Genomic DNA, 45843 nt, shown 5'->3' with positions numbered 1-45843 from the left:
TGCACGTTTGTGGTTCAAGAACCAGGCTGCCAAGTTATCCAGCGTCGCGAACGATTGATGCAAACTAGCAGGTTGCCGTTGTCAAAGGCTCCGAGGAGCGAAGTTTGCCCAGTTCTGCTGCACGCTTTGCTGCGAAAAATGTGCATTCAGGGCTTATTCTTCTGACGCTCAGGACCACGGCGGCTGGTCATCCTTTGCGGGCATGAGCCTTTGCATGATTGTCGTATTTCTCGCCTATCTGATGATCCCGGACCCAAGGAGGCTTTCCCATGACCCCATTGAAGATCGGCGCCTGCGTGCGCGCAACCGAGATCACCACCTGTCGTGACTGGCTGTTTGAGGCCGACCGCGACATCGAATTGCAGGATTTCATGACCCATGCGGCACTGACAACCGAATACGACGACCGGATCGCGGCCGCCAAGGGGGCACTCGCAGGGCATCGGGGGCGGGTCGGGATTCATGGTCCCTACGAGGGGCTGGATATCGACAACAAAGACGCCGAATTGCGCCCTCTTATCACGGCGCGCTTCTTGCGGGCGCTTATGGCGGCGGAGGCTGTTGGCGCCCGACAGATGGTGCTGCATTCGCCCTATCGCGCTTGGTATCAGAACAATCGCCTTGCCGCGCCCGCCTATGCTCAAGAAAAGCTAGACCGCGTGCATATGGTGCTGGACCCTGTCGTCAAACGCGCCGCGGAAACAGGCATCACGCTGGTCATTGAAAACATCGAAGACGTGGACCCGGCCACGCGCCGCGCGCTGGTGGATAGTTTTGATAGCCCCGCCGTTGCGCTTTCTATCGACACCGGCCACGCCCAACTGGCCCGCCGCGCCGCGGGGGCGCCGCCGGTGGATTACTTTGTGCGGGATGCAGGCAGCCAATTGGCCCATGTCCACCTGCAGGACGTGGACGGCCATGCCGACCGCCATTGGGCACCCGGCGAAGGCGAAATCGAATGGGCCGCCGTCTTTCGCGCCCTTGCCGATTGCGACAGCGCCCCGCATCTGGTGCTGGAACTGCGCAACAAGGCCGATATCCCGAAAGGATTTGCCTATCTCAAGGGGTTGGGATTGGTCTGCTAAAGCGTCACGGAAAACACTGAGATACTTTCATCATCTGTATTTCTCGATAAAGGCGTCTATCTCGAGGCCCCGAATGTCTGGCAGCGCCGCCTTGTAAGCGGCGCGTGACCAGTCCCAGACCGCAATGTCTTGCAAGGCCTCGGCCTGCATTTCCGAAAACCGGCGTTTGATGAACCGTGCAGGCACACCACCGACAACCGTGTAGGGGTCCACATCGCGTGTCACCACGGCCCCTGCCCCGATCACGGCCCCGGTGCCAATGGTCACGCCCGCTGTCACCGTCACCCCATGCCCGATCCAGACATCATGCCCGATTGTGACCCAGTCTGACTTGCGCCATGCGAAGAACGCGCTGTCATCCGGACCAAGCCCATAGGCTTCGGCGCGATAGACCGAATGATGCTGTACCGCCCGCCAAGTAGGGTGATTGCCGGGGTTGAGCCGTGTGGCGTTCGCAATCGAACAGAACTTGCCGATTGAGGTCCAGACCACATGACAATGCTGGGTAATGTAGGAATAATCCCCCATGGACGAGGATTTCATCGTCGTGCCTTTGCCAACTTCGGTCCAGAGGCCCAGCGCGCAATCGCTGACGCTGGCTTCGGGATGGACCGTCGGGGTTTCGGACAACAAGTGTTTAGAGCCCGCGCCACTCATCGCGCCAACTCGGATTTGCCGATCAACCGGGCGCGGATCAGTCCCGATAACCAGTCGATGATATAGACCATTCCTATGATCAGAAAGATGATCGACCAAGCCTCGTCCCATTTATAGGCGCTGATCCGGTCCGATAGCAAAAAGCCGATCCCGCCCGCACCGACGATCCCAAGGATCGTGCCAGAGCGTACATTGGATTCAAAATTATAAAGCAGGATCGACAGGATCACCGGAGCCACCTGCGGCATGATCCCAAAGCGGATTTGCTGCAAGCGTGATCCCCCCGACGCCGTGACCCCATCAACGGGCCGCTTCGAGGTGTTTTCGATCGCTTCGGAAAAGAGCTTGGCAAAGGTTCCGATCTCGCTGATTGCAATCGCAAGGATCCCCGCCAGCGGCCCCAGGCCGAAAGCACGGATAAAGATCAGGGCGAGGATCAAGGTCTCGAAGGCGCGGATCACGTCAAAACCGCGCCGCACGCTCAGGCGCAGGGGCCAGAAGCGGGTGATATTCTTGGCCCCCAGAAACGACAAAGGAAAAGCCACGATCGCGCCCAGCACCGTGCCCATAAAGGCCATCGACAGGGTTTCGCCCAGACCGTTCAGAATATCGCTCCACTCTGACCAGGTTTGCCAGATATGGGGCGGAAACATGAACGACAGCACTGTCCCCAATCGGCCCAGACCGTTCCAGATCCGCATTGGCGAGAAATTGAAATCATAGAGGCACCAGCAAAACAGCGCCCCGAACCCAAGCCACAAGGCCCAGCGCCGCAAACGTACATGCAGGGGGGCAGAAAAGGCACGCGGCATCCGCGCCTTGGCCTTGGCGATATCGTCCTGTGTCATGACTTTCACGCAGAGTCCTCCATTCCGATGACGCGGTGGCGCAGCTTTTCAGAGCCGTAGTCGATCACCATCACGGTGACGAAAATGATGACGAAAAGTGCTGAAAGATCGGTGTATTCCTGAAATGACATGGCGGTGCGCAACTCTTGCCCCAGACCGCCCGCGCCGACATAGCCGATGATGGAAGAAGAGCGCACGTTGATCTCAAAGCGCAGCAAGGTGTAGCTGAGGATATTGGGCAACACCTGTGGCACCGCGCCATAGCGAATCTGGTCAAACCATGTGCCGCCAGCCGCCTTGACACCTTCCAGCGGACGCATGTCGATGTTTTCGTTCACTTCCGAATAGAGTTTGCCCAGCGCGCCTACCGAATGCAGCGCAATCGCCAGCACACCAGCCAGAGGACCCACCGAAAAGCAGAAGACAAAGATCAGGGCCCAGACCAGATCCGGGACAGTGCGCGCAATTTCAAGCGCACGGCGCGTGATCCAGAGGACCCAAAGATTTGGGGCGAGGTTCCGCGAAGCGGGGAAAGACAACAGAAAACCGCCCACAACCGCCAGTGTTGTCGCCATAAAGGCGATCAAGATGGTCTCGAGCAGCAGCCACAGCCATGTGCGCCAGCGCCAGAACCACTCGGCAAAATCGGCACCAAGGCTGTCCCAGCGCAAGGTTGGAATGGTCTTAGAGATATATTCGCCCAGGCGCGGAATGCCGGGCGGGATGATCCAGCTCCAGACCCGGCTGCCATCTTGCAAGGTCACCTGTGTCACCTTGAAAAAATCGCCATGCCAGCCTGTCAGGATAAAGAGCGCGATGAAAACAAGCGTCCAAGCCGCCCAGACAAGGCGGGAACGTTTGCGCAGCCGCGCAAATTCCTGCTCGAATGCGGTGACAGCGGCCGAGCTTTGCGGTGCTGCGATGCTCTGGGGATCAGTGATCAATACCATAAAGGCGGATGGGGCAGACCTTGCGATCCGCCCCTTGTCCCTTAGCCGCGACGCTGCTGGGCAAGCCAGGCACGCATATCGACGATCCACTGGTAACGGTCGTGATCGACGCGCATATATCCGGTCTGCGGGTTCTCGTCAGCCGGATCGAAAGAGGTGTATTGCGCGAAACCTTCGGGATCGACCGATGGGAAAGATTCCACCGCTGCGGTCACGTCGTCGATCATGTCATCGGGCAGTGTGTTGAGCGCTGTAAACGGGCCAGAGGTGATTTCAGGCGATTCCCAGATCGCGCAGACCTCGCCGTCGGGGATCATCCCTTTGGTGACCATACGCTGATAGACCCCGTTCACTTCGTTGTCCTGCCATGTGGCGGCCGCATCGAATGTTCCGTTGACGACAGCCTGCACACCGGCCTCATGGCTCCCCGAGAAGGGAACAGCAGAAAAGAAGACCGAGGGCTCATACCCTTGCTGGACAAGATTGAAGTAAGGCACCGCATAGCCAGAGGTCGAATCCGGGTCAGCAAAGGCCAGGACCTTGCCGGCCAGATCGTCGATTGTCTTGTACCCGCTGTCGCAGCGGACGGTGATGATCGAATAGTAACCCGTAGACCCATCTTTGTTCTGCGAGGTGAGGAGTGGTTTAATACCCCCGTCAGTTTCAGTATAGGCTGCCGCATAGGCAGACGATCCCAACCATGCGAATTCGATCTGCCCGGCGGCCAAGGCCTGCACCACACCGTCATAGTTGCCTGCGGTGAAGGTTTCGACAGTCACGCCCAGCGTGTCTTCGAGATGTTTGCGGAAAAAATCGGTCCGCGCGATACGGTCGGCTTCGTTTTCACCGGACAGAACGCCGATCTTGATCACGGCATAGTCTTCGCGCCATTCAGCCATGGCTGAACCGGCAAGGCAAATGGCAAGTGCAGTCGTCGTGGTCAGAAAACGCATGGTGTATCTCCCTGATAGCGTTTGGATTGTCATGCTGGCACCCGGATACTGGTCGAGGTGACAGAGGCGTTGAATTCTTGCAGGCCCTCCAGTCCGTAGATGTCGCGCACGACGTCATCGGTCAGCTGGCGGGCGGTACCATCGAAAAAGACACGGCCATTGCGCATCGCGATGATGCGATCACAATAGGCGCGCGCGGTATCCAGCGTGTGCAGGTTGACCAGAACGGTGATCCCGTCCTCGGTGTTGATCTGTTTCAAGCCATCCATCACCAAAGTCGCGTTCGCCGGATCAAGCGAGGCGATAGGCTCGTCCGCCAGCATGATCTTGGGCTGCTGCACCAGGGCCTTGGCGATCGCGACACGCTGTTGCTGACCGCCCGACAATGTGCCCGCCCGTTGCAGCGCTTGCGGCACCAGATCGAACCGGTCCAGAGCGTCCAGCGCCATCGCGCGTTCTGCATCGGTAAAATGCATCGCCATCGAGCTGACAAAGCCATGTTCTGCCAACCGCCCGATCAGCACATTGGTCAGGACATCCAGTCGGTCCACCAGATTGAACTGTTGAAAGATCATCGCGCAAGACCGCCGCCATTCCCGCAGCGCCTTGCCCTTCAGAGCGGTTACTTCGACACCCTCAAACGAAATCGACCCCGAGGTGGGGTCGATCAGGCGGTTGATCAACCGCAGCATGGTGGACTTGCCCGCACCCGAGCGGCCGATCACACCGACAAACTGGCCCGCTTCAATCGAAAGGCTGACATCGTCTACGGCGCGGGTCTCGCCAAACTGGCGGGAAACGGAAGAGAGGGTCAAAGTAGCTGTCATGGCGAATCATCCGAATGTTTCATCCATGACGCTAGGGGCGTGGCATGACAGCCAGTTAACCGGTTCGTGACACTTCCTTGACAGGTGCAGCGGCAGCAGATCTCGCAGCTTCCACCGGCACGACACCATTGGAAAAGATGACTTGCCCGCCGCGCAGCGATGCGACCACGCGATTGCCCTCAACCATCACGACATCGGCACGTTTGCCGACTTCCAGCGTACCGCGATCCTGCAAACCAAGCGCTTGTGCCGGGTGGGCCGTTGCCAGACGCGCGGCACCGGCAAGGCCATCCGGATCAGCATTTGCCAATGCACGGATCGCAGGCAGGATCGTCGCGGGATGATAATCCGCTGCAAGGATATGCAGCAGCCCCGCGGCATGGGCATCGCGCGCCGAAAGATTGCCTGAATAGCTTTGTCCACGCATCGCGTTGGGCGCGCCCATCGCGATCATCATTCCGCGGTCCGCACAGGCGGCGGCGGCCTCGAGCGTAACGGGGAATTCGGCCATCACAGCGCCCAGATCAGCCATCAGATTGGCCTTGGCGACGGTGTCATCATCATGGCTGGCCAATGGCACCCCATGATCACGACACATCTGCGACACGGCCCGCATATTGGACAAAAGCACCTCTTGCGGGCGGCTGCGTTCGGCAATCGACGTGGCGATCATCTGGCGTGCTTCGGTTTCGGACACGCCGTGCTGGGCGGCCCTGTTCTTGATGTGGATTTCAAGGTTGCGATACTGGCCCTGTCCGGGGGTGTGATCCATCAAGGACACCAGATCGACACGGTTTTCCCTGAGGAGATCCGCTAAGACGGCCACAGCATTGTCAAAAGTAATGTCAAAGCGCGCATGAATCCGGTGATCCACACGGGTGGCATGGCGGGCTGCATGCATCTCGCGGATCACATGGCTGGTATGGTCGAACGAGCGGCGCTCGCCATCGCGCACGCCACGCGAAAAAGATACGCCAGCATAGGCCGTTGTCACGCCAGAGGCCGCCAAACGCATATCAAGGTGGTTCAGCGCGACATCCATCGGGAAATCAACCCGCGCGCGGGGTTCCAGCTCGACCTCGATCATGTCGCCATGCATGTCGATGAAACCGGGAAAGAGTTCCAGCCCTGCGCCTTGCAGACCGCGGGCGACCGGGCCTTCGACGATCTGCGCGATCAGCCCGTCCTCGATCAGCACCGATCCACGCGGCAGCACCCTGTCGGGCAGGATCAGGGTAAAGTCAGACAGCCACATCTTGGCGCTCCTCTTGCAGGGGGATATCGGGGGTCAGGTCGATCACCCGGTCGATCAGGTGTTCCACATCGTCAGGGTGATGAAAGACGCCGATCATCGCGGTGCCTTGCGCCTTGAGATCGGAGAGGCGCTGCACAAGGGCCGCACGTGCCGTAGCATCCAGCGAGGCCGTAGGCTCGTCCAGCAACAAAAGCTTGTGCGGGCGGATCAGCGCGCGGGCAAGGTTGACCTTTTGCTGCTCGCCTCCCGAAAATGTCGTGGGATAGGCAGGCCAGAGGTTTTCCTTGACGCCAAAAGTTTGCAGCCAATGGCGCGCGGTCTTCAGCGCCTCGTCCTGTGCAACCCCCGCAAGTCGCAGCGGTTCGGCCACCAAGACCTCGGCGCTGACACGCGGGCGGGCAACAAGAAACTGGGTGACAAAGCCGATCTCGGTTTGGCGCAGGTGGGTGATGTCGATATCGGCGGCACGCGCCAGATCAATCTGGCCATGGGCGGATTGAAACAGAACCGCACCCGCCTGCGGCAGATAGCTGCGATAGAGCGTGCGCAGCAGGGTCGATTTCCCCGCCCCGTTCGCGCCTTTCAGCAGGACAAATTCGCCCGCATTGACGGTGAAAGAGATATTGTCAAAGGCGGCAAAGCCCTGCCCCAGATGATGCATGGTAAAGCCTTTGGTCAGGCCACGAATATCCAAGACTGGGGTCATAATTTTGCATGCACCAATTGTTGCGTATAGGCGTGTTGCGGGTCTTGAAATATCTGATCGGCCAGACCCGCTTCGACCACCTCGCCGCGCCGCATGACCATCACGCGATCCGCCAGGGTGCGGATGACACCCAGATCGTGGCTCACGATCACCATGGTGATGCGGCGATCCCGTTGCAACCGCTTGAGTGTGTCCAGCACAAGGGCCTGCACACTGACATCCAGCCCTGTGGTCGGCTCGTCCAGCAGCAAAAGCGCAGGTTCCAGCGCGATGGCCTTGGCCAGCTGCACCCGCTGCTGCATCCCGCCAGACAGCTCGATCGGCGGTGCGTCCAGCCGTTCCAGCGGAAATTCAGACGCGGCCAGCGCATCTTTTGCCTTTTCGCGCAGCACGGCAAAGCGCCGCTCGCCCGCGACCAGCAGCCGTTCGGCCACATTGCCGGAACTGGAATGCTTCATCAAAAGCCCCAGATGCGGGTTCTGATACACGATCCCGATGCGCGTGGCGCAGAGCATCCGGCGCGCAAAGCGGTCAAGCGCGAACAGGTTGCCATCGACGTCAGGCAGATCGAGCGTATAGCTGCCCGTGTCCGGTGTCTCTTCAAGGTTCATCATGCGCAACAGCGTGGATTTGCCCGACCCACTTTCCCCGACGATCCCGAGCACTTCGCCGGGATAGACCGTCGCGGCCACATCGCGCAGGGCAACGACGCGGCCATAGGATTTGCTGACGCCGCGCACCTGCACCAGCGGTGCGGTCTTGACGATGCGGGGGGGATCAAGCGTCAAAGTCATTGCGGCATCTTTCCGTCTTTGTACCATGTCTCGCCCATCGCAACGACCTCTCCATCGCGGGCACGGATGGCTTTGACCCCGTATTCACTATCCGACACCTCATAGGTCGAAGTGCCATCACCCTGCGGGATTTCATTCATGAAGAACCCTGTTGCGCCAGAGCGATAACAGGTCAGCCCGCCGTGGTCTTCGACACGGTAGGGCACGTCATCAAAGACCAGCGGTTCAACGCGCGTATAGGGCGGGACGGCAAATATCCGTTTCTCGCGGCCCGCAGACAGGATCGTCAGGTGACGCGCCATATGCAGCTTGGGCACATCCCAGCGCGGGATCGGCGAGGGCGTCATGACATGGCGGCCATTGACCATCGACGGGTAACTGGCCCCTTGCATCACCCGGCCCGACCGCACGATCTGTTCGTAAAGCTGCAACCACATGCGCCCGTAGTCGGCATCGCCATGCATCTGGCGCGCGATGGACATATTTGGCTGCACCGACCGCAGCGGTTCAGGGTTGGGCACTTGCAGGACAAGGACCTGATCCTCGCGCAAGATTTCCTCGGGGATGCGGTGGCGCGACTGGATCAGATCGGCGTCAAGCGTGTCCAGTGTTGTGGGCGCGCCGGACACCCGCGCCAGAAAGCGGCGGATCGAGGCGGCGTTCACGCTGTCATCGGCCCCTTGGTCAATGACTTTCACGCGCATTGCCGGGTTGATCAGCGTCAGCGAGACTTGCAGACCACCCGTGCCCCAGCCTCGCGCCATCGGCACCTCGCGGCTGGCATAGGGCATCTGGCAGCCGGGCACGCAGACTGCCTTGATCATCTTGCGGCGCAACTCGCGCTTGGCCGAGGCATCAAGGAAGCCATAGCTCATCGGCGCCCATGGCTTTGTAAGGTTGGCAAGGCTCATTCGGCTGGCTCCTTGACCTGTTTGGCCTTGGCATCGCGCATGGCATCCAAGGACGACTGGAAGGTCACGTAGTGCGGCAGCTTGAAGTGGATGCAAAAGCCCGAAGCCTCGACCCCTTCGGTGTGGTACAGAAAGAATTCCTCTTCGGTGGCTGATCCTTTGGGCGCGCCTTTGGCGTTCAGGTCCAGTGTGGCGGCAGAGATGCATTTGACCTCGTTCCAGCCAAAGGTCGCGGCAAAGCCCAGTCCCAGTTTTTCACCCTGTTTTGACACAACCTCGGCCTGTGACACCTTCACACGGCCTGCTGAAAACGCGGTTCCATTGGGATGCTTGACCATGACCTCCGCTTCGGCCAGTCGCAATTCATTCACCGTGGGGTGGGCTTGGCCGTAACCGCGCATCGCGGCATAGCCCAAGGCCAGAACGCTGCCCGTTTCTGCCCTTGCAAGGCTTTGTAGCGTATGGGCGCGTTTGGAAGGAAACAGCAGCGGCTCACGGGTCACGTCCGCAATCGCCTCTCCGGCGACCTTGTCGGACAAAGGCAGATCGACCAGATCATTGGCGGCCTGCCAAGCACTGACCGACGGTTGATAGGCCGGCGCGGGTGCAGTGGCGGGATCGACCAACGGGGGCGCGAATGGCTTGCCCGCCAGCACATCCGTCTCTAACACGCGGTGCGAATAATCCAGCGTCGGCCCCAGCACCTGCCCGCCGGGAATATCCTTGAAGGCTGCCGAAATGCGGCGATGGGTGAACAAAGTCCCCTGTTCGACGACGGCACCAACGCCAAGGCGCGGCTGTGTGGTGCGCCATGCGCGCAGAACCAGCACCGCCTCGTAAAGCTCGCCGCCTGTCTGCGCCAAGGCGAGCGCTGCCAAGTCTTCGTCATAGAGCGAAGCCTCGCCCATCACGCGGTCTACCAGATAGGGCAGTGCTGCTTTCAATTCCGCGACACGGGTCATGTCGATCTGGCCCATCGCTTCACGGAACAGCCGTTCGGATTGGGCGATGGCGCGTTCACCGCCACGGGTTGCCACATAAGCCATCAGAGCACCTCGACTTTGGTGGATCGCGGCAGGCCGATGACCTGTGCTGCATCCAGTAAGAGCATGTCAAATCCCATTGGATAGCGGATCATTTCGGCGCGCCTTGCCCAAAATCCGTCCGGCAAACCGCCGATCTGGACATCGACAGCACCATTCACGCCCGGCCCTGTCAGACGAACTTGCGCGCCTGTGCCGAACCGTGCGCGGATCACAACAGTTGCGCCGTCATCGGGATAAAGGTCAGACCCACAGCGCAACTGGCGCAAAAGCTCCGGTTCGGTGAGCCCACCAAGAAAGGCATGATCCGCTTGCGGCAAGTCAACCAGTTTCGCCCCGCATTGCGTCACGACGGGGATCAACAAGGGATCGCCAGCATAGACATGGCATTCGCGATCTACCAAGGCCGCGATCAAGGCGGGTTCACCGGCTTGGGGTAATTGGCGGGGCAATCCCGGACGGCTGAGTGCCCAGAGCAAAGCGTCAAAAGTCGCGTTTGCACTGCGTTCGGCTGCATCCGCTGTGGGTGTGGTCAACATCAGAAAGTCTCCATATCCACGCGCGTGGCCTCGACGCGGCGCAATGTCTGTCGGTCTTGCTCGGCCTGAGCAGCGGCTTCTTGGGCGCAGAATGCGGCACAAGCATCAGCACCGCTGCCGCAGGCAGCGGCCAGATCAATCAGAGCCATTGCCATTGCGGCCTCCAGATCACGACCTCGGCGCATACCGTATCCGATGGTTCCGCCCTGGCTGATATGTGCCTCGCTGACCAGAACCTCGCCCAAGTGAAAGGCCGTCCCACCCGCAGTGTCGCGCATCGGCAGCATGACAAGCCCTGTGCGGCTCTCAACCACGGTGATTTCTCCCAAGTCATCAATCAAGGTTTCCGCAAAAGCCTTGATCCGGCCCGCATCCGCCCGCGCAAGGGTCGATAGCATCTCGCCATGATCACGCATTGTCATCGCTTTCAATGCTGAACTTGACCCGCGATGCCGCCCAGATCACTTCGGAGAACGAAATGGGTGTCCCATCGGGCAAGGCATCAATCGCGCGGATAATCGTGACCGACAGGTCCGGATGCTGTCGCAGCATTTTCGCTTCATCGGGGCGCGCCTGCCGGGAATGAAGGGTGGTCTTGGCGCGGATGTAGTCTTCAATCCCATACGCACGGTAGGTCTCTGTCACAGAGCCGAGAACGGCCCGGCGGTCAATGAAACCCGGAAAGCGATTCACCGCATGATAGGCTGACCCAAAGGCGATAGGGACTTGATCCGCAAAGGTGATGCGCTGTGCATGGCTGACCTGATCACCCTTGTTCAGGCGCAGCGCCTCGCGCACACGGCCGCGTGCTGTGATCACCTCGGATGCCAGCAAATCGCCGGAAATATCGACGCCCTGCGCTTGGAGATTGCGCCGCAAGCGGGTCCGCTTACCCAAGGCGTAGTGTAACATCGGCTGAGAGCCAACAAAGGTCCCACGCCCCTGCTCCACGCTCAGCTTGCCCTGTTTGGCCAGTTCAGATACCGCCCTGCGGACAGAGTGCCGACCAGCGCGATAGTGGTCGACCAGTTCCGGCTCTGTCGGGATTTTGTCGCCGGGTTTGAAGCGACCTTGCGCGATATCATCTGCAAGTGCGTCTCTTATGGATTCCCAAGTATGCGTGGTCATGGCGCCTCATATTCATTCGGATGATTCTGAGTAGCGCCAAAAGGTCACCGCAATGTGACACTGCACGCCCGCAACTGCGCGCCTCCCGATCTGACCAGAAGAGCAGACCGCTCGCCATATGATCGGTTTGCGGGAGTCCGCAACTCAGGACTTTTCTGCTGATGCGACTGCGACCCCGCACAGGCCGCCACCATATCAAACGATGCGTCGGATTGCCGACCCGCCCAGTGCCAAGGCAAACGCTGCGTTCTGTGGACCGATTGTTGCCAATTTTTCCAGTCAGGATGCCGGACTCAGCCGCAAATGAAGACCGGTTCGAATTGCTCTGGCAGGTACCTCACCATCCCCTGTACGTTTTTGTTTGAGTGCTCAAATATAAATTGGTAGCCTTGCCTGAAATGCTGACCTGAAAGGACTGCCGCAGATGACAGCATCCCCAAAGACCGCACCACCGCCGGATTGGGACCGTTCCGGCCTGCCCGCCTGGAGCTTTTTCAGCGCGGAGATGCTTGAGCTTGAAAAAGAGGTCCTGTTCCGCAGCCATTGGCAAGCGGTGTGCCACAGCAACGACATCCCCAATGCGGGCGACTTCGTGACGCTTGATTTTGTCGGCGAACGCGCGTTGATCCTGCGCGGGCAAGACGGTGAAGTGCGCGCCTTTCACAATCTGTGCCGCCATCGCGGATCACGGGTTGTGGCGGAAAGCAGCGGCACCTGTCGCTCTGCCATCGTCTGCCCGTTTCATGGCTGGGCCTACAATCTTGACGGTACGCTGCGGGGGGCGGCTCAGCCCGCAACCTTGCCCAGCTTGGACCCGGTCAAGATGGGGCTCAAGCCGCTTGAAATGGATATCTGGAACGGTTTTGTCTTTGTCCGTTTCAAGCCCGGCCCGCAGCCTTCCGTTTCTGAGGTGATGGCGCGGTTTGCGCCCGAACTGGCCCAATACGATCTGGCCGATATGGTCCCCGACGGCAAAGGGTTCTGGACCACCGAGATCACCGCGAACTGGAAATGCGTGCGTGATGTCGACAACGAAGGATACCACGTGCCGATGGCGCACCCCGGTTTGGCCGATCTGTTCGGATCGAACTACTATGACGAGCCGTTTTCCAACGGCACCTCGCGGTCTTTTTCCAAATTCAGCGCATCAAATGGGCGACTTTGGTCGGTCAGGAACTATAAAGCGATCATGGAACCGCCCGCAGCGCTTGATGACGATCACAAAGATGCCTGGCTCTACATTGGGATGTTCCCAAACCTAGTGTTTGGCATCTATCCTGACAGCGTGATCTTCTATCAGGAATTTCCCTTGGCCAACGGCAAGACCATCCAGCGCGGCGCGACCTACCGCCACAAAGACGAGGACCGCCGGATGCGGCTGGCCCGCTATCTGAGCATGCGGATCGACCGGCTGACCAGCAAGGAAGACGAACAGCTGATCGAATGGACCTGGGAAGCGGCGTTTTCGTCAGGCTATGACGGGGTTGTCCTGTCCGATCTGGAATATGGCGTCAAAACCTATCACGACGCTCTGCGCCGTTTGTTCCCGGTTTTGTCGTCTGACGAACCGCCCGCAGGGACGCTGGCGCAGCAAAACGCGGCGCTTTTGTCCGCCAAAGTCCCGGCGGAGTGACGTGACGCGCGGGCTTAGCCGGGAAAGCCGTCAGGGTCTGACCCTGATCGGCCTGCCCTTTGGCTTTGCCCTGATCATGCTTGCGGCCCCATTGGCGATGGTCATCACCTTCAGCTTCTGGACGCAAAACTATCTGGACATCGACCGCACGCTCACGCTTGCGAACTACCAAGAGGTTTTCAGCCAGCCGATCTATCAAACCCTGCTCTGGCGGTCCTTGCGGATTTCGGTGATCGTGACGGTCGTGACGGTCGTGCTGGCCTTTCCGATCGCCTATTACCTGTCCTTTCACGTCAAAAGAAACAAAGCCCTCTGGCTGTTCCTGATCACCGTGCCATTCTGGACCAGCTATCTGCTGCGGGTCTTCTTGTGGAAAGTGATCCTTGGTTACAACGGGGTACTGAACACCGCCCTGCTGGAAATCGGCCTGATCAGGGAACCGCTGACATTCATTCTCTATAACGCCAACGCGGTCGTGTTGACACTTGCGCACGCATGGGCGCCCTTTGCGATCCTGCCGATCTTTGTGGCGCTCGAAAAGATCGACCGCTCCCTGCTCGAAGCCGCCGAAGACCTTGGCGATGGGCCGTTCCGCAGGTTCTGGCGCATCACCTTCCCACTGGCGATCCCGGGTGTCGTGGCGGCCACACTGATCGTGCTGATCCCCACGGTCGGGGACTTCATCACGCCGCGGCTTGTGGGCGGCACCGACGGGTTGATGATCGCGAATATGATCCAGATCCAGTTTGGCAAGGCCAACAACGCGCCCCTTGGAGCGGCTTTGGCGGTCACCTCAATGGTCGTCGTCGCACTGATCAGCATCGCGATCTATCTGGTCGGTCGCAAGATCGGCGGAAGGGTCGCAAGATGAGGCGCGGGCTGTCACCGACATGGCTTGGCTTTTATGCCGTTGTTTACCTGCTGTTTCTCTACGCGCCCGTCATTCTGCTGCCGCTGTTTGCTTTCAACGATGCCACGATCATCGCCTTCCCGCTCAGCGGCTTCACCACAGAATGGTTCGAGGTTCTTTGGACCACCGATGCGCTACACAGTGCTGTGCGCAATTCTGCTGTGGTGGCCTCGATTACGGCGGTCGTGAGCACCTTGCTGGGGGCCTGCGTCGCGCGCGCTTCGGCGCGTTACCGCTTCCCTGCCCAGAAAGGCATCCTCGGTTTTATCATGCTGCCGCTGGTCCTGCCCGAGATCATCTTGGCTGTGGCGCTGATCGTGATGATGATGCAGTTGGGCCTGTCGCTGTCGCTTTGGACTGTCATCGCGGGCCATATCCTGATCTGCACGCCGTTCTCGATCGCGATCCTCAGTTCCGCCTTTGCGGGGCTGGACCAAAGCCTCGAAGAAGCCTCGTTCGATCTGGGCGAAAGCCGGGCGGGCACATTCCGGCGGATCACGTTGCCCCTTGTCATGCCCGGGATCATCTCCAGCTTGCTGATCTGTTTCACGATCTCGCTGGATGAGTTCATCATCGCCTTTTTCCTGACAGGCACCGACGTCACGCTGCCCGTCTATATCTGGAGCCAGCTGCGCTTTCCCACCAAACTGCCCTCGATCATGGCACTGGGGACGATCTTGTTTGTGCTATCCATCGCGCTTTTGGTGCTGGCTGAAATGTTCCGCCGCAGAGCGGCCCGGCGTCAGGGGCAAGGCGCATCTGCAACGGAAGGGTTCGCTTAACGATGTCAGTGTTCAAGCCCATTATCGAACTGCGCGATGTCCGCAAAAGTTTTGGCACCTTCGAGGCGCTCAAAGGGATCAACGCCACGATCGAGGAAGGCGAATTCTTTTCCCTGCTCGGGCCGTCGGGGTGCGGAAAAACAACGCTGCTGCGCATGATTGCCGGATTCGAACCGCCGACGGGGGGCGATATCATTATCGACGGAAAGTCCATGGACGGCATCAGCGCCAACAGACGCCCGACCAATATGGTGTTTCAAAGCTACGCGATTTTTCCGCATCTGAGCGTCGCCGATAACGTTGGCTATGGCCTGAAAACCAAGAAGTTACCCAAAGCCGAGATCAAGCGCGAAGTCGACAAGGCGCTCAGCATGGTTGACCTTGTAGGCTATGGGAACCGCGCGGCCCATGAGCTTTCTGGCGGGCAACGCCAGCGGGTGGCCCTTGCGCGGGCGCTGGTCATGCGGCCAAAGGTGATCTTGCTGGATGAACCACTGTCGGCCTTGGACAAGAAACTGCGCGACCAGATGCAGATGGAGTTGCGTGACCTGCAAAAGACGCTTGGGATTACCTTTATTCTGGTGACCCATGATCAGGAAGAAGCCCTGATCATGTCAGACCGGATTGCAGTCATGTTTGAAGGCCAGATCGCACAGCTTGCCACCCCCGAAGAGCTTTACCGCCGTCCCGCGACCAAACGTGTGGCCTCGTTTATCGGTGTGATGAACTTTCTGGACGCAGCAGCCACCAGCCACGATGCGGCGGGGCTGACGCTGGATATTGCTGCCTTGGGCAAGGTCACCCTGCCCGCGTCGGCCATACCGCCGAATGTGCACCCCTCACAGATCACCAAGGTGGGCATCCGGCCTGAAATGCTGACCTTGCTGTTCGACCACGACGACAGGGCCGAGAAAGAGATCACAGGCGAGGTCGTCAGCAGCGATTACTACGGCGATATGACCTATTACAGCGTCCAGCTGCCGCAACTGGCAAGCCCTGTCACAATCTCGATGCGCAATACGGCTGGACGCAGCATCGCCGCCCCCGGCAGCCCCGTCCGTGTGGGTTGGGGCACAGAATCCGTTGTTTTGTTTGAATAAATGGGGAAGTGATGGAGAGCACTGAACACAGCTGCGAGATCGCTGCACTCGTCGCCGCGCATCGCAAGGGCTATGCGCTCGCGCAGCCGTTCTACCTGTCCGACACCGTCTTTGCGCGCGACCTGCAGGCGTTCTTTTTCCAAGAATGGCAACTGGCAGGCCACATCAGCGAAATCCCTCAGGAAGGCGATTACCTCCTGTTCGAGATGATGAATGAAAGCATCATCATCGTGCGCGGCAAGAACAATGCCATTCACGCGCTGGCGAACGTCTGCCGTCATCGCGGTTCGCGCGTTTGCATTGAACCGCGTGGCAATACCAAGCGTTTCACCTGCCCCTATCATGCCTGGGCCTTCAACCTTGATGGCAGCCTGTTCAATGCGCGGATGCTGGACGCGGACCATGACCGCAGCAAGCTTGGGCTGAAACCCGTCGCGGTCGAGGTTTTTCAAGGTCTGATCTATGTCTCGCTCTCGCCGAGCCCTACCAGCTTTGAGAGGCTCCGCGCCGATCTTGACCCGATCCTTGCCCCCTTCGGACTGGCACGCACCAAGATCGCCTATCGCGAAAGCTACCCCGTGCGCGCCAACTGGAAGCTTTTGGTCGAGAATTACAACGAATGCTACCATTGCACGGCGGCACACCCGGAATTCGCCCGCTCGCATGCCACGCATATGGATGCCGCGCGGGTCGCCCCGCTGAATGCGCAAATGCAGGCCCGTTCGAAGGCTGCTGGGGCATCCACTGCCTATTTTGACTGCATCGGCGCAAAGCGGCCCAGCGGATCACCGGACTATGCCTATAACCGCTATTCGCTGTTTGACGGGTTCCTGACCGGGAGCGAGGATGGCACGCCACTGGCCCCGCTCTTGGGCGATCTGACCGCCTATGACAGCGGCGCGTCCGACGTCTATGTTGGCATCCTGAACCCGATGCTGGTCTATTGCGATCATGCGCTGATCTACCGCTTTGTTCCGATCGACAAAGACACCTCTGTTCAGGAAATCATTTGGCTTGTGCATGAAGACGCGCAAGAGGGTACGGACTATGACCTAGACCGGCTCAAATGGCTTTGGGATGTCACGACGGTTGCGGACAAAAGGATCATTGAGAAAAATCAGGAAGGCGTGAACTCGCGGTTCTATGAACCCGGCCCCTTTGTGGGCATGGAGGCCTATACACAGCGCTTTATCGAAGCATATTTGGCAACACTCGCGACCAGTTAGAGGCAGCAGATGGCGGACACAGACGATCTTTACGACGCGCAACATATCGGTTTTCTGGAAACGATCTGGGGCGAAGGCTATTTGTCACCGGGCGGCCCGGAAGAGGTATCCCGCGTTCTCGAAGGGCTTGATCTGAAGGGCAAGCGCGTCCTCGACATCGGCTGCGGGTCGGGGGCGATCACGCTGTCTTTGGCTGTGGATCACGGGGCGGCGCATGTGGTCGGCATTGATGTGGAAGAACCCGTTTGCCAAGCCGCCCGCGCGCGCATCGCCGCCGCTGGCGCGCAAGACCGCGTGACCATCGTACAAGTCACACCCGGACCTTTTGCTTTCGAAGATCAGGACTTTGACATCGTCTTTTCGAAGGATTCCATCATCCATATCCCCGACAAGGATTTTCTGGCCAAAGAGGTCATGCGGGTTCTGAAACCCGGCGGGTGGTTTGCGGCGTCAGACTGGCTGATCAGCCATGACGATGCGCCCAGCCCCGAAATGGCAGTTTACATCAAACAGGAAGCACTGGATTTCGCGATGGCCTCACCCGCCCGCTATCACGATGCACTGACCGAGGCGGGCTTTGTGAATGTCACGCTGCGCAATCGCAACCAGTGGTATGCGCAGATAGCGACGGCGGAATTGGCGTGGCTCACAGGCGCGGAACGTGGTGTTCTGAGTGAAACATTTGGCAAGGACTTCATCGACCACAATGTCGCAACCTGGGAGGCAATGGTGACTGTGCTCAAATCAGGGGAGCATTGCCCGCATCATATTCGGGGGCAACGGCCAGCCTGAGAATAGAAACGCCCCGCTGGCCACAGCGGAGCGTTTTGTCTTTGCTCATCCGATCAGGATCAGAACCCGGCTTTGATCAACTCGAACTCTGCAATCATCTTTTCACGCAGCTCTGCCGGCACAGGCGCCTGCCACAAAGTGTTGGCCTGATGCGCCTCGGTGCTGTCCAGACCGACAGCGGCCAGATCTTCGGTGCTCATCGCCGCCATCGCAGCCGCATTGCCGTGGCCATAGCCCCAGTAGCCGACCAGATATTCAGCGGTTTGTGGTTCGAGCCAAGCGTTGATGAAGTCATAGAACTTGTCTTCGGAGCCTTCACCATCCGCCAGTTTTGTATAACCGCACACCCAGCTTGACGAGCCCTCTGCCATATTGCGGGTCATGCCGATTGGATGCCCTTCATAGCTCATGGTCGAGAAGGTCTCGTTCCATGCCCAAGCGAAGAGGACCTCGCCGCTTTGCATCAACTGCGCCAGCGACGCCCCGTCTGCCCAATAGGTGCGGACGTTCGGATGCACTTGGCGCAGGAAGGCTGACGCTGCCTCGAACTGGGCGTCGGTCGCGGTTGTCCAGTCCTTCACACCGGTCGCAAGGAAGGCCAGCGCATAGGCATCGTCGACATTGTCACCGACAGAAATGCGCCCCTCATATTGAGGGTCGGTAAAGACCTGAAGCGACGCCAGATCCGCTTCGGTTAATTCATCGGTGTTATAGACGATGGCTGTATTGCCCCAATCAATAGGAACAAAGTAGTAATTGCCGTCCCGCTGATAGGCTTCGATATCGCGGAAAGATGGTTCCAATTCGTCCCATCGCGTGATCCGGCTTGTATCGAGGGGGGCCAGCAGCCCCGCTTCTATCCATTTCGGGACCGACTGCGAACACGGGTGGGCCGCGTCAGCACGAAAGCCGGAGCGCAGCTTTTGAAACGCCTCTTCTTCATCCCCGAAGAAGGCGAATGTGGGGCCTTCACCATGTTGCGCGATATAGGCTTGGAAAAATTCCGGGTCTTCGTAACCGGCCCAGTCAAAAACCGTCAGTTCTGCATCATCTGCGAATACGGCCCCCGAAGTCAGGACCGCAATCGCGGCGGCGAGCGTCGCCGTCTTTCTGAAATTATACATCCCATTCTCCCTGTTCTTTGTTTTGCGGTCTCGTCCACCAAAATGAAAAGAACACGACCTGCAAAAAAGTCTAGCGGCATCTGATGTTGACACAAGTTTTAATTAAGCGCTCAAATAAGTTTGATGACCGTTCAAATGAAGGCCCTGATGCGCGATCCCAGACATGATATCCTGTTCGAGCCGCTGCAAATCGGGCCAGTCAGAACCAAGAACCGGTTCTATCAGGTCCCCCATTGCACCGGCATGGGCTGGCGCAGACCCAATGCACTGGCCGCCATGCGCGGGATGAAGGCCGAGGGCGGCTGGGGTGTCGTGAATACCGAATATTGTTCGGTTCACCCGACCTCTGACAACGAAGGATTTCCCAACGCAACCCTTTGGAACAATGACGATATCCGCGCGCATGCAGCGATGGTCGACGCGGTTCATGCCCATGGCGCGCTGGCTGGTGTCGAACTCTGGCTCGGGGGCGGGATGGTCACCAATCTGTCCACACGCTTGCCCCCCATGGGGCTGCGCAACAGACCGCAGACCGATAGCCGCGAGGTCATGCAGGGCCAGACGCGCAAGATCGACAAATCCGATATTCGTGACCTGCGCCGCTGGCACAGGGATGCAGCTTTGCGTGCGGTCGAGGCCGGTTTTGACATTGTCTATGTCTATGCCACCCACGGCTATCTGCTGTCAGAGTTTCTGGATGCCCAGACAAACACCCGGACCGATGAATATGGCGGCAGTCTGGAAAATCGGGTGCGGCTGGTCCGCGAACTGATCGAAGAAACCCGCCAGGCGGTCGCCGGACGCGCTGCTGTTGCCACCCGCTTTACCGTCGATCTGACCGACCCCGAGAGCTATGATGCCTTTGGCCTTTTGGCAGAGCTGCCCGATCTATGGGACCTCACGGTGCATGACTACGCGGTCGAAATGGGCCACTCCCGCTTTGTCAAAGAAGGCGCGTTGGTCCCCGATGTCGCACGCGCCAAAGAACTGACAAGCAAACCCGTCGTGGCCGTGGGCCGCTTTACCTCGCCCGATGCGATGGCGCAGATCATTCGGTCAGGTTCGCAGGATCTGATCGGTGCGGCGCGCCCTTCGATCGCGGACCCCTTCCTGCCCGCCAAGATCGAGACCGGACGCAGCGCGGACATTCGCGAATGTATCGGCTGCAACATCTGTTATGCCAGCGACAGCCTGCACGTCCCGATCCGCTGCACCCAGAACCCGACGATGGGCGAAGAATGGCGGCTTGGATGGCACCCCGAATATCTGCCCCCTGCCCCTGAACCCCAAAAAGTCCTTGTCGTCGGCGCAGGCCCGGCAGGGCTCGAGGCTGCACGCGCCCTTGGGGCCCAAGGCCACAACGTCATGCTGGCCGAGGCACAGCGCAGCTTGGGCGGGCGCGTCACGAAAGAGGCCCGCCTTACGGGGCTGTCAGAATGGGCAAGGGTCCGCGACTGGCGTGTTGGGCAGATCGACAAACTTTCAAATGTGCAAGTGTTCCGCGAAAGCCGGATGACGGCAGCCGATGTCTTGGACTTGGGCGTAGACCATGTGCTGGTCGCAACTGGTGCTATCTGGACGACCGACGGCATTGGACGCCAAAGCGCGCAAGGCTTTGAAACCCCCGATCCGGCGATGCTTTTGAACCCTGATACGGTTCTGAATGGCGGTGAAGTGCCAAAGGGACATATCGTCGTCTATGACGATGACCATTACTACCTTGGCCCGCTTCTCGCGCTCGAACTGGTCAAACGCGGCAATACCGTCACATTTGTTACGCCGCAGGGACGCGCCTGTGAATTTGGCAGCTTCACCCAAGAGCAGGATCAGACGGTCGCGGCTTTGCTGGAAGCGGGTGTCACGATCCAGACGAACCAAGTGGTCAAGACAGCGCAGAAGGCCGCAGCCGTGCTGTCCTGTGTCTTTACAGGACGCGAAACCACCCTGCCTTGCGATGCCGTGATGCCGCTCACCCGCAGGATCCCTGTCACCGACCTTTACGACGATCTCATGGCTCTGCCGGATTTGCGCGGGATCACATCTGTCACACGGATCGGCGATGCCGAGGCCCCCTCGATCATCGCCGCTGCGGTCTACGCGGGCTACCGCGCTGCGATGGAACTGGGCAAAGACAGCGACCAATGCGCCCGCTATGGCAAGCGCGAGCATCCCAAGCTGGACTAGGCCGCCATATCGGCCGAGACTTTTTCCAGCGCTTTTTCCAGAATATCAAACATCTCGTCGATTTGGTCGATTGTAATGATCAGCGGCGGCGAGAACACAGCCATGTTGATGAGAGGCCGGACCATCAACCCAAGTTCTTCACAAGCTGCATCAATCCGCGCGCCAAGCGTGCGCTCTGCCTCCAGATTCTTGCCCTTGCCTTCGATACAGCCGATCAGCCCCATGCCACGCGCATCGCCCACAATATCGAACCGCAGCAAGGCTTTCAGGCGGGCCTGAAAATGTGGCGTCACGGCGCGAACGTGCTCCAATATGCCTTCGCGCTCCATGATCTCGATATTCTTCAAAGCGGCCACGCATGACACCGGATGGGCCGAATAGGTATAGCCGTTGGTAAAGGCCGAGGCTTCACCAAGGCCCGTCATCTGCTCCATTACGCGGTCTGAAATGATGCAGGCTCCCAAGGGCAAATACCCCGATGTCAGCCCTTTGGCAGAGGTGATGATATCGGGGACGATACCAAACACAGCCTCTGACGCGAACCAGTGGCCCAAGCGGCCAAATCCAGTGACCACTTCGTCCGAGATATAGAGAATGTCATTGGCGCGGCAAATCTCCCAGGTGCGCTTGTGATAGCCCTCTGGCGGGACGATCACGCCGCCCGAACTCAGGATCGGCTCTGCGATAAACGCGCCGATGCGGTCAGCGCCCAAACGCGCAATCGCATTCTCCAGATCGGCCACTTTCGCGTCACACCAATCGTCGACACTCATCCCTTCGGGGCGGCGATAGGGGTTCACGTCGGGCAGGAAATGCACAAGCCGGGTTTCAAAGTCGAAATGGCTTTGGTCGCGTTCCTTGCCCGTCACCGAATGGGCCAGATAGGTCGATCCGTGATAGCCTTTTTCGCGGGCGATAATCAGCTTTTTGTCAGGCAAGCCACGGCGGTTGTTGAAATACTGCATCGTGCGCAGCGCGGTATCGACAGCTGTTGATCCGCCGGTCGTGAACATGACGTTATTCAGATCACCCGGTGCCATCTCGGCAATCTTCTTGGCCAAAAGCGCAGAAGGTTCGGTGGCATTGGTAAAGGGCGAGGTATAGGAGAGTTTGATCACCTGATCGGCAATCGCTTCGGCCATTTCGCGGCGGCCATATCCGATCTGGCTGCACCACATGCCGCCCGGTCCGTCAATATAGCGTTTCCCGTCTGCATCCCAGAAATAGATACCCTTAGCGCTATCAACCATCATGTTGTCATAGGTGCGCCAGTCATCCATCGCCGCCCAAGGGTGGATCTGATGTTCCCGATCCCATTTCGAGAGCGTTTCCGCGGACGGGGTATTGGGGCGGGAATGCAGCGTTGGGCTTGCCTTGGTCATGATGGTCTCCAAGTCAGTTTCAAAAGGGGTGCGGCGGTGTAGCGCGCGCGCGTTGATTGATAAAAAAGGGCTTGTCTTGCAGGGTGACCGGGACCAGTCTTTTGTCCCATCTGCCTTCTTCATTGACGTAAATCTCGGCCCAGAGATCATCCTTGATCTCGATCCCGTAAGGGGCTTTCAGCTCGGCCAGGGCGATATTGCGCTTTGTGGTCGGGGACCAGACCCCCGAGGTGACAAAGCCCACCTCTTTCTTTTTGCGATGGTAAATCAATGCGCCATTGGCCGGCTTGAACCCCGCGATGTCGATCTTGGCCAAAGTATAGCGTGCGCCAGCCTCGCGGTGTTGCAGCAGCGCGCGGCGTCCGTTGAAATGGCCTTTGTCGAAATGCACCATCTTGCCAAAGCCCAGTTCGATCGGGGTGCGCCCGCGATGCAGACGCATCACCGCATGCACGGGCTGAAAATCAACGCCCGCCGCAACAAAGCCCGCCTCGATCCGGCAGAGGTTCAGCGCTTCGAACCCGATGGCACGCACGCCCCAATGATCGCCCGCGGCCCAAAGCCTGTCCCAAAGATCGAGCGCCTTGGCCTTTGGCACCCAAAGCTCATAGCCTAAATCGCCTGTAAAGCCGGTGCGCGAAATCCAGATATCGGGTTCCACTTCGCGCCAATCGAAGGGTTTCATGTTCTGCGCCGCAGCAAAGCCCGCATCTTGCAGCAATGACCACGATGTCGGGCCTTGCAGGGACAGGCCTGCGATTGCATCGCTTTCATCCAAGACCTGCGCATCGAAACCCCAAGCCGTGTCCAAAAGCCAAGTCAGCATCGGTTCCTGACAACACAGGCGAAAATCCGTGGCGCTGAACCGGAACAGGGTGCCATCGTCGATCAGCATCCCTTCCTCATCGCACCACATGACATAGCCGACGCGACCATCTGCAATCTTGGTCACATCGCGGGTCACGAGCCGGTTCATCACCGCCGCGGCATCCGGCCCCGTCACCCTATACTTGTGCATCGGCGAGATATCAAAAAGCGTGGTCTGATTGCGGATCGCGAAATACTCGAACTCGACCGTGTCCAGAACCAAAGGCGAGATGAACCCGGCCCAGCCGGTCCATGATTTGGCTCGGCTCAGCGGTTCCAGACGCGCATGGAACGGTGTCTCGATCAGACCCATGGGCACATGATTGACTTTGACCATCACCGCAGCACCCCGTCCTTGATCACTTGCATCGCGGCGTTGCGGCCAGCGGCCCCCATCACGTCCCCCCCCGGATGCGCAGAAGCCCCGCAAAGATAAAGCCCCCCGACACCAAAGGCATAGCGGGCCATCAGATTGGCGGGCCGCACCGTCAAAATCTGGTCGATCCCCATTTCCGCATGGTGCCAATGCCCGCCCGGTGCGCCGGTCATGGTCTCGATATCCGCAGGCGAGAGTACCTGAGAATGGGTGATCAGTTCACCAATCCCCGGCGCATAGGCTTCGAGCGTTTGCACCACGCGGTCCAGCAGGTCTGCGCGGGCAGCGTCGGTCCAGCCACCCTCCAAACCATGCGGGACGTAACTGACAATGGCCGAAAGGATATGGGTGCCATCGGGTGCAAGCGTCGTGTCTGTCAACGTCGGGATGACAGCCTCGATCAACGGGGACTTTGAGATGCCGCCATATTTTGCGGGGTTAAAGGCGCGTTCGACCGCGACCGCCGAAGGTGCGACCAGCAAGCGGCCCGCTGTTTGTTCACGCGTGAGCCCCGTAAAGGCTGGCAGATTGCGCAGGACCAGATTGACCTTTGCCGTGGTCCCCTTGTTACGCAGATGCCGCATACGGCGTGTCGCCTCGACATCGAAATGGGCGATGCCGGCGATCTGCATGGTCTGCATTGCCCCCGCACTCGACAGCACGGCATCGGCGTGGATCGTCGTCCCGTCCGAAAGCAGCACGCCTTGCACCCTGTCGTTGGCGATCACCAGCGATGCAATATCCACGTCTGTGCGGATCTGCACGCCCTGCTTGGTCGCTGCATCGGCAAAGGCTGCGGCAACCGCACCCATCCCGCCAATGGGCAATGTCACATCGCCGCCATTGCCCAAGCGGTACATCAACGAAAACACGGTTCCGGGCGACCGTGGCCCGGCATAGGCCCCACGCACCGCATCAGCAGCCAAGGCCCCCGCCAAAGGCCCGTCCGATAGTTCATCCAAAATCAGATCATAGGCATTCGACAGGATCACACGCAGAAACTCGCGCATTTCCACCTTGCCCAACCGCTTCAGCCCGAGCCCCAGTTTGCCCAGCGCCATCATCTCTTGCAGGGTCTTGGCATTCAGCATCCCGCCCGCCAATGCAGGTGGTGCGCCTTCGGCCAACTGCCCCAAAAGGGCTGCGAACGTCTTGAGCCGCTGATAGAGAGCCGCATAGGCCGCCGCATCGGGATGCGCGTCACCATTGGCGTATTGGGCCGTCTTGCCTTGGATCACGACATGCTGTTGCGCGGGGCAAAGCGCTACCGTCGGCAAGGCGCGGCTGGCAATCTTCAGCCCCAGGCTTTTGGCCACGCCCGGATTCAGGTTGTAAAGCAAATGCGCCATTTCAGGAAGGGTGGCACCCCCCAGATCAGCGGATCTGGACATGCCCCCAATCCGGTCTGCACGCTCTAGCACACAGACAGATTTGCCCTGTTGCGCAAGGGTCGCGGCGGCGGTCAACCCGTTGTGTCCTGCGCCAATCACAACGGCATCAAAGCGGTTATCGGTCATCTGCCCCCCTTTATGCCGCAAAGTCGGGCATGGATTTGCCCTTGCCGATATTGCGCAGGATTTCCCGTGCGGCGTTGGCACCGGGTGCGGCCATCACGCCACCACCGGGGTGCGCCGAAGAGCCCACGATATACATGCCCCGAATAGGGGTGTCATATTGGGCGTAACCCGGCACCGGACGGTTAAAGAGAAGCTGGTCAAAGGTCAGTTCGCCTTGGAAAATATTGCCTTCGGTCAGACCCACCTCGCGTTCGATGTCCCAAGGGGTGCGCACCTCTGCGTGGACCACCCGCTCGCGAATGTCCGGACAGGCCACTGCAATCTTGTCCAGCACACAATCCGCCATCGCCTTACGCGTGGCATCATTCCAGTTTTCGCCGCTGCGCACGCCATCAACCTCAAGGTCGTAGGGCGCGTATTGCACAAAGACCGTCATCATATGTTTGCCGGGTGGCGCCATTGTCGGATCGATCTGGCTGGGGATCAGCATATCGAAATAGGGGTCCTGCGACCAACGCCCGTCTTTCCAGTCGTCATAGGCACGCTCCAACTCGTTCAATGTCGTGGAACAATGCATGTCGCCGCGCAGGAAGGTGGCCCCCTTGGGGGCTGCGGGGAAAGATGGCAGCCGGTCCAGCGCGATATTCAGTTTGGCCGACGATCCTCTGATCTTGAAGCGCTCGACAGCTTTGGTGAAGGCGCTTGGCAAGGCCGCGCGGTCTGTATGCTGCAAGAAGGTGCGTTTGACGTCCATGTTCGAGGCGACAATCGGCGCATGGTATTCATCGCCGTTCTCAAGCGCGACCCCTGTGACTTTGCCATTGCGCACAAGGAACTGGTCAACGCCCGCGCCTTTGATGATCTCGCCACCGGCCTCTTCGAATGCCGCGCCCAAAGCGTTGGAAATGGCCCCCATGCCGCCACGGGCAAAGCCCCAAGCACCAATCGCCCCGTCAACATCGCCCATATAGTGGTGCAGCAAGACATAAGCGGTGCCGGGGGAATAGACGCCCAAGCCTGTCCCGATGATCCCTGCACCCGCGATATGGGCTTTGACCAGATCGCTTTCGAAGTATGAATCGAGAAAATCACCGATCGACATTGTCCAGAAACGCAGGGTCTCGCCCAGTTCTTTCGCGCCAAGGCCGTGGGCCTGTTTGACCAGAAACAGCAGTTCGGACAAATCGCGCGGCCGCAGCGAGGTTGGATCAGGCGCATTGCGCAGCAGGAACGGCCGGATAAAACGGCACTGGCGGATCACGGCCTGACTGAAGCGGTCATAGGCATCGGCATCGCGCGGGCTATGGCGCGCCAACTCGCGCCGCAACGCATCGTGATCGGACATATAGGCGAAATAATCCCCCTCGGGGGTAAAGGTCGCACCGCCCTCGTAAGGAATGACCTGCAAGCCAAAGCGCGGCAGCTCCAGATCCCGCACGATCTCGCGTCGCAACAGCGAACAGACGTAGGAACAGTTCGAATACGTCCAGCCATCAATCAGTGAACGGCTGACCGCGGCCCCGCCGATCCAGTCGTTCTTTTCAACCACCAGCGTCTTGAGCCCAGCCTTGGCCAGATAGCAGGCCGTCGTCAGCCCATTGTGTCCAGCGCCCGCGACAATCGCGTCATATGTATCGTGCTTTGCCACGCTTTGCCCTCTTGTGTTCTTGCCAGCCTAACGCGCAGGCAAATGGGGGTAAAGTTTTTTGAGCGCTCAAACAAATAAATTGCGGCTGACACATGCGGGCGATTGTGGGACAAGGGGCCAGACACTGGAAAAGAGCCAATCGCGTGACGACTGACCTATCGACGCAACGCCCGCGCAAAGAGCGCAAGGAAAACGCCGACAAGCGCCGTGCGCAGCTTTTGGACGCGACGCGCCGGTCGATTGTGTCCAAAGGCTTGGCCAAGACCACGCTGGCCACAGTCGCTGCCGAGGCAGGACTGTCCCAAGGTGTCGCCGTCTTTTACTTCAAATCAAAGACCGGGCTGCTGACCGAAACCTTGCGCGATCATTACCAGAAATACGACCAGAACTGGAAGCAGATGCTTGCCGCTGCGGGTGACGATCCGCTTGAGCAGGTGATGGCCATGATCCGCGCCGACTTTGCGCCCGCTGTCTGCGGCCCAGAAAGCCTTGCCCTGTGGTTCGCCTTCTGGGGCGAGGAAAAATACACGCCGCAATATGCCGCCCTTTCGACCGAATTCGATATCGCGCATCGGGACGCCATGCGGGCGATCTGTGCAAGACTTCTGGCCGCTGCCCCCGCGTCTGCCGGTATCGAAGTCTCTGACTGGATCGAAAACGTCACCGATGGCTACTGGCAAAAGCTGCACCTGTTTCCCGACACAACTACGCCGGATCTGGCTGTCGCCGCGACATTCCGGCTGCTGGCGCGCCTGCTGCCGGAATATGCGGATCGGATTCTGGTCGACTGAGGGTCGCCTATAGGCTTTGCCGCGCAGTTTTGCGGCCTGATGTCTTGCCGGCCAATGCCGCGACACATGGCAGACCCGCAGAGGATCACCGCCTGTTGCCCCGGGTTCTCTATCCTTGGCTGCATCGCCATCTACGGCGCCATGACCGTGATCGCGCCACAGACACCCCCAAAGGCAGCCTCCTCAATCTGGCGTGCCGGTGCCGTCATCCGACCATTTGGCCGCAAGGTGGGACCCGTCGCAGAAGGGCTTGTTCTTGGACAGCCCGCAACGGCAAAGCGAACATGTCGGAGTGACCAAGGAACAAGGTAGCGGGCCAGCCTGCGCGCAAGAAGCCAAAGACAGCACAAAGGCACATTTGCTTGAAAGCCAAAAGCTCTGAGCAGCCGTCATGCCGGCGATCGGCTCCCTGCAATCAGCTCGCTTCGCGCTCTGCCCAGCCTGCGAAAATCCGTTCCAGAATGATCACCGCATAGTACAAAAGAATACCCAGAAACGCCAATGCGATCAGAACCGCGAACATCAGCGGATAGTCCCCGTTTGTCTCGCCTGACTTGAACAAGGCCCCCAAACCGCGCCCGTGCGGGCTGATGATTTCCACAAGGTTTGTGCCGATAAACGCCAAAGTCGCCGAGACTTTGAGCGCGCCAAAGAATTCGGGCAATGTCTTGGGCAATGCGATCTTGCGGAAGATCGTCAGCCGCGACGCGCCCAATGCGCGCAGGATATCGCGGTATTCGGGTTCGAGCGTCGACAGCCCGATGCCCACCGAAACCGCGATCGGAAAGAACGAGATCATGAAGGCCATGAGGATCGTGTTGAAATCATGCTGGCCGATAAAGATCAGCGAAATCACAGGCACCAGCGTGGCCTTGGGAATTGCGTTAAAGCCCACCAGAAGCGGGTAAAGCGCATCGCGTGCGATCTTGGAAAAACCGATGATCATGCCGATCGCAGTTCCAAACACGACCGCCAAAAGCAGACCGGCAACGGTGCGCCACAGGGTTTGCCAGCCCATTGTCAGGAAGAGTTCCTTGTACCTCCAAAACGCTGGCGGCAAATCAGAAGGCGAGGCCATTTTGTAGTTCGGCCAGTCATTGACCCAGACCAAAAGTTCCCACAGTCCAAGAAAGGCGACAATCGCCAAGACGGGTACAGCAATCTTCCGCAGCATCAGTGTTCCTCTGGATTGCGGCCCTGCGCAATCTTGATTTGGTCGCGCAGGATATGCAGCATCTCGGCCGCCTTTGGCGTATAAAGAGAATCCAATGTCCGATCCTCGGGCAGATCGACATCCATGACATACTGGGTGCGGGCAGGTCTGCCAGACAGAACAATGACCTGATCGCCCAAGAACACGCTTTCACGCAGATCATGGGTGATCAGCACTGCCGTAAAGGGTTCAGCACGGCGCAGATCGCGCATCGTTTGCCACAGGTCTTCGCGGGTAAACGCATCAAGCGCGCCAAAAGGCTCATCCATGATCAGCACGTCCGGCTTGTGGACAATGGATCGGCACAGCGACGCACGCTGGCGCATGCCACCCGACAATTCGGAGGGTCGCTTGTTCTCGAAACCCGTCAGCCCAACCATGTCGAGCAATTCCATCGCGCGTGCAATGCGATCTGCCCGCGACATACCGGTCGCGACAATTTCCAGTGGCAGGATCACATTGTCGAGGATCGTCCGCCACTCCAGAAGAACCGGGTTCTGAAACGCCATGCCCACCGTCTTGCGCGGCCCTTTGACCCTTTCGCCATGCAGCCAGACCTCGCCCTCGTCGGGTTTCATCAGGCCCGCAACCAGCCGGGTCAGTGTGGACTTGCCACACCCCGAAGGCCCGACGACCGCGGCAAAGGTGCCTTCGGGCACGGCGACATCAAGACCGTCCAGAACCGGCAATGGGCCGGATGCGGTGTGATAAGCGTGCTTGACGCCCTTTATTTCAATGAGATTTTCGATGGACCCTGCCCCTTTAAAAGCAGGCCGTCACACAAGATGGTGACGGCCTACATTTTTTCTTATTCCAGCATCAAGCTGCCGTCTGTCGGCAGAAAGCTTGCATCAAAATACAGCGATGCATCAGGCGTTGTCTGGAAGTCGTAAACAGACTTGGTCTGCTCGATCGCGCTCAACATGCGGTCTGCGTCAATGGACCCCATGCCGTTCGCCTTAACGAAATCGGTAAGAACATTGGCATCAATCGACATCTGCAAACGCTCCGTTTCAAGTGCGGCATCTGCTGCGGGGTTACGCTGGATCAAGGCAGCAATTGCGGCATCAGGTGTAGCAATCGCATCTTTCCAGCCCTTGCCGACCGCTCTGAGGAACCCTGTCACGAGTTCAGGATTGGCCGCCGCAAAGTCCGTATTCACGATGATCGCATTGCCATAAAGGTCAACGCCATAATCGGCCATCAACAGAACCGAGATGTCATCGGCCGGCACGCCAAGACGCTTGAGGTTCAGCGTCGAGGAGAAGGAAAAGCCAGTGATGGCCGCAACCTGTCCTTCGGCCAACATCGGTTCGCGTGTTGGAAAGCCGACAGGCTCGACCGTGATCGCGCTGACATCAATGCCAGTTTCGGCAGCAAAGATCGGGAACTGTGCCCATGCGCCATCCGGCGGCGGCGCACCCAGCACTTTGCCTTCCAGATCAGCCGGTGCTTCAACGCCCAGCGACTTGCGACCAACGACCGCAAAAGGTGGCTTATCATAGACCATCATGACCGCGGTGACCGGTGCGCCGGGGTTCTGGTCCAGAAAGCGCATCAAGGAGTTGATATCGGCAAAACCGATCGGAAATGCCCCTGTTGCCACCTTCGGGATCGCGTCCAGAGAACCAGCGCCTTCACTGATCGTGACGGTCAGACCTTCTTCGGCAAAATATCCCGCATCGAGTGCATGAAAATATGGCGCAGAAGGTCCCTCGAACTTCCAGTCCAATGCAAAGGGCATGTCGGTTTGTGCAAATGCGGGCGTCGTCAGAAGCGTGGCGGCGGCCGCAAGAACGATCTTGTGGAGTGTCATTTTGGGATCCCTGTTTTTCTAAAACCTCAGAGACATTCGCAAATGGCACCAAGGGTGGACAGCACACAAAAAAGGCAATGCGGCAAATCACGGGTTGAAGAAGACTGCTGCCTAATTGTTAGGCTATAAATCCAACTATGCAAAATATTTTTGCTACTCTCGCATGAATGGCGTCAAAATACGCTATAACCAGCAACAACCAGCAGATGAATGCCCGCCGTGAACGCGGTTCTAGAATCCCGTTCTGACGGCATTTTCGTCGCATTCAGCACGAAAGACTATCCTCGTGACTGCCACCCCGGATGTCCTTGCGTTGAGACCCCACCGGCATGTCCCAATGGCAGGCGAAAAGCCCCTTTACCAAATCCAGAACGGCGCTGATTTTCCGGCCATCTGCTCCATCAATGGTGCCCGCGGCCGGACTCGAACCGGCACGGCCTTGCGGCCAAGAGATTTTAAGTCTCCGATGTCTACCATTCCACCACGCGGGCACGGTTTCATTCCTACGCATCGCAGGCAGGGTCGGCAAGACGTGATCAGAGATCGGTCTCGATTGGCTCTTGCAGCAAGGACCGTTCTTGCAGCCAAGGGTTCATTTCTACAGCCGCACGCAGGGTCACTTGCGCCTCTTCGTTGCGCCCCAGGCCCATCAAAGTCAGCGCTTTTCCGGAAAGCGCCGCGATGTGGTTCGGCGTAATTTCAAGTGCACGGTCCAGATCGGCCAAAGCCGATTCATAATCCTGCCCAAGGAAGCTCGCAAATGCACGTTGATTGTACCCTTCGGCATAATCCGGGCAGTATTCCACCAGACGGGTCAGCACATTGCGCGCGCCCAGAAAATCGTAGTTGGACCGGCGCTGCATCCCCTCATCCAGCAAAGCTTGCGCCGTCGCATCAGGGGCATCTGTCCAAAGCGACCACAGTTCCTGGGTCAAGACACGCGCATCCCCTTCACCACGCGCTTCACCCAAAGCCGTGACGATTTCGTCAAACCGCGCGCTGTGGTCCGTCACAGGCGGACAGACCTGAGCAAGCGCGGGCGCTGCGGAAAAACAAAGGGCGATCATCCATCTCATGCCCTAAATATTTGCGGCAGTTGCGCAATCGGTCAAGTCACGACATGCCCGCAGGCGATAAAGGCGCAAGTCCTTCCTCTTTCACAGCCTGCATCGCGACATAGGTCGACGTATTGGATACATGCGGCAGGGTCGATATTTTTTCTGCCAAAACAGCGCGGTAGCCAGTCATCCCAGCCGTGCGCACCTTCAAGAGGTAATCAAACGCACCTGCGATCAAATGACACTGCTCGATTTCCGGCACACGAATCACAGCGGCATTGAAAGCGGCCAAGGCGGCTTCGCGGGTGTCAGACAGTTTGACTTCGACAAAGGCGATATGATCGCGGCCTAACCGGATCGGATCATAAAGCGCGCGGTACCCCCGGATCACACCGCTGTCCTCAAGCCGCTTCAGCCGTGCTTGTGTCGGTGATTTCGACAATCCGATCCGGCGCGCCAGTTCGGTCACGCTGATCCGTCCTTCCACAGTCAGGATATCGAGAATCTTGCGATCAAACGGATCAAGGTCAGAAGACTTTTCGCCCATAAAAATGCCCTTCAATAAGTCCAAAACACGTCATGTGACCTATACTGCAGTCCATTCGACTAATCAAACCGCGCTATGATGGGGCAAACCTGACAGGAGCCCGCCATGCCGCGCGATCACACCACCGATATCCGCCACCAGATTGATCTGGCCATGTATCAAGACGAAGCCGCAGCACTTCACAAACTGGTCGCTACAGCAAACCTTGCGGACACCGACCGCACGCGGATCAGTGTCAAGGCGGCTGAACTTGTCGCGCAGATCAGAAACAGTTCCGAACCGGGGCTGATGGAGGTCTTTCTGGCCGAATATGGCCTTTCCACCGACGAAGGCATCGCGCTCATGTGTCTGGCCGAAGCGCTTTTGCGTGTGCCGGATGCGGAAACAATGGATGACCTGATCGAAGACAAGATAGCGCCCTCTGATTGGGGCAAGCATCTGGGGCATTCGGCCTCCTCTCTCGTGAATGCCTCCACCTGGGCGCTGATGCTGACAGGGCGCGTGCTGGACGATGAAAAACCGGGCCTGACACGCCATTTGCGCAGTGCTGTCAAACGGCTGGGCGAGCCTGTGATCCGCACCGCCGTGGCGCGGGCCATGCGCGAAATGGGCCGTCAATTCGTGCTGGGCGAAGACATCGCCAAAGCGATGAAACGGGCCGAGGGGATGCAGGCCAAGGGCTTTACCTACAGCTATGACATGCTGGGCGAAGCCGCCCGCACAGAGGCCGATGCGCGCGGCTATCACCTCGCCTATTCGCGCGCGATCAGTGCCATTGCGGGGCATTGCACCCGCAATAGCGTGGCCGAGAACCCGGGCATCTCGGTCAAGCTCTCTGCGCTGCATCCCCGCTACGAGGTCGCACAAGAGGCCCGCGTCATGGAAGAACTGGTGCCGCGCGTGCGCGCTCTTGCCTTGCTCGCGAAGTCAGCAGGCATGGGCTTCAACATCGACGCGGAAGAGGCCGACAGGCTGTCGCTCTCGCTTGATGTGATCAGCGCGGTGCTTGCCGAACCCGCGCTCTCGGGCTGGGACGGTTTTGGTGTCGTCGTGCAGGCCTACGGGCAACGCGCACCGCTGGTGATTGATTATCTGGACGATCTTGCGACGCGGCTGGACCGCAAAATCATGGTCCGCTTGGTCAAAGGCGCCTATTGGGACGCCGAGATCAAGCGCGCGCAGGTCCAGGGCATAGATGGGTTTCCGGTCTTCACCGCCAAACACCACACCGATATCAGCTATATCAGCAATGCCCGCAAGCTGCTCGGGTTGACCGGCCGCATCTATCCGCAGTTTGCGACGCATAATGCCCATACGGTCGCCGCTATCCTCGACATGGCCCAGCAGATGGGGCGGGGTACGGATGATTTCGAGTTCCAGCGGCTGCATGGCATGGGTGAAACGCTGCACACGCTCGTGCTCAAGGCTGAGAACACGCGCTGCCGGATCTACGCGCCCGTTGGCGCCCACGAAGACCTGCTGGCCTATCTTGTGCGCCGGTTGCTCGAAAACGGGGCGAACTCCAGCTTCGTCAACCAGATCGTGGACGAAAACGTGCCCCCGGCAGTGGTCGCGGCCTGCCCGTTTGACAGCATCGGGCGGGCTCCGGACCTGCCCACCGGTCCAAACCTCTTTCAACCCGAACGCATCAACGCCAAAGGTTGGGACCTGACCCATGCGCCCACCCTGAACACAATCGCCAAAGCCCGCGATCCACATCAATCCGCGCAATTCGTGGGCCACCCCCTCACTTCTTCCGAGCCCAAATATCCCCGCCGGAGGCTCCAAGACCCGATCCCAATCACCAACCCGGCCAAGCCGGGCGATACAGTGGGTCAGGTCCAGATCGCCACGCCGGACGATATCGAAACGGCCTTGGCCAGTGCGCACCCTTGGACAGCCGAGGTCACGACACGCGCCGCAGCACTGAATGCCGCCGCCGATGCCTTTGAGACCCATGCCGCAGAGCTTTTTGCCATCCTCGCCCGCGAGGCAGGCAAAGGCCTGCCCGATGCGGTGGCAGAGTTGCGCGAAGCGGTTGATTTTCTGCGCTACTACGCCGCCCAAGCGCGCGCGGAACAAACGCCGTGCGGCGTCTGGACCTGCATCAGCCCGTGGAACTTTCCATTGGCGATCTTTACCGGGCAAATCGCGGCGGCACTCGCTGCAGGCAATGCAGTGCTGGCCAAACCGGCCGAGCAAACCCCGCTCATCGCGACCCGCGCCGTGGCCCTGCTGCATGCCGCAGGGGTACCTGACACCGCCCTGCAACTGCTCCCCGGTGGCGGCGATATCGGGGCGGCCCTCACAGGTGATGCGCGGATCAACGGCGTGGCCTTCACCGGCTCAACTGCCACTGCCCTGAAAATTCGCGCAAACATGGCCGCCCATTGCGCGCCCGGCACACCGCTGATCGCGGAAACCGGCGGCTTGAACGCGATGATCGTGGACAGTACCGCCCTGCCCGAACATGCAGTACGCGATATCATCAACGGGGCGTTCCGCTCTGCCGGACAGCGCTGCTCGGCCTTGCGTTGCCTTTATGTGCAGGAAGATATCGCAGACCCTCTGATCAAGATGCTCAAAGGGGCGATGGACGAATTGCGCGTCGGTGATCCGTGGTATCTGGCCACAGACCTGGGCCCCGTGATTGACGCCGCAGCGCATAAGACAATCGCCGACCACATCGCCTCAGCAGGGCAAGAAGGCCGGATCATCCACCAGATCAAAGCCCCCGACCAAGGGTATTTCATCGCACCCACTGCCATCCGCGTGAACGGGATCGCGGATATGACCAAGGAAATCTTCGGTCCCGTTCTGCATATCGCTACCTTCAAGTCGCATGAACTCGATGCGGTGATCGCAGCGATCAACGCCACCGGCTATGGCCTGACCTTCGGCCTGCATACGCGGATCGACGACCGCGTGCAGACCGTTGTGGAAAAGGTCAAAGCGGGCAACATCTATGTCAACCGCGACCAGATCGGCGCGATTGTGGGCAGCCAGCCCTTTGGTGGCGAAGGCCTGTCAGGAACAGGGCCAAAGGCGGGTGGGCCACATTATCTGCCACGCTTTGCGGCACACCCTGCACCTGTCGCCAACGGACATTGGGCCAATGCAGCGAACCTGAAAAGTCTTGCGCAAAGACTGGCCGCAGGCAGCACCGCGACCCTGCACGCCCCGACCGATCTGCCCGGTCCGACCGGCGAATCCAATCGTCATAGCCTGCACCCGCGCGGCCCGATCCTTTGCATGGGTCCCGGTGCCGCCGCGGCACAGGACCAAGCCACCGCCGTGCAAGCCTTGGGCGGGATCGCCGTGTCTGCAGAGGGTGACATCACACCGGACACGCTCGCCACTCTAGAGCCGCTCGCAGGGGTGATCTGGTGGGGGGACACGACAACCGGACGCGCGATTGAAACGGCACTGAGCCAGCGCAAAGGCCCGATTACAGCAGTGATCACAGGTCTGCCAGACGCAGCGCATGTGCTGCATGAACGCCATGTTTGCATCGACACCACAGCCGCAGGCGGGAATGCCGCACTCTTGGCAGAGGTTGGCGGCCCAGCTTTGACTTGACCAGTGCGATCACATCAGGGACGGTCGCGATATGTTACCCATTCGCGACCATAACCCGTCCCAGCGCACGCCCTATATCACGCTGATCCTGATCGCCCTGAACGTGGCGATCTTTCTGGCCGGGCTTGTCCTGTTTCAGGACCAGCGGGCGCTTTCGCAACTCTACTATAACTACGCCCTGTTGCCTGTGCGACTGTCCAACGGTGAAAATTACACCGCCTTGGTGACTTCGATTTTCCTGCACGGCGGCATTATGCATCTTGCAGGTAACATGCTGTTTTTATGGATTTTCGGGGACAATCTCGAAGACGAGATGGGCCATATTCCGTTCCTGATCTTCTATCTGGCCTGCGGCATCGCTGCGAGCTTTGCGCAATATGTGACCGACCCTGGCTCAACGATCCCGACCGTCGGCGCATCTGGCGCGATTGCAGGGGTGATGGGCGGCTATCTGTTGCTTTTTCCCAAGGCGCGCGTGGATATTTTTATCTTCTTTATTGTCTTTTTCCGCATCCTGCCGATCCCGGCATGGATCATGCTGGGGCTGTGGTTCGCACTGCAGCTTTTCAACGGGCTGAGCGTCGACACCTCGATGGGTGGCGTCGCCTATTGGGCACATGCCGGCGGGTTTGTGATCGGTTTCGCGCTCACATTGCCGCTCTGGTTCAAGCTGGGAGGCACGCTTTTTTGGCGGCAGACACACGGCCATCCGCCGCATCCGGAAGCGACCTATGCGCGCAGTTCTGTTCCGATTGTCCGGCGTTAAGACTTGCGGATGACTTTGGCAAAAGTCTCGAATATCGGCTCGTTCGCACAGATCATCTGACCGCTGCCAAAGATGTCTTCCTCTGGGTTCAGCGCTTCGACGATCCCGCCAGCCTCGCGGACGATCACAAGTCCGGCGGCGATATCCCACGCGTGCAAACCACGCTCCCAATAGCCGTCATAGCGCCCTGCGGCAACATAGGCCAAATCCAAAGCGGCAGCCCCGAACCGACGCACACCTGCACAGGCGGGCAGCAGACGGGCCAGATCTTGCAGCGTTTCGGGTAAATCCATCCTGCCACCGAAAGGCAGGCCAGTGGCGAAAATACTCTCGATCATCTTGTGGCGGCTGGACACGCGCAAACGGCTTTCGTTCAGCCACGCGCCGCCGCCCTTTTCGGCATAGAACATCTCGTCCTTCACCGGATCATAGACAACGCCCGCCACGATCTGGCCTTTGTGCTCCAGCGCGATGGATACGGCCCAATGCGGCAGACCGTGCAGGAAGTTCGTGGTCCCATCCAGCGGATCAACGATCCAGCGCCGGGTGGGGTCCTCGCCCGCGATCTCTTTGCCTTCTTCGCCCATGAACCCGTAGGACGGGCGGGCGTGCATCAATTCTTCCTTGATCAATGCTTCGGCGGCCTTGTCGGCACGGCTGACAAAATCTCCCGGACCTTTGGTGCTGACTTGCAGGTTTTCGACCTCGCCAAAGTCCTTGAGCAACCCACGCCCCGCTTTACGGGCGGTTTTCATCATCACGTTCAGGTTTGCGCTGCCAGCCATCAGGTCCGTCCTTGGTTCGGGATCAAGCGCGGCGTATAGGCCCCAATGCCATGCGAGGCAAGGCCCTCAGGCGCGTTGCAGTTTCACCGCTTCCTGACGGGCCAAGCGGATCAGATGGGCCATGAACGGGCGGCTGGTATCTTCGGACCGCGTTGCCGCATAGAGCCTGCGGGTGATGCCCGCTTTGGTCAGCGGTTTGGTCACGTAATCAGAGCTGTAGCGGACTTGCCGCACCACCCAGTCGGGCAGGACCGCAACCCCGCGATTGGACGCCACCAGCAACAGGATCACGGCGGTCAACTCGACCTGACGCACCGCAGCAGGTTCAACCTTGGCAGGGGTCAAGAGCTGCGAGAAGATATCAAGCCGCGCGCGGTCAACGGGATAGGTGATCAGCGTCTCACCACGGAAATCCTCGGCTTCGATCACGTCTTTTTGGGCCAAGGGATGCGAGGCAGAGGCCACAAATACAGGTTCATAGTCGAAGAGTGGCGTAAAATCGGTTTCGGGCAGGTCTTCGGGGTCGGATGAAACGACCAAATCGACCTCTTCCTTGCGCAGCGCTGGCAGCGCGTCAAAAGCCAGACCGGGACGGATATCGACATCGACCTCGGGCCATGCTTTGCGAAACTGCTCGAGCACCGGAAACAGCCATTCAAAACAGGCGTGACATTCAATCGCGATATGCAAACGACCGGAACTGCCCGCAATCAGCCCAGAGAACTCTTCCTCCAAGGCCGCGACCTGCGGCAGGATTTTCTCGGCCGCCGCCAGCATCTTCATCCCTGCCGCCGATAGCTTGAGCGGCTTGGACCGGCGCACGAAGAGTTCGACTCCGGCCTGATCCTCGATCCCCTTGATCTGATGGGACAAGGCTGACTGCGTGATATTCAACTGATCCGCCGCACGGGCCAACCCGCCGGTGTCATGGATCGCCTTGATTGTGCGCAGATGCCGGAACTCGATATGCATATGTGAGCGATCCTCATTACCTTAGTGAAGTTTATGAATTTGCCTCATCTCAATAGAGGTGAGAGAAGTGCAAATCAAGCAAGAGGTGCGCCATGTCTGTCCCGACCGTTTCTTTCGAATTCTTTCCGCCGAAATCCCTTGAAGGGTCTTTCCGGCTTTGGGACTGCGTCAACACATTGGCTCCGCTGGACCCAAGCTTTGTATCAGTCACCTATGGTGCTGGCGGCACGACCCGCAAACTGACACATGAAGCGGTGGCGACCATTCACAAAACCAGCGGCTTGAACGTGGCTGCACACCTCACTTGCGTCGACGCGACCAAGGCCGAAACGCTGGAGATCGCCCAAAGCTATGCCGATGCGGGGGTACGCGAGATCGTGGCCCTGCGCGGCGATGCCCCCAAAGGCGCAACCAAGTTCACAGCACACCCCGAAGGCTTTGCCAGTTCCGTCGATCTGATCGCAGCCTTGGCGGACACAGGTCATTTCAACATCCGTGTGGGCGCCTATCCTGAAAAGCACCCCGAAGCCGCTGATCAAACCGCCGATATCGCGTTCCTCAAGCGCAAGATTGACGCGGGCGCAACATCGGCCATCACGCAGTTTTTCTTCGAGGCTGATACTTTCTTCCGCTTCCGCGATGCCTGCGTCAAGGCGGGGATCGACGCGCCAATCATTCCGGGCATCCTGCCCATCGAAAACTGGGCCGGCACGCAGAAATTCGCGGCCCAATGTGGCACACATATTCCGCAGGTGATCGCGGATGCCTTCACCAATGCCACCCGCGACGGCACGACCGAACTGCTCGCCACGGCCATCGCGACAGAGCTGTGCGACGATCTGCTGGCGGGCGGCGTTGACCACCTGCATTTCTACACGCTGAACCGGCCTGAACTCAGCCGCGACATCTGTCATGCGCTGGGGATCACCCCAAAACTGCGGTTGCAAAACGTGGCCTAAATCGCCAGCTTCGGGGCAAACCATATCCGAGGCCCGATGTTTACTGCCACGTCCCCCGACCAGATGCCTGATCTGGACACCATGCTGTCCATGTCAGGGCTGGAATTCATGCAAGCGATGCGCGATGGCCAGGTCTCGCGCCCGCCGATCTCGGCCTTTATGAATTATGCGCTGGAAAGCGTGGAAGCGGGTAAAGTCGTCTTTCGCGGCACGCCTGCTTTCGAACATACCAATCCCGCTGGCGGTGTGCATGGTGGCTGGTACGGCACCTTGCTGGATAGCTGCATGTCCTGCGCGGTCATGACGATGACGCCCAAAGGATCGGTCTATACCACGCTGGAATACAAGGTGAACCTGACCGGTGCGATCCCCGTGGGTGCTGCTATTCTGGCGACAGGCATCATTGACCACGCTGGCCGTTCGACCGGCGTCGCACATGGCGAGATCAGGGATGCGAACAGTGGCAAGCTTTATGCAACAGGGTCAGCCACTTGCCTGATTATGAAACTGCGGTAGGGGCGATCTGTCGGGCATCTGCCCCTGCACACTCTCGTGGAGCCGCTCCGATCTGTCCCGCCCGATGATCCGGCGACGCCGTGACAGGAAAATCTTGGCCCAACCGTGCCAGTTTCCAAGCGACGGGGCCGCGACATCCTGTGCGAACCGTCCGCGCCAGCCCTCCGGCAGGGGCACGCCGCAATCTGACAGACGGTCCAGCATCCAGACCAGCGGGATATTCGCAAGCGGGCGCGCGGCGGGGCTTTCCCAGACCTGACCGCCCACATCCGCATGATTGCCACGAAACCAGACTTGTTCCATATGCCCCGGCCACCCCTCGGGACAGTCCCACATCACTGGCGCATAGGCCTCGCGGCGTTCGTCCAGCGCCAATGCGTGAAAACCGTGGCGGATGTGCGGCCCGAGCCTGTGGTTGTGGAAATCATGGGTCGCCTGCGCCCAGCGCCAGATGATGGGTAACCGCAAACCAAGCGCCTTGACGGTGTCCCAAACTGCCACCGCCTCGACCGCGACCTCCGCGTGGCAATAGATCCTGCGAAAATCATCCGCATAGATGCTCCGCGCGCCTGTGCGGTAGTGGCGGTAGGCTTGACGCACAGCGCGCACAGTCGCGCAATCATGCTTCACCAAACCCACCATATCAATGACACCCGCCAGCGACCGCACGGCATAAGCGCCGCGGGAATAGCCCACCAGCACGATCTGGTCGCCGGGCCGATACCGCGAGGCGACGACACCATAAGCCCTTTCGATCTGCCGGTTGATCCCCTTGCCGGTCATGACCCCCCAAGTGCCACGCCAATCGCGCCACTGGATACCGGCCTCATAGTAGACGGTCAGGTTTGCGGTGCGGCTCACCTCTTTGAGCAGCTTGAAGGTCAGTCCCGCGTTGGTCTCGTGCCCCGGCTCGAGCGATGACATCGTTCCGTCAAGGATAACCACATGGGTCGCCGGCCCCCGGAGACGGACCCCGCCTTCTTCGGTCCGGGCGCGTCTGCCGAATAGTCCAAAGAACCAATCACGCAGCTGCACTGTCACCCTTTGCTTTCTGGATCGTCTGCCAGATGCGGTGCGGCGTGAACGGCATTTCAACCTCGCGCACCCCGATATCCCAAAGCGCGTCTATGACCGCATTGCTGACAGCGGCCAGTGCGCCCACGGTCCCTGCCTCGCCACAGCCTTTCATCCCCATGGGATTGTAAAGCGACGGCGTGCACTCAGTTGAAAACCCGATCATGGGGATATCATCGGCGCGTGGCATCCCGTAGTCCATGAAACTTGCCGTGAGCAACTGGCCGTCTTCATCGAAGACAACCCGTTCGGTCAAAGCCTGCCCGATCCCTTGGGCAACACCGCCATGAACCTGCCCTTCTGCCAGCATCGGGTTGATCAGATTACCGAAGTCATCCACCACCGTGTAGCGGTCGACGGTCACGACGCCCGTGTCAGGATCAATCTCGACCTCGGTCACATGGGCACCGTTGGGAAAGCTGCGATTGTCCAGCGTGATCCTTGCGGACTGGCGCAGCAAATCTTCGCGCCCTGCGCTGCGCGCCATATCAGCCACCTCGAGCATCGTGGGCGTCAGGTTCGATCCCGCGATCCGGAAGCGTTCATCATCAAAGCTGACAGCGGCCGCATCGACGCCTTCGGCGTCCGCCAAGAAGGCCGTGAAAGCCTCCAAAATCACATCCACAGCCGCCAGTGTCGCGGTGTTCTGCACCGTGACAGAGCGCGACCCGCCGGTCCCGCCGCCCATCGCGATCCGGTCACTGTCGCCTTGCACGACCTCGATCTTGGCCGCAGGGATCCCGGTCTGGTCTGACAGGAATTGGGCATAGACCGTCTCGTGGCCCTGCCCGTTCGATTGGGTGCCGACATAGATCACTGCGCCATCTTCGACGAATTCGACCGTCGTGGTCTCGGACGGATTGCCCAGAATACTTTCGATGTAATAGCACAGGCCCTGCCCGCGCAGCTTGCCCGCAGCCTTTGACGCAGCCTTGCGCGCGGCAAAGCCATCGCGGTCGGCCTCGCGTGCTGCACTGGCCAGAACCATCGCGAAATCACCGACGTCATAGGTCACGCCGCTGACGGTGGTATAGGGAAACTGCGCTGGCGTGATAAAGTTCTTCTGGCGCAAGGCCCATCCATCGACACCCAGCTTGCGCGCGGCCTCATCCATGACACGTTCCAGAATAAAAATCGCCTCTGGTCGTCCCGCACCGCGATAGGCGTCTACGGGCGTGGTATTGGTATAAATCCCGCGGGTGCGCATATAAGCGGTCTGCACATCGTAAGTGCCCATCAGGACTTTGGCGAAAAGCTCTGTCTGGATGGCCTGCGCGAACTGCGAATTATAGGCGCCCATGTTTGCAATGGTGTCGAGATGGTATGCGGTGATCCGGTAATCTTCATCAAATGCCAGCGTCGCCGTCGTTGTCAGATCACGGCCCGCATTGTCCGATAACATCGCCTCTGTCCGTTCGGACATCCAGCGCACCGGACGGCCCAAGACGCGGGCGGCATGGGCCGCACAGAAGGGCTCTGGATAGCGCATGCCTTTCATGCCGAATCCACCGCCCACATCGGGTGTGGTGACGCGTACATCGTCTTTGCCAAGACCGAAATGATACATCAGATCGGCCTTGGGAATCCAGACGCCCTGCCCGTTGAAGGCCAGATGCAAACGGCCGTCGACAACCTCTGCGTAGCAGCCGCGCGGTTCCATCGAGTTCACGATCACCCGGTTATCAAACACCTCGACTGATACAACATGGGCCGCCGCGTCAATCGCAGCCTGTGTGGCCGCCTCGTCGCCCATGCCCCAGTCAAAGGCAAGGTTCCGGGGGGCTTCGGGGTGGATGGCATCGCCGCCAACATCCAACGCCATATGCACAGGCAGATCGTCGATCTCGAGCGCAATCATCTCTGCCGCGTCTTTGGCCGCGACAATACTATCGGCCACGATCATCGCGACAGCCTCGCCCACATGGCGGACACGACCATGCGCCAGCATCGGGCGCTCGGGTGCGGCACCTTGCGATCCGTCACGATTCTTGACCGTGTTTCCGGTCAGGCCCAGCTTCACGCCCGCCGCAACCAGATCATCGGCCGTGACAATCAGATGCACGCCCGGCATATCGCGGGCATCGTCGAGATCGAGTGCTGTGATCTCGCCGTGGGCAACAGTGGCCCGCAGGAAGTAGGCATAAAGTGCGCCCTCGGGGGCGATGTCATCCACATAACGGCCATGGCCTGTCAGGAACCGGACGTCCTCAACACGGGTGACTGACTGGCTCTTGCCGAATTTTTCCATGACATCCTCTTTCGCTTTGCATCGCAGACACTAGCGGTGCAGGGTCCCATGTCCAGCGCCAACGCCAGATCAATCGCGGGTTTGGTCGGTGACAAGCGCGACATGTCGCAAATAATCCCAAAGCTTCGCATTATCTCATAGGAGGTTCCGATGCTGCCATCCCTTGTCTTGCAAAACGGACAACTCGATCCGCTGTTGCAGCGGCAATACTGGGACGATGGCTATCTGTTCCCATTGCCCGGCCTCAGCCGCGAAGAGGCGCTGACCTATCGGGCCGAGATTGAAGCGATCGAAGAAGAATGGCTGGATAACGGCCTGCCGCTGCCGCTTAATACCTACAAACGGATCAACGCCCATCTGGTGATGCCAATGGTGGCCCAGATCGCGATGCACCCTGCCATTCTTGATGTGGTCGAAGGTATCCTTGGTCCCGACATCATGGTCTTTTCAGGCGAGTTCTTTATCAAGGAACCGCGCACAAGGCAGATCGTGTCGATGCACCAAGACCTGACCTATTGGGGCTTGGGAGCAATCGACGGGCTGGTCACGGCGTGGATTCCGCTATCTCCCGCGACACCTGCATCAGGCTGCATGGATTTCGTCCGTGCCAGCCACAAGAACGCTATTCTGCCGCACGAGGATACATTTGACGCCAACAACCTGCTGAGCCGCGGGCAAGAGGTGAAAGTCGATGTCCCTGACGACCAGAAAACCACGATCGAAATCCATCCCGGACAGATGAGCCTGCATCACGGGCTGACCATCCACGGGTCTGGCCCGAACACCAGCGATGACCGGCGGATCGCCTGCGTGATCCGTTATATCCGGCCCGACATGAAGCAACAGGTGGGCGACAAGGACTATGCGATGCTGGCGCGCGGCGAGGACCGGCATGGCAATTTCATCCATGTCCCGCCGCCAAGCACGAATTTTGCACCCGAAGCGATGGCGCTTTACGAAGAAATCCGCATCGCGCAGTCTAAGGTGATGATGAGGGGCGCCACCGGCAAAACGGAGATGTACACATAATGGAACGGGTTAAATTCACCGCAATGAAAGACGGCGACAAGGAAGACTATGATTTCCTGACCGAACACGAGGTGGAATATACCAAAGGTACAGCCGCGCGCCTGCTCAAGGCGATGGTGGCTCTGGATGAGGGCTTGTCAGGCTATCAGATCACGCGGCTGGGCCATTCGTTGCAATCGGCCACCCGCGCCGAACGGGACGGGGCGGATACGGATTGGATCGTTGCGGCCCTACTGCATGATATCGGGGATATCTACGCGCCCTATAACCACGACGAATATGCGGCGGCGATCCTGCGGCCTTTCGTGCGCGAACAGGTGGCATGGGTTGTGGAAAAGCATGGCGATTTCCAGTTACTTTATTACGGCACCCATGTCGGGGCCGATCCGCACAAGCGCGAGACCTATCGCGACAGCCCCTATTTTGACGATTGCGCCACCTTTTGCGAACGCTGGGACCAAAGCTCTTTCGATCCGGCCTATGATACGCTGCCACTTTCCCATTTTGCGGCACGGGTGGAAGAGGTCTTTGCCCGCAAACCCTATGATCCGGATGTGATCCAATCGGGGCATCGCGCACCACTTTTCAACAGCTAAGGTGGGTTTAAACCCACCTTACCCTTCCCCTTGACCGCGCGCCGCGTTATTTGCCCTGCTAACACAGCAAGGACCTTTGACGATGCCGATGGAAAAGACATTTGACGCCGCGACCGCAGAGCCCCGCATCTATCAGATGTGGGAAGAGGCTGACGCATTCAAAGCAGGTGCCAACGCCAGCCGCGACGAAACCTTCTGCATCATGCTCCCGCCCCCAAATGTCACGGGGTCATTGCACGTCGGTCACGCCTTTAACCACACGATCATGGATATGCTGACCCGCTGGAAGCGGATGCAGGGCTATGACACGCTCTGGCAACCGGGGCTGGACCATGCGGGGATCGCTACGCAGTTGATGGTCGAAAAAGACCTTGCTGCCACGCAGCAGCCCAAACGGGTTGATATGGGCCGCGAAAAATTCCTTGAGAAAGTCTGGGAATGGAAAGCCGCCAAAGGGGGCACCATCGAACAGCAAGCCCGCCGTCTGGGCGACAGCATGGACTGGTCCCGGTCCGCCTTTACCATGTCGGGGGCCGAAAGCGCGCCCGCCACCGAAAAGCCCGGCAATTTCCACGACGCCGTGATCCGCGTTTTCGTAGATATGTACAACAAGGGCCTGATCTATCGCGGCAAGCGTCTGGTCAACTGGGACCCGCA

General features: G+C 59.2%; 44 protein-coding genes and 1 tRNA gene. 16 read left to right on the top strand and 29 right to left on the bottom strand.

Translation table 11 applies throughout. From position 1 onward, the window contains the following. The first annotated feature begins 269 nt into the window (after window positions 1-269). A complete protein-coding gene (locus NWQ23_RS07385; protein WP_306165620.1) occupies window positions 270-1085 on the top strand; it encodes a sugar phosphate isomerase/epimerase in 816 nt (271 codons plus the stop codon). 30 nt (window positions 1086-1115) lie between these two features. Here NWQ23_RS07385 and NWQ23_RS07380 read toward each other — a convergent pair whose 3' ends face one another. Genes NWQ23_RS07380 through phnF form a run of 13 tightly spaced genes read right to left on the bottom strand, consistent with a single transcriptional unit; the run spans window position 1116 to window position 11696 of the window. After that, entirely contained in the window at window positions 1116-1715 is a 600-nt protein-coding gene (locus NWQ23_RS07380; RefSeq protein ID WP_306165619.1) for a DapH/DapD/GlmU-related protein, read from the bottom strand. A gap of 23 nt (window positions 1716-1738) precedes the next feature. Further along, the gene (phnE, locus tag NWQ23_RS07375; protein WP_306165622.1) at window positions 1739-2590 is read right to left on the bottom strand and encodes a phosphonate ABC transporter, permease protein PhnE; all 852 of its coding nucleotides are present in this window, start codon (window positions 2588-2590) and stop codon (window positions 1739-1741) included. Between the two features lie 5 nt (window positions 2591-2595). Then, on the bottom strand, window positions 2596-3540 hold the full coding sequence (gene phnE, locus NWQ23_RS07370; RefSeq protein ID WP_306165618.1) for a phosphonate ABC transporter, permease protein PhnE: 945 nt from the start codon (window positions 3538-3540) through the stop codon (window positions 2596-2598). A gap of 41 nt (window positions 3541-3581) precedes the next feature. After that, window positions 3582-4493, bottom strand: a complete 912-nt coding sequence (gene phnD / locus NWQ23_RS07365; RefSeq protein WP_306165617.1) for a phosphate/phosphite/phosphonate ABC transporter substrate-binding protein — start codon at window positions 4491-4493, stop codon at window positions 3582-3584. A 29-nt stretch (window positions 4494-4522) separates the two neighbouring features. Continuing rightward, the gene (gene phnC, locus NWQ23_RS07360) at window positions 4523-5320 is read right to left on the bottom strand and encodes a phosphonate ABC transporter ATP-binding protein (protein WP_306165616.1); all 798 of its coding nucleotides are present in this window, start codon (window positions 5318-5320) and stop codon (window positions 4523-4525) included. 55 nt (window positions 5321-5375) lie between these two features. Then, window positions 5376-6575: an alpha-D-ribose 1-methylphosphonate 5-triphosphate diphosphatase gene (locus tag NWQ23_RS07355; RefSeq protein ID WP_306165615.1), complete on the bottom strand. Its 1200-nt coding sequence runs from the start codon at window positions 6573-6575 to the stop codon at window positions 5376-5378. After that, window positions 6562-7281, bottom strand: coding sequence for a phosphonate C-P lyase system protein PhnL (locus NWQ23_RS07350; protein ID WP_306165614.1), 720 nt, complete (start codon window positions 7279-7281; stop codon window positions 6562-6564). The genes NWQ23_RS07355 and NWQ23_RS07350 overlap by 14 nt, the downstream gene beginning before the upstream one ends. After that, window positions 7278-8075: an ATP-binding cassette domain-containing protein gene (locus tag NWQ23_RS07345; RefSeq protein WP_306165613.1), complete on the bottom strand. Its 798-nt coding sequence runs from the start codon at window positions 8073-8075 to the stop codon at window positions 7278-7280. Before NWQ23_RS07345 ends, NWQ23_RS07350 begins: the two co-directional genes overlap by 4 nt. Next, a complete protein-coding gene (locus tag NWQ23_RS07340) occupies window positions 8072-8986 on the bottom strand; it encodes an alpha-D-ribose 1-methylphosphonate 5-phosphate C-P-lyase PhnJ (RefSeq protein WP_306165612.1) in 915 nt (304 codons plus the stop codon). Before NWQ23_RS07340 ends, NWQ23_RS07345 begins: the two co-directional genes overlap by 4 nt. Then, window positions 8983-10032 carry a carbon-phosphorus lyase complex subunit PhnI gene (locus NWQ23_RS07335; RefSeq protein ID WP_306165611.1) on the bottom strand — a complete coding sequence of 350 codons (1050 nt, stop codon included), beginning with the start codon at window positions 10030-10032 and terminating at the stop codon, window positions 8983-8985. Before NWQ23_RS07335 ends, NWQ23_RS07340 begins: the two co-directional genes overlap by 4 nt. Then, window positions 10032-10568, bottom strand: a complete 537-nt coding sequence (phnH, locus tag NWQ23_RS07330; RefSeq protein ID WP_306165610.1) for a phosphonate C-P lyase system protein PhnH — start codon at window positions 10566-10568, stop codon at window positions 10032-10034. The genes NWQ23_RS07335 and phnH overlap by 1 nt, the downstream gene beginning before the upstream one ends. Then, on the bottom strand, window positions 10568-10984 hold the full coding sequence (locus NWQ23_RS07325) for a phosphonate C-P lyase system protein PhnG (RefSeq protein ID WP_306165609.1): 417 nt from the start codon (window positions 10982-10984) through the stop codon (window positions 10568-10570). Before NWQ23_RS07325 ends, phnH begins: the two co-directional genes overlap by 1 nt. Next, on the bottom strand, window positions 10977-11696 hold the full coding sequence (gene phnF, locus NWQ23_RS07320; RefSeq protein WP_306165608.1) for a phosphonate metabolism transcriptional regulator PhnF: 720 nt from the start codon (window positions 11694-11696) through the stop codon (window positions 10977-10979). The genes NWQ23_RS07325 and phnF overlap by 8 nt, the downstream gene beginning before the upstream one ends. A gap of 424 nt (window positions 11697-12120) precedes the next feature. Here phnF and NWQ23_RS07315 point away from each other — a divergent pair, with 424 nt between their 5' ends. Genes NWQ23_RS07315 through NWQ23_RS07290 form a run of 6 tightly spaced genes read left to right on the top strand, consistent with a single transcriptional unit; the run spans window position 12121 to window position 18139 of the window. After that, entirely contained in the window at window positions 12121-13329 is a 1209-nt protein-coding gene (locus tag NWQ23_RS07315; RefSeq protein ID WP_306165607.1) for an SRPBCC family protein, read from the top strand. A gap of 1 nt (window position 13330) precedes the next feature. Then, window positions 13331-14200 carry an ABC transporter permease gene (locus NWQ23_RS07310; protein ID WP_306165605.1) on the top strand — a complete coding sequence of 290 codons (870 nt, stop codon included), beginning with the start codon at window positions 13331-13333 and terminating at the stop codon, window positions 14198-14200. Next, the gene (locus NWQ23_RS07305; RefSeq protein WP_306165604.1) at window positions 14197-15021 is read left to right on the top strand and encodes an ABC transporter permease; all 825 of its coding nucleotides are present in this window, start codon (window positions 14197-14199) and stop codon (window positions 15019-15021) included. Before NWQ23_RS07310 ends, NWQ23_RS07305 begins: the two co-directional genes overlap by 4 nt. 2 nt (window positions 15022-15023) lie before the next feature. Beyond that, window positions 15024-16121 carry an ABC transporter ATP-binding protein gene (locus tag NWQ23_RS07300; protein ID WP_306165603.1) on the top strand — a complete coding sequence of 366 codons (1098 nt, stop codon included), beginning with the start codon at window positions 15024-15026 and terminating at the stop codon, window positions 16119-16121. Between the two features lie 11 nt (window positions 16122-16132). Beyond that, on the top strand, window positions 16133-17347 hold the full coding sequence (locus NWQ23_RS07295; RefSeq protein ID WP_306165602.1) for an aromatic ring-hydroxylating dioxygenase subunit alpha: 1215 nt from the start codon (window positions 16133-16135) through the stop codon (window positions 17345-17347). A gap of 9 nt (window positions 17348-17356) precedes the next feature. Then, window positions 17357-18139 (top strand): methyltransferase domain-containing protein, encoded by a 783-nt coding sequence (locus NWQ23_RS07290; protein WP_306165601.1) that lies wholly within the window; start codon window positions 17357-17359, stop codon window positions 18137-18139. A gap of 59 nt (window positions 18140-18198) precedes the next feature. On the opposite strand, the gene NWQ23_RS07285 is transcribed toward NWQ23_RS07290, so the two are convergent. Continuing rightward, a complete protein-coding gene (locus NWQ23_RS07285; protein ID WP_306165600.1) occupies window positions 18199-19263 on the bottom strand; it encodes an extracellular solute-binding protein in 1065 nt (354 codons plus the stop codon). 147 nt (window positions 19264-19410) lie between these two features. On the opposite strand from NWQ23_RS07285, the gene NWQ23_RS07280 reads away from it, so the two are divergent. Continuing rightward, window positions 19411-21447: an FAD-dependent oxidoreductase gene (locus NWQ23_RS07280; RefSeq protein ID WP_306165599.1), complete on the top strand. Its 2037-nt coding sequence runs from the start codon at window positions 19411-19413 to the stop codon at window positions 21445-21447. Here the strand turns inward: NWQ23_RS07280 and NWQ23_RS07275 are convergent. From NWQ23_RS07275 to NWQ23_RS07260, 4 genes are read right to left on the bottom strand one after another with little or no spacing between them, the layout of a single operon-like run. Then, the gene (locus NWQ23_RS07275) at window positions 21444-22829 is read right to left on the bottom strand and encodes an aminotransferase (RefSeq protein WP_306165598.1); all 1386 of its coding nucleotides are present in this window, start codon (window positions 22827-22829) and stop codon (window positions 21444-21446) included. The two genes, NWQ23_RS07280 and NWQ23_RS07275, sit on opposite strands and share 4 nt — an antisense overlap. A gap of 19 nt (window positions 22830-22848) precedes the next feature. Next, window positions 22849-24033 (bottom strand): aminomethyltransferase family protein, encoded by a 1185-nt coding sequence (locus NWQ23_RS07270; RefSeq protein ID WP_306165597.1) that lies wholly within the window; start codon window positions 24031-24033, stop codon window positions 22849-22851. Then, window positions 24033-25589: an NAD(P)/FAD-dependent oxidoreductase gene (locus tag NWQ23_RS07265; RefSeq protein ID WP_306165596.1), complete on the bottom strand. Its 1557-nt coding sequence runs from the start codon at window positions 25587-25589 to the stop codon at window positions 24033-24035. The genes NWQ23_RS07270 and NWQ23_RS07265 overlap by 1 nt, the downstream gene beginning before the upstream one ends. 10 nt (window positions 25590-25599) lie before the next feature. Next, on the bottom strand, window positions 25600-27237 hold the full coding sequence (locus tag NWQ23_RS07260; protein WP_306165595.1) for an NAD(P)/FAD-dependent oxidoreductase: 1638 nt from the start codon (window positions 27235-27237) through the stop codon (window positions 25600-25602). Window positions 27238-27380: 143 nt separating this feature from the next. Between NWQ23_RS07260 and NWQ23_RS07255 the strand changes: the two genes are divergently transcribed. Then, window positions 27381-28028: a TetR family transcriptional regulator C-terminal domain-containing protein gene (locus NWQ23_RS07255; RefSeq protein ID WP_306165594.1), complete on the top strand. Its 648-nt coding sequence runs from the start codon at window positions 27381-27383 to the stop codon at window positions 28026-28028. Window positions 28029-28211: 183 nt separating this feature from the next. On the opposite strand, the gene NWQ23_RS07250 is transcribed toward NWQ23_RS07255, so the two are convergent. The 7 genes from NWQ23_RS07250 to NWQ23_RS07220 form a co-directional block, all read right to left on the bottom strand. Beyond that, on the bottom strand, window positions 28212-28421 hold the full coding sequence (locus NWQ23_RS07250; RefSeq protein ID WP_306165593.1) for a CDGSH iron-sulfur domain-containing protein: 210 nt from the start codon (window positions 28419-28421) through the stop codon (window positions 28212-28214). 22 nt (window positions 28422-28443) lie between these two features. Further along, window positions 28444-29202, bottom strand: a complete 759-nt coding sequence (locus NWQ23_RS07245; protein WP_306165592.1) for an ABC transporter permease — start codon at window positions 29200-29202, stop codon at window positions 28444-28446. Continuing rightward, on the bottom strand, window positions 29202-29990 hold the full coding sequence (locus tag NWQ23_RS07240) for an ABC transporter ATP-binding protein (RefSeq protein ID WP_306165621.1): 789 nt from the start codon (window positions 29988-29990) through the stop codon (window positions 29202-29204). The genes NWQ23_RS07245 and NWQ23_RS07240 overlap by 1 nt, the downstream gene beginning before the upstream one ends. A gap of 59 nt (window positions 29991-30049) precedes the next feature. Next, window positions 30050-31057, bottom strand: coding sequence for an ABC transporter substrate-binding protein (locus tag NWQ23_RS07235; RefSeq protein WP_306165591.1), 1008 nt, complete (start codon window positions 31055-31057; stop codon window positions 30050-30052). A gap of 405 nt (window positions 31058-31462) precedes the next feature. Next, window positions 31463-31548: transfer RNA gene (locus tag NWQ23_RS07230), tRNA-Leu, on the bottom strand. Window positions 31549-31593: 45 nt separating this feature from the next. Further along, window positions 31594-32133 carry a tetratricopeptide repeat protein gene (locus NWQ23_RS07225; RefSeq protein WP_306165590.1) on the bottom strand — a complete coding sequence of 180 codons (540 nt, stop codon included), beginning with the start codon at window positions 32131-32133 and terminating at the stop codon, window positions 31594-31596. A gap of 37 nt (window positions 32134-32170) precedes the next feature. Next, window positions 32171-32662 carry an Lrp/AsnC family transcriptional regulator gene (locus NWQ23_RS07220; RefSeq protein WP_306165589.1) on the bottom strand — a complete coding sequence of 164 codons (492 nt, stop codon included), beginning with the start codon at window positions 32660-32662 and terminating at the stop codon, window positions 32171-32173. 105 nt (window positions 32663-32767) lie between these two features. Here NWQ23_RS07220 and putA point away from each other — a divergent pair, with 105 nt between their 5' ends. Together putA and NWQ23_RS07210 are read left to right on the top strand one after the other, a co-directional pair. Beyond that, a complete protein-coding gene (gene putA / locus NWQ23_RS07215; protein WP_306165588.1) occupies window positions 32768-36241 on the top strand; it encodes a bifunctional proline dehydrogenase/L-glutamate gamma-semialdehyde dehydrogenase PutA in 3474 nt (1157 codons plus the stop codon). Between the two features lie 31 nt (window positions 36242-36272). Beyond that, window positions 36273-37007 carry a rhomboid family intramembrane serine protease gene (locus tag NWQ23_RS07210; RefSeq protein ID WP_306165587.1) on the top strand — a complete coding sequence of 245 codons (735 nt, stop codon included), beginning with the start codon at window positions 36273-36275 and terminating at the stop codon, window positions 37005-37007. Here NWQ23_RS07210 and NWQ23_RS07205 read toward each other — a convergent pair. Both NWQ23_RS07205 and NWQ23_RS07200 read right to left on the bottom strand, forming a co-directional pair. Further along, entirely contained in the window at window positions 37004-37792 is a 789-nt protein-coding gene (locus tag NWQ23_RS07205; RefSeq protein ID WP_306165586.1) for an inositol monophosphatase family protein, read from the bottom strand. The genes NWQ23_RS07210 and NWQ23_RS07205 overlap by 4 nt on opposite strands. A 66-nt stretch (window positions 37793-37858) precedes the next feature. Then, entirely contained in the window at window positions 37859-38764 is a 906-nt protein-coding gene (locus NWQ23_RS07200; protein WP_306165585.1) for a LysR family transcriptional regulator, read from the bottom strand. A gap of 92 nt (window positions 38765-38856) precedes the next feature. On the opposite strand from NWQ23_RS07200, the gene metF reads away from it, so the two are divergent. Continuing rightward, on the top strand, window positions 38857-39723 hold the full coding sequence (metF, locus tag NWQ23_RS07195; protein ID WP_306165584.1) for a methylenetetrahydrofolate reductase [NAD(P)H]: 867 nt from the start codon (window positions 38857-38859) through the stop codon (window positions 39721-39723). Between the two features lie 36 nt (window positions 39724-39759). Next, entirely contained in the window at window positions 39760-40239 is a 480-nt protein-coding gene (locus tag NWQ23_RS07190; RefSeq protein ID WP_306165583.1) for a PaaI family thioesterase, read from the top strand. Here NWQ23_RS07190 and NWQ23_RS07185 read toward each other — a convergent pair. Continuing rightward, a complete protein-coding gene (locus NWQ23_RS07185) occupies window positions 40207-41274 on the bottom strand; it encodes a DUF2235 domain-containing protein (RefSeq protein WP_306165582.1) in 1068 nt (355 codons plus the stop codon). The genes NWQ23_RS07190 and NWQ23_RS07185 overlap by 33 nt on opposite strands. Next, window positions 41261-43561 (bottom strand): xanthine dehydrogenase family protein molybdopterin-binding subunit, encoded by a 2301-nt coding sequence (locus NWQ23_RS07180; RefSeq protein WP_306165581.1) that lies wholly within the window; start codon window positions 43559-43561, stop codon window positions 41261-41263. Before NWQ23_RS07180 ends, NWQ23_RS07185 begins: the two co-directional genes overlap by 14 nt. A gap of 150 nt (window positions 43562-43711) precedes the next feature. Here NWQ23_RS07180 and NWQ23_RS07175 point away from each other — a divergent pair, with 150 nt between their 5' ends. From NWQ23_RS07175 to NWQ23_RS07165, 3 genes are all read left to right on the top strand, one after another. Further along, a complete protein-coding gene (locus NWQ23_RS07175) occupies window positions 43712-44590 on the top strand; it encodes a phytanoyl-CoA dioxygenase family protein (RefSeq protein ID WP_306165580.1) in 879 nt (292 codons plus the stop codon). Next, window positions 44590-45186 (top strand): HD domain-containing protein, encoded by a 597-nt coding sequence (locus NWQ23_RS07170; protein ID WP_306165579.1) that lies wholly within the window; start codon window positions 44590-44592, stop codon window positions 45184-45186. Before NWQ23_RS07175 ends, NWQ23_RS07170 begins: the two co-directional genes overlap by 1 nt. Window positions 45187-45268: 82 nt before the next feature. After that, the coding region (locus tag NWQ23_RS07165) for a class I tRNA ligase family protein (protein WP_306165578.1) at window positions 45269-45843 on the top strand (575 nt) is incomplete at its 3' end.

Source organism: Yoonia sp., from assembly GCF_030731595.1.
Classification (GTDB): Bacteria; Pseudomonadota; Alphaproteobacteria; order Rhodobacterales; family Rhodobacteraceae; genus Yoonia.
The sequence above is the reverse complement of the archived record's forward strand: the minus strand, read 5'-3'. Positions and strand labels throughout refer to the sequence as shown.

Coding starts and splice junctions, on each gene's coding strand:
- NWQ23_RS07385 (WP_306165620.1), top strand. CDS start 270: ATGACCCCATTGAAGATCGGCGCCTGCGTGCGCGCAACCGAGATCACC.
- phnE (WP_306165622.1), bottom strand. CDS start 2,590: ATGACACAGGACGATATCGCCAAGGCCAAGGCGCGGATGCCGCGTGCC.
- phnE (WP_306165618.1), bottom strand. CDS start 3,540: ATGGTATTGATCACTGATCCCCAGAGCATCGCAGCACCGCAAAGCTCG.
- phnD (WP_306165617.1), bottom strand. CDS start 4,493: ATGCGTTTTCTGACCACGACGACTGCACTTGCCATTTGCCTTGCCGGT.
- phnC (WP_306165616.1), bottom strand. CDS start 5,320: ATGACAGCTACTTTGACCCTCTCTTCCGTTTCCCGCCAGTTTGGCGAG.
- NWQ23_RS07355 (WP_306165615.1), bottom strand. CDS start 6,575: ATGTGGCTGTCTGACTTTACCCTGATCCTGCCCGACAGGGTGCTGCCG.
- NWQ23_RS07350 (WP_306165614.1), bottom strand. CDS start 7,281: ATGACCCCAGTCTTGGATATTCGTGGCCTGACCAAAGGCTTTACCATG.
- NWQ23_RS07345 (WP_306165613.1), bottom strand. CDS start 8,075: ATGACTTTGACGCTTGATCCCCCCCGCATCGTCAAGACCGCACCGCTG.
- NWQ23_RS07340 (WP_306165612.1), bottom strand. CDS start 8,986: ATGAGCCTTGCCAACCTTACAAAGCCATGGGCGCCGATGAGCTATGGC.
- NWQ23_RS07335 (WP_306165611.1), bottom strand. CDS start 10,032: ATGGCTTATGTGGCAACCCGTGGCGGTGAACGCGCCATCGCCCAATCC.
- phnH (WP_306165610.1), bottom strand. CDS start 10,568: ATGTTGACCACACCCACAGCGGATGCAGCCGAACGCAGTGCAAACGCG.
- NWQ23_RS07325 (WP_306165609.1), bottom strand. CDS start 10,984: ATGCGTGATCATGGCGAGATGCTATCGACCCTTGCGCGGGCGGATGCG.
- phnF (WP_306165608.1), bottom strand. CDS start 11,696: ATGACCACGCATACTTGGGAATCCATAAGAGACGCACTTGCAGATGAT.
- NWQ23_RS07315 (WP_306165607.1), top strand. CDS start 12,121: ATGACAGCATCCCCAAAGACCGCACCACCGCCGGATTGGGACCGTTCC.
- NWQ23_RS07305 (WP_306165604.1), top strand. CDS start 14,197: ATGAGGCGCGGGCTGTCACCGACATGGCTTGGCTTTTATGCCGTTGTT.
- NWQ23_RS07300 (WP_306165603.1), top strand. CDS start 15,024: ATGTCAGTGTTCAAGCCCATTATCGAACTGCGCGATGTCCGCAAAAGT.
- NWQ23_RS07295 (WP_306165602.1), top strand. CDS start 16,133: ATGGAGAGCACTGAACACAGCTGCGAGATCGCTGCACTCGTCGCCGCG.
- NWQ23_RS07290 (WP_306165601.1), top strand. CDS start 17,357: ATGGCGGACACAGACGATCTTTACGACGCGCAACATATCGGTTTTCTG.
- NWQ23_RS07285 (WP_306165600.1), bottom strand. CDS start 19,263: ATGTATAATTTCAGAAAGACGGCGACGCTCGCCGCCGCGATTGCGGTC.
- NWQ23_RS07280 (WP_306165599.1), top strand. CDS start 19,411: ATGCGCGATCCCAGACATGATATCCTGTTCGAGCCGCTGCAAATCGGG.
- NWQ23_RS07275 (WP_306165598.1), bottom strand. CDS start 22,829: ATGACCAAGGCAAGCCCAACGCTGCATTCCCGCCCCAATACCCCGTCC.
- NWQ23_RS07270 (WP_306165597.1), bottom strand. CDS start 24,033: ATGGTCAAAGTCAATCATGTGCCCATGGGTCTGATCGAGACACCGTTC.
- NWQ23_RS07265 (WP_306165596.1), bottom strand. CDS start 25,589: ATGACCGATAACCGCTTTGATGCCGTTGTGATTGGCGCAGGACACAAC.
- NWQ23_RS07250 (WP_306165593.1), bottom strand. CDS start 28,421: ATGACGGCTGCTCAGAGCTTTTGGCTTTCAAGCAAATGTGCCTTTGTG.
- NWQ23_RS07245 (WP_306165592.1), bottom strand. CDS start 29,202: ATGCTGCGGAAGATTGCTGTACCCGTCTTGGCGATTGTCGCCTTTCTT.
- NWQ23_RS07235 (WP_306165591.1), bottom strand. CDS start 31,057: ATGACACTCCACAAGATCGTTCTTGCGGCCGCCGCCACGCTTCTGACG.
- NWQ23_RS07225 (WP_306165590.1), bottom strand. CDS start 32,133: ATGAGATGGATGATCGCCCTTTGTTTTTCCGCAGCGCCCGCGCTTGCT.
- NWQ23_RS07220 (WP_306165589.1), bottom strand. CDS start 32,662: ATGGGCGAAAAGTCTTCTGACCTTGATCCGTTTGATCGCAAGATTCTC.
- putA (WP_306165588.1), top strand. CDS start 32,768: ATGCCGCGCGATCACACCACCGATATCCGCCACCAGATTGATCTGGCC.
- NWQ23_RS07210 (WP_306165587.1), top strand. CDS start 36,273: ATGTTACCCATTCGCGACCATAACCCGTCCCAGCGCACGCCCTATATC.
- NWQ23_RS07205 (WP_306165586.1), bottom strand. CDS start 37,792: ATGGCTGGCAGCGCAAACCTGAACGTGATGATGAAAACCGCCCGTAAA.
- NWQ23_RS07200 (WP_306165585.1), bottom strand. CDS start 38,764: ATGCATATCGAGTTCCGGCATCTGCGCACAATCAAGGCGATCCATGAC.
- metF (WP_306165584.1), top strand. CDS start 38,857: ATGTCTGTCCCGACCGTTTCTTTCGAATTCTTTCCGCCGAAATCCCTT.
- NWQ23_RS07190 (WP_306165583.1), top strand. CDS start 39,760: ATGTTTACTGCCACGTCCCCCGACCAGATGCCTGATCTGGACACCATG.
- NWQ23_RS07180 (WP_306165581.1), bottom strand. CDS start 43,561: ATGGAAAAATTCGGCAAGAGCCAGTCAGTCACCCGTGTTGAGGACGTC.
- NWQ23_RS07175 (WP_306165580.1), top strand. CDS start 43,712: ATGCTGCCATCCCTTGTCTTGCAAAACGGACAACTCGATCCGCTGTTG.
- NWQ23_RS07170 (WP_306165579.1), top strand. CDS start 44,590: ATGGAACGGGTTAAATTCACCGCAATGAAAGACGGCGACAAGGAAGAC.